Consider the following 57,671-nt stretch of genomic DNA (forward strand, 5'->3'; position numbering starts at 1 on the left):
AAGCCATTTATCAATAGTCGGCTTGTAGGGATCCAACTTGGGACAGAAACGCTGTTCCGAAGCCGGTTTGGGAGCCGGTTTGTTGAAGTCCGCCATGTCGACATACTTCTGCACCGTCTTCCAATCCAAATGCAATGCATCTGCGATTTGGGAAATGTTTTCTCCTTTCACGAAGAAACGGAATCTGATATCATGTATCTTGTCCATTGTAAGTATGCTCCTCTCCTCCTTGCATTCTTTGGTCAAATACAAGGATATTGGTTATGGTTTATGCCTGCAATGGATTTTTGCATTACTATGGAATTTCCAATTGCAACATTATGGATTTTTAACTTGCAACTTTCGGTATTTTTATCTTACAACAAACAGGTGGCGAGATTCAGCTTACCGATGCATTAAAAGAGTTGGCTCAGAAAGAAGCTATGTATGCCTATAATTTCGAAGGCAAGAGATATGATGTAGGTAACAAGCAAGGCTTTTTAGAGGCCACGGTGGAAGCGGCCTTGAGGAGAGAGGATTTAAGAGGAGAGTTCCTGGAGTATCTTGTGAAGGTTGTGGTGAGGGAGACAGGAGGGGCATTAAGAGAAGTTGCAGCTACAGAGGAGAAATAGAATGATTACAATTACAGTTGAAAAATTTGCAAAAATGTATGTTGAGAATAATCCTGGAGAAAAGTTTAACGATATAAAATCAAATTTAAAGGCAGCACTAAGCAGAAAAAAGGCCGGAGCTGTTTGTGCAAATTGTGGTGAACCGATATGGGCAGCGGGAAGTGTTATTGTTGGATCTGATGGTTGTTTTACTTGTATTACAGGGGAAAGCGATCATTCCGGGGATTATGAAGTTTATGAGTGAAACCGAGGTACACTATAATGACTAATTCAAAGATACCATTCAACGGAACAATTTTATCAGTTCAACCGAGAATCAGGTGTGGGGTGCTCCATAATACCAGGAATTAAAATTGGTTTATGGAGTATCGTGGGTGCTGGTACAGCTGTAATCAGAGATATACCGGATTCGGTTGTTTCTTATGGTGTGCCAACAGAGAGAAGAAGGTTTATACATAACTAACGGGTGGCGATAGTTTTGTAGCGTTTTTCAGTCCATGCCCTTCCTGCACGGGAGCCAGCCAATTGCTTGCACAACTAACGGGAAGTAATGTTACACATTGGCATGGGGCTGGGTTGAGAGTCATTAATGTTGTATTATAATGAGAAATATTAAAATTATTAATAGAAAAATGGGGGGAAAAACATGTCGTGGCTTTTATTCGATTATCCCAGGTGAGGTACTGTTAAAAAAGCCAAGGATTGGCTTAAGAAAAAAGGTATCACCTATCAGACTCGTCATATTGTGGACGAGCGGCCTACCCGGGAAGAAATTATTGATTTGCATAAAAAAAGTGTAGCACTTAGCTTCCGTTTTTCTTCCAGTTTTATTTCCAGTTTGCCCTTGACATCGAACCATGCTTGCCCTCATTGTCAAGGGTCCACTCCGTCAAACTGGAAATAAAACTTAGATAAACTGGAAATTCTTAAGTTCCGCAGTGCTCGGGATTGTAACTTCCAGATACAGCAATACACATAATACATTACCGGAATCAATTTTATAAAATAAAAACAACAGTTACTAAACTGTTGTCAATGGTGTTACTCTGGTAGTTCATTTTCCAGGGCTAATTTAATGGTTATTACAAACCTTTTTGCCGTTTCTAACTGATTGTATGATTCTTCTTTACTGACTAAATAAAAATCTGCATAATCAGAGGATTCCCGTCTTACCCTAGCCTTATTTAAGTCCCTGCCAGCAGTGCGGTCAATTATACCGGTTTTAACAAAATGTTGGTTGAACAAAGAAATTACTCCGCTATGTTTTTTACTGTCAAGTTGCTTCAGTGCTAAAAGTGCTCTGGCTGCATTAAACATGGCATAATAAGGTCGTCCCATGGAATCGTTATACATTCCGGCGTCTAAAAGTATTTCTGCTGATTTGAGATGATCATGTGCTTTTTGAAGGCGGTATTGGGCTAGATCTAAGCTCTCTTCAATCATAGAGTCACTCCGTCCCGTGATACCTCGTGATAAAATAGGGTTTGATGCTGCTGATTCTTAAGAAACTCTGCAGTTGTCAGTACAATGGGGGACACTTTAGCAGCGTACTTTAACTCTATATCTAACAAAATATCACTAATTGAATTCATAACTTCTTCGTCTCTATGTTTAACGACTATAAGTACGTCAATATCTGATTCATCATGAAATTTACCGGTTGATTTAGATCCAAAGAGTTTGAGGTCAAATAGGTTCTTGTTCAGGGCATTTTTGATTAGCGAGGAGAACTCATTCAGTGCTTTTTTTTCGGTTGGATTTAAAAAAAACATGGGTGCTTTCACTCCCCAAGTATAAAAAATTATTTTAAAGTATTATACCATATTATGTAATTGGGAACAATGCTCGGGAATGTTCTGATCCTGGCTGGCGCCAAAATTTTCAAGCTGCCTGCACTGCCGGCAGAGTTGTTTGGACTTTTATGCAAGTAATGATTAACAAGCGATTTATTCAAGGTAAGCTTAACGGATATTTTTCGGTAGCAGGTTTATTTTTTAGCAAAATATAAATGAGAAATAATAATGCTGCCTTTGTTTGTGCAACATGTTAAATCACTTATAACAAAACAAATTTCATAAGTGGCAGTGATCTTATTATTTATCAAGTAAGTAAATGGAAATAATTTTCGCAACGGATATGAGATTAATCTATTATCACTTATATTTATTTTAACTTCATTCTTAACCCCGTCTTCAGGCTTGCCTTCTAAGAAGAAACAATTTACATCGCTTGATGATGCTTCAAATTGCAGGTAATAATTGCCAAGAGTGTATTTTAATAAAGATATACCTTGAATCTTTGTGCAATAACTAACCCAGGCTCCTTCTGCCAATGGTTCTTTGGTGCCATAGATTAGTTCAACACTGTATGCTTGTGTATGCTTAGCCACAATATCAGTAGGCTTAGATGAAAAAACGCCCCTGTTTTGATGAAATTCATTTTTTAAGGAATCAAAGCTGTTGGTATGTAGTTCTCCAGCGGCAAAGTCAAAGTTATCCACGAGAGTTTTTTTGGGGTAGTTCAAAAACGATAGTAATACTATGCAAGCAATTAAAACTGCGCCGGCTATAACTTCATTACTAATGTTTATGGCCGCAGCTAATATATAAATATCTTTCCAGAATTTATATGCTGAAGTATATTTATCGATAAGTCCTAACATAAACATTAATCCGGACGCCAATCCCGGAACCTTCCAGGAGGGGTCAGTCCCCTGGGCCCTTCGAAATTTCCTCGAGTCAAAAAGAAAAAACCGGTTTGACCGGTATTGTTTTAGGTTAGTTTTTTCTTTTGTTGGAAATGCATTTAACGCTTCAGTAAATTCGTCAATGTTTTAGGTTCATATAATGCCAAATCTCAAATATATATTAACATTGCGGTTTGCCTTGGATTTTTACCGGTTTAAATGTCAGGGCATTAATTTTAGCGGTTAGATTTTTTTTCATGGTTTCGTCAATACAGCCGATCATGAGAGCATTATAATAAATCAATGGTAACTTGTACCATTTTTGTTTAAAGGTAGCTAATAATTGACATGGTGTCGCTTCATACTTGTAATTCCCGGTTATCGCCAGGCTTTGAGTTTTATTAAAAGTTTTAAACAAAATGAAAACCTCCTTTAGGCAATATTAACAACACTAACCATGCCAAAAGGAGCTGATAGATTTGTTATGCTATGGCATGGTCTCTAGCAACCGGCTGTCATATCGCAGAGCGAATTAGACCCTTGGCTTTGCGTCCCTGCCTTTCGACAGGTTTGCCCTTCAAGAACCATTTGTACTAATTATTTTACCTAAAATTACCTGGATTGACAACTAGATATCAAATCTTTTTCTAGGACTAAAGTCTTATTTTTTTTGCCTGCAGGTGTGGCAAGTCCGGCGCATGTTTTTAAATAATGATATAATACATAAAAAGATTGGGTTTTAGGTATATATGGGATTATGTGGTAAAGTAAAAGGCTAATGCTTATAATTAACAGAAAGGTTGATTTATAATAATGAACATACTGGTAACCGGCGGTGCCGGATATATTGGTTCACACACTTGTGTTGCTTTGCTGGAAGCGGGGCATACGGTTGTTGTTGCAGATAATCTTGGCAACAGTAAGGCTGAGACTATTGATAAAATAAAACAAATTACAAACAAAGAAATAACTTTCTATCAGATCGATGTGACTGATGAGCCGGCGGTGGAAAGGGTGTTTTTTAGCCATGATGTTGACGGCGTTATTCATTTTGCCGGCTTTAAGGCCGTAGGGGAGTCTGTGGAAAAGCCGCTGGCTTATTACTATAACAACATTGTTGGCACCATGATCCTTGCTAAAGCATGCCAAAAATATGGTGTGCATAGATTTGTCTTTAGCTCGTCAGCCACTGTCTATGGAGAGAATGAAGTTCCTTTTGTTGAGACTATGCAATTGCTGCCGACCACGAATCCTTATGGTGAAACTAAATCCATGAGTGAGCGAATTCTTACTGATGCAGCCAGAGCAAATCCGGCCTTTTCGGTAGCGCTGCTGCGTTATTTTAATCCGGTGGGAGCCCATGAGAGCGGATTGATCGGCGAAGCACCCAGCGGCATACCGAACAACTTAATGCCATATGTAACTCAAGTAGCGAAAGGAAAACTGGAGCAGCTGCGGGTTTTTGGCAACGATTATCCAACGGTTGACGGCACAGGCGTAAGAGATTATATACATGTGATGGATCTGGCCGAGGGGCATGTCGTTGCGCTGAACAATTTAACTGAAGGTGTACATATCTATAACCTTGGTACCGGTCAAGGCACTTCGGTATTACAGCTGGTGAAGGCTTTTGAAGAAGCAAATGGGGTTAAAGTACCCTATGAAATCGTAGGCCGCAGACCGGGCGATATTGCTGAGTGTTATGCTGACGCCTCAAAAGCTAAAAGAGAGCTAGGCTGGACAGCCAAACGTGATGTTATCGCCATGTGCCGGGATGCCTGGAGGTTCGAGAAGGGGTATAAGTGATAAGATGCGAAGGGTACGCTTAGGGCTATACCGTATAGCTAATTTATAAAGGAGGGAATAAAGTGGCGGCAATTAATCCGGATATTTTTCGCCAGTATGATATTCGCGGGGTGGCTGACCGGGATTTAACCCCCGGGGTGGTGGAGCTTTTGGGGCGGGCCTTTGGCTCCTATGTGCGCGCGCACGGCAGCGCGGAGGTTATTGTGGGACGGGATAACCGGGCCAGTTCGGACCGGCTGCGGGAGAACCTGGTGCAGGGTTTGCATGCCGCGGGCTGCCGGGTGATCGATGTGGGGCAGGTGGTTACGCCCATGGTTTATTATGCCCGGGTGCACTTTGGGGTTGACGGCGCGGTGATGATTACCGGCAGCCACAACCCGCCCGACGAGAACGGATTTAAGATATCCTTGGGCGCCGGTACTATCTACGGCGAAGAGATTCAGCGCCTGCGGGAGATGATGGAGCGGGAGGATTTTACCGCCGGGAGCGGCGCCGTGGAACAGCGGGATATCGTGGGGCCGTACATGGCCATGCTGCAGGATAAGATCAAACCGGGGCCCCGCCGTTTGAAAGTGGCAGTGGACTGCGGCAACGGCACGGCCGGTTATTTTGCGGAGCAGGTGCTGCAGGGCTGGGGAGTGGAGGTCTTGCCATTATATTGCGAGCCTGACCCTACGTTCCCCAATCACCAGCCCGACCCGGTGAAAACTAAGAACCTGGTTGATTTGCGCCGGGAGGTGCTGCAGCGTGGGGCCGATCTGGGGGTTGCCTATGATGGGGACGCCGACCGGATTGGCGTGGTGGATGATCAGGGAGAAGTGATTTGGGGCGATAAATTGATGTGCCTGTACTGGCGGGAGATACTGCCCCAACGTCCGGGAACCCCGGCCATTATTGAGGTTAAATGTTCCCAGTGCCTGGAGGACGAGGTTAAGCGTTTAGGTGGTCAGCCATTTTTCTACAAGACCGGCCACTCCTTGATTAAGGCTAAGATGAAGGAAGTGGAGGCTGTATTTACCGGTGAAATGTCCGGCCATATGTTTTTTGCCGATGAATATTACGGGTATGATGATGCCTTTTACGCCACGGGGCGCCTGCTGCGCATATTGTCAAATGCTACTGAGGCCCTGTCGGGGCTGCTGGCCGGGGTGCCGGTTTATTATTCCACGGCTGAGACCAGGGTGCCCTGCGCCGACCGGGAAAAATTTAGGATCGTTGACCAACTGGTTGAGAAGTTTAGAAACGAGTATGATGTAATTGATGTAGACGGGGCCCGGGTGCTGTTTGGTGACGGCTGGGGTTTGGTACGGGCGTCCAACACCCAGCCGGTGCTGGTGGCCCGCTGCGAGGCCTCAACAAAGGAAGGCCTTGACCGCATCTGCGCCATTATGAAAGATGCCCTGACCGCCTTTCCCGAGGTAAGCCCCTTCGACTGGGAATATTAACCGGGGGTTCCGGCTGCATTATTCGGCCAGGTTAAGTAGCACTATGGCTGTACAAAGCATAGTATATTCCGGGAGGTGTCCCGGGATGTTTAAAATAACCGACCTGACTAAGAAGGATATCATTAACGTTAAGGACGGCGCCAAATTAGGCCCGGTTAAAGACGTTCATATAAACTCGGCTGACGGCAAGGTTGTCGCCATTGTGCTTGACGGTCCAAGGAGATTTTTGGGATTAATGAGCGCCGGCAAGGATAATGTAGTGCCCTGGGAGAAAATCAAGCTTGTTGGCAAGCATGCCGTGCTGGTGGAAGTGGACTGATTAATGTGGGGGCACGGCATGCCGTGCCCCTACAAGCTTGTCATATAGACGACCTGGCATAGGCGGGCATGATTTATTGACAGGAAATACCGGCCTTGTTAGAATAAATATGGTTTATACCGGTATTAATTGGTTTTGCCAGTAAGGAGTTGCGAGGTTGTATTCTGACTCCTGAATACTGTTTATTAAATTTGTAAGGAGGGCAAGTCTTTGGCCAAGCGCTTATTTACATCTGAGTCGGTTACCGAGGGGCACCCCGACAAGATTGCCGACCAGATTTCCGATGCCATATTGGACGAAATTATCGGGCAGGACCCCAACGCCCGGATAGCCTGTGAAACCTTTGTGACCACCGGACTGGTGTTGGTGGGGGGAGAAATAACCACTCAGTGTTATGTGGATATCCCCCGGGTGGTTCGGCAGACCATACGTGAAATCGGCTATACCAGGGCCAAGTATGGGTTTGACTGCGATACCTGTGCTGTGCTTACTTCTATAGATGAGCAATCTCCCGATATCGCGCTGGGTGTGGACAAGGCACTGGAGGCCAAAACCGGGGAGGAAGCCGATTCTCAGATTGAAGCCATCGGCGCCGGCGACCAAGGGATGATGTTCGGCTACGCCACCAATGAAACACCGGAGCTGATGCCCATGCCCATTTCTTTGGCCCACCGCCTGGCCAGGCACATGGCCACGGTGCGCAAAACTAAGGAGCTGCCTTTCCTGCGCCCGGACGGCAAGGTTCAGGTTACGGTGGAATACGAGGATGGGCGGCCGGTTCGTTTGGATACCATCGTTGTTTCATCCCAGCACCATCCCCGGGTGGAACTGGACGTAATTAGAGAAGGTATAATTGAAAAGGTGATTAAGCCGATAGTGCCCAAGGAAATGATTGATCCCGCCACCCGTTATTTCATTAATCCTACAGGACGGTTTGTAGTCGGCGGCCCCCAGGGCGACGCCGGGCTTACCGGGCGTAAGATTATTGTGGACACTTATGGCGGCATGGCCAGGCACGGCGGCGGAGCTTTTTCCGGCAAAGATCCCACCAAGGTGGACCGCTCGGCCAGCTATGCCATGCGCTATGTGGCCAAAAACATAGTAGCCGCCGGGTTGGCGGATAAGTGTGAGGTTCAGGTGGCCTATGCCATTGGCGTGGCCCGCCCGGTTTCGGTACTGGTGGACACCTTTGGTACCGGCAAGGTGAGCGAGGATAGGCTGGTGGCGATAATCAAGGAAGTGTTTGACCTGCGCCCCGCGGCAATTATCCGGGATCTGGAGCTGCGCAGGCCCATTTATAAGAACACGGCTGCATATGGCCATTTCGGCCGCCGGGACATCGCCCTCCCCTGGGAGAGCACCGACAAAGCCAAAATCCTCCGCAACCTCGTGGGGCAGGCTTAAGAGTATTCAGCATACCTTACTCGTAGTAGGGGCGGACGGCCCTGTCCGCCCCTACCAAATACACTCTCTCCTTAATCTGCTCTGTCATAGGCCTTACTCTTTGTCCTGGCATTATCCAAAACATCATCGAGTTGGGCGTTTTTACCTGTTTCTTTGAGATATTCCCAGTCTACGCTATTCTGGTGCAAGGCCAAAAGCTTTGCTGCCCATAACAGATCGGCTTCGCTTTTCCAATATTTTGCCGCTGCCAGGCGATCCAGAATCAAATCCTCAATTCCAATGATATAAAGCTCCAAATCGTCAATTTCCAGTGTGACCACTTTTTCCTGGGAACCTGCCAAAATATCGTCCGGCATTTCCAGTGCCAGGTCTAATTCTTCGTGATACCAGTGCCGCTCTCCCGGACGGTTTTGGAAACCCATTTCGGCCAGCGCCGTTTTAGCCTGCTGCCGGCCATTTAAAACAATATCTATATCTTTGGTAGCATATCCACCAAGTGTGTAGAACTCGAGGGCCCGGCCTCCGACCAGAACGGGCCTGATGCCCTCCGGTTTTAAAGCTTCGGTTAAAATGGCCAGCACCAAAAGGGACTTTTTCAAAGGATCCTTTTCTTCTTTGGCGTTATCAAGCCGTAATGAAAGTTTACTATTCATTCCATCGGTACCTCCGGGGGCCTATTTTTTCAATGCGTCCGCTGGCCAGGGCTTTTTGCCAGCGAATTTTGTCCAACATAAATAAAGTAAGGTCTTCCTCCGGATCGCGGGGTTTGTGAAAACGCCCGGACTTACGCACAGTATCTACGCTTGCGGCGTGGGTATAGATAGATAAGGACTTTTTTTTCATTTCTTTGATATATGTATCGAATTGAATCTTACGCGTAAAATCATCCCCCTGGGCCGTATTTAAAGATAAGCGATAAATTAATTTTGTTTAATTTTGCCAATTAACCCCATTGTACCATGGAAGGGGTTAAGGAACAATGCTTCTAAGCTGTTGTGTCAGCAATGAAATAAACCGCCTGTTAGTTTAAGCCTGAACCTCGTTAACCATGCTTTGAGGTAGTGCATATGGTGGAAAAAAGGTTGACGGGGGAGTGGTCTATGGCAGCGGTATGGGTCCTGGCGGGTTTGTTTGCGGGGTGGTTGGTGCTGGTGATAAGGCAGGTGTGGAAGGAGACACAGCGGAACGGCAAAAAAAGTAACGCAGGTTGTTCCCGGACAGCCGGGGCACGGCTGGTGGCGATATTATTAAAAGACCGGGTGGGGCAGGTAGAGTGGTTTGTGCGCAGGGTGGCGGACGGGCTGGAGCGCCGGCCGGAACTGCGGGTGGTGCTGATAGATGGAGGTTCCAAAGATGGCACTACGCAGGTGCTGGAAAGACTGGCGCGGCAATTTAACCTGGGGTTCCGGCGTTTGACGGAATTTCATGCGGGATGCCCGAGGGCGGATGGCGATGCTGTTAATGAGCGCCAAATAACGTGCTGGTCGAAAAATTGCCTTGAAACCGGTCGTCGGCTGAATTATGTTAACTTGCCGGCAGTGTGTATTGATTTGCGGGGCGCTTCAGCCAGTGAGCTGCTCAGGTATAATCTAAGGTTAGTTGGTTAGTAACTAGTTGGTTAGTTGGTTGGGAACTAGTAACGGCAATTAAGATACTTATATACCTAACCAACTAACCAACTAATTAACTACAAATTGTGTGGCCAGGTACGGAGGGTAACCCCTTTTTTTGTCGAATTTACAAAAATGAGGTGAAAAAAGTTTGCGCAAATCCAGGAGTTTTTCGCATGTCATATATACCTGGCTGGTCATTTTTTTGGGTTTATGGCTCCTGAAATATACTTTTCCCGTGCTGGATCTGGATCAGGGGGAAGAGCTGTTAATTATGGTTGCGATGGCGGTGCTGGCTGAGTGGCTGGCTGTGGTTTTTCCACAGGGCCAGCTTTCCGGTGGTTTTGCCGTAATTATGGCCACCTATCTGATTTACGGTCCGGTGGCCACGGCATGGGTTAATTGTATTGCTACCGCTGTGGGGCAGGGGGTGGCCAACCGGGGCAACCCCATGCGCACAACGCTGTTTAACGCTTTTCAATATGTGTTTGTGGTGCTGGGCGCCAATTTGCTTTACAGTGTCAGCGGTGGTTTGGCTGAGCGCAAAGTGGTTTTGGAAAACGCTGTGCCCCTGGCAGTTTTTGTTTTGGGGTATTTTGCAATCAATCAACTGATGGTTTATATTTACACTCTTCCCGCGCGCAGGGGATACCCTCTTGTTGACTGGTGGGATGCTATGCGCTGGGATGGTATTACGTACATTTGGGCTGTTCCTTTCGGCCTGTTAATGGGCCTGCTGCACGCCAAAATAGGTATTTATGGCACGGCGCTGCTATTTCTGCCGGTGCTGGCGGTGCAGTTTGTGCTCCGCTTCTATGTGCACCTGGAACTAGCCAACCGCGAGCTCAGGGTGCTATATGAGGTTGCCAGGCGGCTGGGCGGCAGTCTTAATCTCAATGAAATACTGGAACTGGTGCTGCGGGAGACCAGGAAGGTGATAAACTATCACACAGGTGTTATTTACCTTTGGTTGGAAGATAAAGGCTATTACCAGGCTGGAGCTGTATGCGGACCCCACTCAGACCTGATCGCCGGCTCTGCCGTGCGCCGGGGGGAAGGTTTCTTTGGATTGGCTGCTGAACACGGGGAAGCACAGCTGGTCTATGACACCAGGGCAGATGTCCGCACCGCCGGGGATATTGGTCTGACCCAGGCGCACCGGGCGATGGTGGTAGTGCCTCTGCTGGCGGAAACCGAGGTGCTGGGACTGCTGGTATTGGGTGATAAACGCCCCGGCTTTTTTGAAGAAAAACATCTGCATACACTGACTATTATCGGTGGCCAGACGGCTGTGGCTATTGCCAATGCCCAACTATACCGCAAGTTGGAGCAGGCCTCGATTACCGACGGGCTGACCGGCCTGCACAATTACAGGTACTTTTACCACCGGGCGGTGATGGAATTGGAGCGGGCTGGCCGTTACGGCGAAACCTTCTCGCTGATCATGCTGGATATAGATCATTTTAAACAGGTTAATGACCGCTACGGCCACCTGGCGGGAGACACTGTGCTGAACGGGGTGGCCGGCGTTATTCGTTCCGAGGTGCGGGGTTGCGATATACCGGCCAGATATGGTGGGGAAGAGTTTGCCATTTTAATGCCCAAGACGGGCCCGGCTGAGGCCAAACATGTGGCGGAAAGAGTACGGCTGGCTGTTCGCGAAAGTATATTTGAAGAAAACGGCCAGCGCATCCAGGTGCGCATCAGCGGCGGGATTGCTACTTTTCCGGATCACGCGGGTGAAATTTCCGAGCTGGTTAAAGCTGCTGACGCCGCTCTTTATAAAGCCAAGGAATCCGGTCGCGACCGGAATGTTTTATACGAAAAGAAAACAAGAGTGTAGAACAGCTCCAGAGGTGCATCCCATGCTGAAAACTTTATTCGAGGCGGCACTGGATATTGTTTTCCCGCCCCGGCAGGTGTGCCCTATTTGTGCCGGGCATAGCCCCGGTTCTTTGTTATGCCCGGCCTGCCGAAAACGGCTGGACGATTACGCCGGGGAAATTATTTGTCCGGTTTGCGGTGCTTTTGGCGGCGCTGCCGGCGTTACTGCAGGCGGCAGCATCTGTCCGCATTGCCGCAGGGCTGGACGGGCCTTCGACCTGGCTCGCTCGGTTGGCCCGTATGAGGGACCGCTGCGGGATGCGGTGCACCGTCTTAAATACCGTGGCATTAAGGGGTTGGCCAGCCCCCTGGGCGCATTAATGGCTGATGTTGCCCGGTCTGATCCATTGCTCAGTCAAGCCCGGGCGCTGGTGCCTGTTCCCCTTTCCCCGGACCGGGAGCGCAAGCGCGGCTTCAATCAGGCCCTTTTATTGGCCAGGGAACTTGAACAGCATTTACAGGTTCCCGTGCTGGAACGGGCGGTGGTTAAAATACGGGAAACTCCTCCCCAGGCGGAACTTTCCCGGCAGGAAAGATTGGTAAATTTAACGAATGCGTTTATTGTGCCCAACCCCGATTTGATAATGGGCAAAAAAATTACTATTATTGACGATGTATTCACCACCGGCAGCACTGTTTCCATTATTTCCCATGTTTTGCGACAAACAGGTGCGACGGTTATTATGGCCTTAACTTTTGCCGGTACGCGATTTAACGCCAATAGTTGACAATTGATTTGACATATAAGATTGATAATGTGACAAGGATTTACTAATATTTTAGGTAATTCACAGCCTCAACCCCTTGTATAATGGGTTATTAACAGACTTATACACATTATCCACAGCTTTTGGCTCTGTAACCAGCGTTCAACAGCAAATTTATTCGACATAATTTGGGGGTATGGAGTTAATTTATCAGGTCCACACTCCTGATAAGACTGTCAGTGGCATCTCTTGACAGTCCCTGGGTGATGTGATAATATAACTCCACGTGAGTTGTAAGACCGCGGTATTATTTTTTAGGAGGAATGTTTTGGTGTTAGGTAAGGTCAAGTGGTTTAGCAAGGAAAAAGGTTACGGTTTTATTGAAAGGGAGGATGGAGGCGACGTATTCGTTCATTTCTCAGCCATCCAGGAAGACGGGTTCAAGACCCTGATGGAAGGTCAGGAAGTGGAATTTGATATAGTCGAAGGCGCACGTGGCCCGCAGGCAGCCAATGTTACCAAAATATGATTTACTGGCATAACAACCCCGGCAGCAGCCGGGGTTTTATTGATTTGTAGCAAAAAAATATCAAAATGGCAGGAATTATCTTATATTTAGGGAATAATACTACTATTACTCACTATTACTACTCGCTCGAAAGGAGTTGGGAGTATGAAGGTACTGGTCAGAGGCAGGAATGTTGATGTAACAAACGCCCTGAAAGAGTATGTTGAAAAACGGGTGGGTAAGCTGACGAAGTATCTGGACGGCATTGAAGAGGCAACTGTTATTATGGTTGTGGAAGGCGATTCACACAAGGTTGAGGTGACCGTTCCTTTTAACGGTATGATTTTACGCGGCGAGGAAGCCACCGGTGATATGTACGGTTCAATTGATCTTGTGGTGGATAAGCTGGAAAAGCAAATTGAAAAATACAAGGGTAAAATTAATCGCAGACGGGCCCAAAACGACGTTAAAATGCCTGTGGACAATAGGCCTGCGTATGATGATGAAGGCCCCAGCGTGGTTAAAACCAAGCGTTTTGCCGTAAAACCAATGCCTGTGGAGGAAGCTGTACTGCAGATGAACCTCTTAGGCCATAGTTTTTTTGTATTCTCTAATGCGGAAACCGAACAGGTTAATGTGGTATACAAACGCAAGGACGGTAATTATGGATTAATCGAACCGGAGTTTTAAACCTGAGCGCGTCCTGTCCCGGGACGCGCCTTTTTAGTCCGACCGGTTGCAGGGTTTTGAGCTTAATGTTAAAATGTAATATGGCATAAGTAGTGGTAAGGGAACCGAAAGGTTCCTTGCTTTATTTATGTGTGCGTTATACGTGCACTCTAGAAAGGTGATTTAACATGTTAAAATTCATACGCAACTGGTTAGATGATAACTCAAAAGAAGTTAAGAGGCTGCAAAAAACTGTTGATAAAATTAATCAAATTGAGCCCGAAATCAGTGCTCTTTCTGATGACGGGCTGCAGGCCATGACCCCGCAGCTGAAAGACCGGCTGGAGCAGGGCGCCTCGCTGGACGATATTTTGCCCGAGGCATTTGCGCTGGTGCGGGAAGCGTCACGGCGGGTGCTGGGCATGCGCCACTTTGATGTGCAGCTCATGGGCGGCATGGTGCTGCACCAGGGGAAAATTGCCGAAATGCGTACCGGTGAAGGTAAAACTCTTGTGGCCACGCTGCCGGTATACCTGAACGCCCTGGAGGGGTGTGGTGTGCACGTGGTTACGGTTAACGACTACCTGGCCCGGCGTGACAGTGAGTGGATGGGCCGGCTGTATAAGTTTCTGGGGCTTTCCGTGGGTCTGATTGTGCACGGACTGGACTGGAACCAGCGCAAGGAAGCCTATAACTGTGACGTCACCTACGGCACCAACAACGAGTTTGGTTTTGACTATCTGCGGGATAACATGGCGGTACGGGCCGACCAACTGGTGCAGCGGGAGCTTAATTACGCCATTGTGGACGAAGTTGACAGCATCCTGATCGATGAGGCCAGGACCCCGCTGATTATTTCCGGCCAGGCCGACAAGGCCACCGACCTGTACTACACCTTTGCCCGGTTGGTGCCAAGGCTGAAAAAGGAAGACGACTTCACCGTGGACGAAAAGGCCCATACCGTTGTGCTGACCGAGGAGGGTGTGGCCCGGGTTGAGCAGATGCTGGGTGTGGAAAACCTGTACGATGATGTGAATATGGAACTGACCCACCACCTGAACCAGGCGCTGAAGGCCCATGCTCTGATGAAGTGCGATCGGGATTACGTGGTAAAAGACGGTGAGGTAATCATTGTTGACGAGTTCACCGGCCGTCTCATGTTTGGCCGCCGTTACAGCGACGGGCTGCACCAGGCCATTGAGGCCAAGGAAGGCGTTAAAATTGAACGGGAGTCCCAGACCCTGGCCACCATTACTTTTCAGAATTACTTCCGCATGTTTAGGAAGCTGGCCGGTATGACCGGTACAGCCGAAACAGAGCAGGAGGAATTCCGTAAAATTTATAGCCTGGATGTAATTGTGGCCCCCACTAATAAGCCGATGATCCGGAAGGATATGCCTGATGTGGTTTATAAAACCGAGCGGGCTAAATTTGATGCTGTGGTGGAAGAGATCGCCGAGCGCCATGCTATCGGCCAGCCTGTGCTGGTGGGTACCATTTCTATAGAAAAATCGGAAGTGTTAAGCGATATGCTGCGCCGCAGGGGTGTGCCGCACCAGGTGCTTAACGCTAAATTCCATGAAAAAGAGGCCGAAATCGTGGCTCAGGCCGGGCGTCTGGGCGCGGTGACCATAGCCACCAACATGGCCGGGCGTGGTACCGATATTCTGCTGGGCGGCAATCCGGAGTTTTTGGCCCAGGCCGAATTGCGGGGCCGGGATGATTACGACCCTGAAGACCCGGCCGGCGCTGAAAAGTATCAGCAGGTGCTGGAAAAATATAAAGGGTTGAGTGCAGAGGAGTACCGCAAAGTAGTGGAGCAGGGCGGGCTGCACATCATGGGCACCGAACGCCATGAGAGCCGCCGCATTGACAACCAGCTGCGGGGCCGCGCCGGCCGTCAGGGGGACCCCGGGTCCAGCCAGTTCTTCAGTTCGCTGGAGGACGACCTGATGCGGCTGTTCGGCTCTGATAATATTGCCGGAATAATGGATAAACTGGGGTTAGAGGAAGATGTGCCCATTGAGCACGGGCTGATCACCAGATCGCTGGAAAGTGCCCAGAAACGGGTGGAAGGCCGTAACTTCAGTATCCGCAAGCACGTGCTGGAATATGACGATGTGATGAATCAGCAGAGGGAAGTTATTTACCAGCAGCGGATGAAGGTTCTGCTTGAGGAAAGCCTGAAAGACGTGGTTCTGCAGATGATCACTGATGCGGTGAGCCGGGCGGTGGAGATTTACGCGCCGGATGGAGTCATTCCCGAGGAGTGGGATCTGGAGGGCCTGCTTACCCATGCCGAGCAGCTGTTCCTGCCCGGGCACCAGCTGCAGCCCGAAGATATCGAGGGAAATGGCCGTGATGCGCTGAAGGAATTCTTTACTGAGAAATCTATCGAAGCCTACGAGGCCCGCGAGGGTGAAATGGGCGCGGAAGTGATGCGGGAGCTCGAGCGGGTGGTGCTGCTGCGTATGGTGGATGAAAAGTGGATGGACCACCTGGACGCCATGGATCAGCTGAGGGAAGGCATCGGCCTGCGGGCCTACGGCCAAAAAGACCCCCTCATCGAGTATAAGTTTGAAAGCTACCAGATGTTTCAAAACATGGTGGAATCCATCCAGGATGATGTGGTCCGCTACGTCTTCCGGGTGAACGTGGTGCAGGCGCCCGAGCAGCGCCGGACTATTGAGAATAAGTACGAGGAAGAAGGGCCGGCCAAGCCGGTGCGTCGGGAAAACAGAGTGGGACGCAATGACCCCTGCCCCTGCGGCAGCGGCAAAAAGTACAAAAAGTGCTGCGGCCGCGCCGGGTAAACTTTATATCAAAGGGAGTGAATTTGTTTGTTCAGTGATTTGCGCAGGGAAGTGGAACCCCTGAATAAACGGGTGGCGGATTTGAGGGTTTCTCTTTGACATCGATAACAAAAAACTTAAAATAAGCGAACTGGAAAAAGAAATGATCAACCCGGGCTTTTGGGACGATCAGGCCCGGGCCCAGGAAGTTACCCAGACCGTTACCAGCTTGAAGGAACGCATCGAAACCTTTAATGAACTTTTCAGCACATTGGAGGACTTTGAAGTTTTACTGGACCTTGGTGAGGAAGAGGACGACGGCCAGCTGGCGGGTGAAGCCGAAGCCGCACTGAAAGAACTGCATAAGCTGGTGGCGGATATGGAGCTCCAGGTTATGCTGAGCGGCCCCTACGACGGCAGCAACGCCATTGTTTCCATGCACGCCGGGGCAGGGGGGACCGAGGCCCAGGACTGGGTGGAAATGCTGCTGCGGATGTATACCCGCTGGGCGGAGAACCGCCGGTTTAAGGTTAACATTATGGATCTGCTGCCCGGTGACGAGGCCGGAGTTAAGAGCGTCACCTTCGGGGTATCGGGCCAAAACGCTTATGGCTACCTGAGGTCCGAAAAGGGCGTGCACAGGCTGGTGCGTATTTCTCCCTTTGATGCCGCGGGCCGCAGGCATACTTCCTTTGCTTCGGTGGATGTGCTGCCCGAAGTGCAGGATGACCTGGACGTTGAAATCAACCCCGAGGACTTAAAAATAGACACTTACCGTTCAGGCGGAGCCGGCGGCCAGCACGTTAACAAGACCGATTCCGCCGTGCGCATCACCCACCTGCCCACCGGCATTGTGGTGCAATGCCAGAACGAGCGCTCCCAGCTTTCCAACCGGACCACCGCTATGAAACTGCTCAAAGCCAAACTGATCGACCTGGAGATGCGGAAGCGGGAATCGGAACTGGCCGAGATGCGCGGTGACCAGCAGGAAATTGCCTGGGGCAGCCAGATCAGGTCCTATGTTTTCCACCCCTATTCCCTGGTCAAGGACCACCGCACCGGATTTGAGATGGGCAATGTCGACGCTGTTATGGACGGCGATATTGACGATTTTATAACCGCATATTTAAGGGAACAAGCCAAAAAAGGATTTTAGATAATTTAAAGAACCCGGGAGGAGCCCTGTAACAGGGCTCTTCTGCTTTGTTGGTGCAAAGCTAATATTTAGACTTATTTCGACAAGCAGGAAGGATTATCAAAGTTAATGAAAGAAATATACTTCGTTTGATATGTTATCATTTGCCGCGGTGGAATACGATGCCACAACCGGGACAAGCTAAAATAGTGCACGATTGATACGGGGAGTTTGCTATGTCCTGGAAAAATATATGGGAATTTGTCTGGGTTACCATAGGGGTCATTTTTACTGCCCTGGGGCTGGATATGTTCCTTATTCCCAATAAAATTGCCGCGGGCGGGGTCAGCGGTATCGCTACTATTATTCACTATGTAACCGGTTCGCCGGTGGGCCTGACCATGCTGGCGTTAAACGTGCCGCTGTTTATTATGGGCATCTACCGGCTGGGGCTGACCTTTGGGTTCCGGTCCCTTTACGGCACCCTTAGCCTGTCGGTCGTGGTGGACTTCTTTGAGGTTTTTGTGCCTGTCCCCACCAGGGAACCTTTATTGGCCGCGCTGTTTGGCGGGGTTCTGGTGGGTTTGGGTCTGGGGCTGGTTTTTAAGTACAGGGGCACTACAGGCGGTACCGATCTGGCTGCTGCCGTACTGCGCACATATACCGGGGTTAACATCGGGCAGCTGCTGTTTCTGGTGGATGCCACGGTAGTCCTGGCGGCGGGATTGGTTTTTAATTCCTGGGAATTGGCGCTGTACGCGCTGATAACCATTTTTGTAACCGCCTGGATGATAGATCTGGTGCAGGAGGGTATAAATTATACCAAGGCATTTTACATATTTTCCGACCGGACGGAGGAAATTGCTTTAAAGGTTCTGCATGACCTGGGGCGGGGCGCCACTGCTTTAAAAGCGCGGGGGCTGTTTACCGGCAGCGACCGGGAGGTCATCCTCACCGTGGTAAACAGGTCGGAGGTCGGCAGGCTGAAGGAAATGGTTTTCCAGGTAGACCCGGATGCGTTTATTATTATCGCTGATATCCGGGAAGTCCTGGGGGAAGGGTTTAAAGAGGCAGTAGTCAGTAGTCAGGAGACAGGAGTCAGGAGAAGAAAAACATAGGAGATAGGAGACAGGAGTCAGTATTAGAGAAATCGCTCTATAATATTCTGAATTCTGACTCCTGAATACTATTTTGGAGGTAAATATGAGCAATCAGGAAGAAAAGCAGGCCAAACTAAAAGAAAAGGCCAGGATTATCAGACGCCATATTGTATCCATGGTTGGTGCGGCCGGCTCCGGCCACCCGGGTGGGTCCCTGTCGGCGGCTGATATTGTCACCGCCCTCTATTTCGATGTGCTGCGGGTGGATCCGCAGCGCCCGGACTGGCCGGACCGCGACAGGTTCGTTTTATCCAAAGGCCACGCGGCGCCGGTGCTGTATGCCGCGCTGGCGGAAAAGGGCTATATCCCGGCCGAAAAGCTGCAAACCCTGCGCCAGCTGGGCAGTCCGCTGCAGGGCCACCCCGATATGCGCAAGGTGCCCGGGGTGGAGATGTCCACCGGTTCCCTGGGACAGGGATTCTCAGCGGCCAACGGCATGGCCCTGGCCGGGAAACTGGACGGGCGGGACTACCGGGTGTATGTGCTGCTGGGTGACGGGGAAATCCAGGAGGGACAGGTTTGGGAAGCGGCTATGGCTGCGGCTCACTACAAGCTGGATAATATTATCGCTTTTCTCGATTACAACGGCCTGCAAATCGACGGCCCCGTCGATCAGGTGATGTCACCGGAACCCGTGGCCGATAAATGGCGCGCTTTTGGCTGGGACGTGCAGGAAATCGACGGCCATGACTTTGGACAAATATTGGCTGCCGTTTCCAAAGCGCAGGAAACAAAGGGCCGGCCCAGCATAATCATTGCCACGACGGTAAAGGGCAAAGGGGTTTCCTTTATGGAAAATCAGGTGGGTTGGCACGGGTCGGCCCCGAAGCCCGAGCAGGTGGAGCAGGCCCTGTCGGAGTTATAAGCTATAAATCAGCGGGCGGACAGGTTCGTCCGACCATACAGGAGGTTGATTATGAGTCAAAAAATTGCCACCCGGGAAGCCTACGGGGCGGCGCTGGTGGAACTGGGCAAGAAAAACCGGGACGTGGTGGTGCTGGACGCCGACTTGTCCAAGTCCACCAAAACCGCGGATTTTGGCAAGGCGTTTCCGGAAAGGTTTTTCGATATGGGGATAGCCGAGCAGAATATGATGGGAACAGCCGCGGGCTTCGCTGCGTCCGGAAAGACGCCTTTTGCCAGTTCTTTTGCCGTGTTTGCCACGGGGCGGGTTTACGACCAGATCAGGAACAGTATCGCCTATCCCCGGCTGAACGTCAAAATTGGAGCCACTCACGCTGGTATTACGGTGGGTGAGGACGGCGCCTCCCATCAGGCTGTGGAAGACATTGCCATGATGCGGTGCCTGCCCAATATGACAGTTTTTGTGCCGGCTGATGCCATGGAAACCAGGGCTGCCGTGCTGGCGGCGGCTGAAATTGACGGCCCGGTTTACATTAGATTGGGCCGCTCGGGAGTTCCGGTACTGCATGATGAAAGCAGCTTTAATTTTGAGCCCGGACGGGCTATGGTACTGCGTGAAGGTAAAGACGCGGCTGTGGTTGCCTGCGGCATTATGGTCAGCGCGGCCCTGGAAGCCGCGGAGATACTGGCGGGCGAGGGTGTTTCCGTGCTGGTGCTGGATATGCACACCATTAAGCCCCTGGACGAGCAGGCTCTGGTGGAGGCGGCCCGGGCCACCGGTGCGGTGGTTACAGCCGAGGAGCACAGCATTTTGGGCGGCCTGGGCGGGGCCGTGGCGGAAGCGTTATCTGAGCATTACCCGGTGCCGGTGCTCCGGGTGGGGGTGCGCGACACCTTCGGCGAGTCGGGCAAACCCCAGGAGCTGCTGGAGAAATACGGTCTTACCGCGGCTGGAATTGTCATGGCGGTTAAGCAGGTTGTTCAGAAAAAACGCAGTAGTCAGTAGTTAGTAGTCAGGAGAAAAAGATAAAAGAATAGGAAACGGGAGACGGGATGTCAAGACCCGATTCTTGCGTTCCAGCTTTACCTTCCGGTTTCATTAAGTTAGGTGCGTTCCATGATGCGGAATTAATAAAAGCGTGCGCTGTTGAATTTAATAGCCGCGCTTTTTTTGTTATAATTTTTTATCGCTATCGCTGCCATTGCCGGTGCCGTGTTAGCGGCTAAGTAGTCAGAATGCTTTAACCTCGATTCTTTTATTCTGACTCCTGACTCCTGAATTCTGTCTCCTGCTGTTTTTACTTTTTTTCAAAGATTTGCATGTTTTCGGATAAAGGTTCCTAAAACCAACAGGAAATTATAATTCTTTGTCGAATAATTAAGTCCAATAGTTAATATTTAATCAGTTAAAGTATTTGAGGTGCTGTCATGATCCAAATGCATAATGTTTCCAAGATCTATGAAAACGGTGTTAAGGCCCTCAATGATGTCACCATCCACATTAAAAAAGGGGAATTTGTGTTTCTTGTGGGTCCCAGCGGAGCCGGAAAATCAACCTTGACCAAGCTGATCTGCCGGGAGGAGCTGCCCAGCAGGGGGCAGGTGGTCATCAACGGCCGCAGTTTGTCCAGAATGAAAAACCGGGAGGTTCCTTACCTGAGGCGCAAAATCGGCATGGTTTTTCAGGATTTTCGACTTATTCCTACAAAAACTGTTTTTGAAAATGTAGCTTTTGCACTGGAGATAACCGGGGCATCGAATAAAGAAATTAAAAAGGTTGTTCCCATGGTATTACGCATGGTGGGTCTCGAAAAAAAGGCCAAGATGCTGCCGGCGCATCTTTCGGGTGGCGAGCAGCAGCGCACCAGCGTGGCCCGGGCCATCGTCAATAACCCCTTATTGCTTTTGGCCGACGAGCCGACGGGCAATCTTGACCCCGACAATTCATGGGAGTTGATGAAGCTGTTCCTGGACATCAACCGCCGGGGCACCACTATTATCATGGCTACTCACGCCTGGGACATAGTGGATGAAATGAAAAGGCGGGTTATTGCCTTAAGCAACGGCAGTATTATTCGAGACCAAGAAGGCGGGGTTTACGGTCATGAATCTTAATGTCATCAAGTATTACTTGCGCGAAGCCGCCCGGTCCATGCTGCGCAACAGCTGGCTGTCTCTTGCCTCGGTGGGGACCATTATCATTTCTCTGCTGATCCTTGGCAGTACGGTGCTGCTGGTGATGAATGTCCGGCATGTCGCCACTTCGGTTGAATCCAGTCTGGAAATAACGGTGTTTTTGGAGGACGATTTAAGTGACGAGACTCTGGATCAGATGGAGGAGGAAATAAAGTTTGTGCCCGGGGTTGCCAGTGTTGATTTTGTCACTAAGCAACAGGCACTGGTGGATATGAAGGCAAGCTTTGGAGACAAGGCCGGGCTTTTAGACGGCCTGGAGAAGGACAACCCTCTGCCAAACTCTTTCAGGATAAAAACCACCAGAGCTGAAATAGTACCGGAGGCAGCGCGCCAGATGGAAAAAATGAACGGCGTGGAACAAGTCCGCTATGGGCAGGGAGTGGTGGAAAAATTACTCTCCCTGACGCACTGGGTGCGCATCTGGGGCTCGATAACCATAGTTGTGCTGGGTGTGGCAGCTATATTTCTAATTGCCACCACCATCCGCATGTCGGTTTTTGCCAGGCGGAGGGAAATTGGCATTATGAAAATGCTGGGAGCAACCAATTTGTTCGTGAGGATGCCTTTTATGCTGGAAGGGATGATTCTTGGGCTGGCAGGAGGGCTGGTGGCTGTGCTGATAATTAATTTCAGCTACCTGTCCTTGCTGAATAAGGTTATAGTTACGCTTCCTTTTATCCAGCTGCTGGACGATCCAACTACAATTTATCAGGTGTTGGGCGGACTGCTGGGACTTGGTTTCGGTATTGGCGCCATAGGGAGTAGTATCTCTCTGCGCCGGTTTTTAAAGGTATAGACGTATCAGTTTCTTGGGAACGGGGGTTACTACGGTTGAGTTCGAAATGGAAACAAAAAGTGGCCGCAGCCGTGCTGGCCGCTGCCATGCTTTCCGGCTGCGGGACGGCTTATGGCGCGACCTTGCAGGAAATGCTGCAGCAGACCAGACAGAAATTGCAGCAAACAAAGCAGAAGGCAGCCAGTAAAAAAAATGAAGTAAACAGTTATGCCAATGATGTAGCCGCGCTGGACAGGGAAATTAACCTGAAAAATCAGGAGATTAACAATCTCAGCGCCCAGCTCGACCAGGCCCTGGCCAGTCTGGATAAAAACGAGCGGGAGCTGAAACAAGCCGAGGAGAAACTTCAGGCCAGCACTGAAGAATTGCACAAACGGGTGCGGGGCATGTATGAAAACGGTACTGTCAATTACCTCGACGTGCTGCTGGCTTCACGAGATTTTGGTGATTTTTTGAACCGCTATGAGATGCTTAAGCGGGTGGTGTCCAGGGATGCCGGCGTAGTTGAAGAAGTCGAGGCGTTAAAGCAGGGGTTGGAGCAAAAAAGAAAGGCTTTGCAGCAGCAGAAACAAACCATAGCCTCTTTAATGGAACGCCAGCAAGCGGCACGAATGGACCTTGCCTCCAGAAGCGAAGAAAAACGCCAGATGCTGGGGGATTCCAAAAAGGATTTAACCCAATACCAGGCTGAAGTTGCGGCGCTGGAAGAAAAAGAAGAAGCTATCATCAGCGAGATAGCCAGGCAAAGCAGCCCGCAGCAGCCGGCTGCCACCGGGGCCTATATCTGGCCGCTGCCGGGGCGTACCAGCATATCATCTCCTTTTGGCTACCGCATTCACCCGATTCTTAAGACCAGCAGGCTGCACGCCGGGGTTGATATTCCGGCCCCCACCGGTACTCTGGTACAAGCCACTCAGGGCGGAACAGTGATTAATGTAAGCTATATGAGCGGTTATGGCAATGTGGTTATGATTGACCACGGGGGCGGCATTGTTTCACTGTATGGTCACTTATCCGCTCAGTTGGTTGGTCAAGGACAGACGGTGGAAAAGGGGCAAACCATTGCCAAGGTAGGCAGCACGGGAATGTCCACCGGACCGCACCTGCACTTTGAGATGAGGAAAAACGGCACGGCGGTTAACCCCATGAATTATGTTTCACCAGGGTAAAAAACAGGAGTCAGGAGTCAGTAGTCAGGAGAAAAAGATAGGAGACAATTATTTATTCTGACTCCTGAATTATGACTTCTAAATAAGGAGACAGGTTTTGGCAAAATACGACCTGTCTCCTTTTTGTTAGCTATTGTAATTCAACAGGCTATTATGTAGTATAATATGGTATGACTAATCAGGAGTCAGAATGAGAGAACGGTTTATTATCTCCTAAGTATTTTAGAATTCTGACTACTGAACTCTGAATGCCTAAAGAAAACAATTATGACTAATCAGGAGTCAGGAGTCAGAATTAAGTGATGGCTAATTGGTCTCAAAGTATTTTAGAATTCTGACTCCTGACTCCTGAATTCTGAATACTTGATGTCTTAGGGAGGTTTAGCATGTACGATTACAATAGCTTCGGTAGAAGGCCCAACAAAGTTGCACGCTGGCTGACGGCGCTGGCTGTTATTTTTTTTGTGGTTATTGTTGCGGCGGGCGGGGTTCTGGCAAGCAACTATAAACATGTCGGCAACCTGATTAAGGTTATTTCACTGGTTAAATCCCAGTATATAGAACCGGTGAAGACTACCTCACTGGTGGACGGCGCCATCAAGGGCATGGTGGATTCGCTGCAGGACCCTTACTCGGTGTACCTGGACCCGGATACATATAAGCAGCTGCAAGAGCAAATTCGCGGCTCCTTCGGCGGCCTGGGCATACTGGTGGGGGTTAAGGATGAGCTGCTAACCGTGGCCAGGGTTTATGAAGGGACGCCGGCTTATAAGGAAGGGGTAAAAGAGGGCGATCAAATTGTCGGCATTAACGGTAAGGACGTCCGGGGTATTGATTTGGAAACCGCCATTGGATTAATGCGCGGTCCGGTGGGCACCAAGGTTAAGCTTAGCGTAATCAGAGGCGAATCCCAAACACCGCTGGAGAAAAATATCACCAGGGAAGAAATTAGTGTTCCCACTGCAGAGGGCAAGATGATTCCAGATACCCGGATCGGTTACATGGTGATCAGCCAGTTTAACGAAAAAACTCCCGATGAGCTAACCGTAGTTCTGAATGAATTGCGTGATCAGGGTATGCGGGGCGCTATTCTGGATCTCAGGAATAACCCCGGTGGTGAGCTTATTTCTGCAACCCGGGTGGCTGATAACTTTATTCCCCAAGGTCCCATTGTCTATATTGAATACAGTACAGGCAATACCGAAGTTAAAGAGGCCGATGATAATTATGTACACATTCCCATGGTGGTTTTAGTCAATGAGAACAGCGCCAGTGCCGCTGAAATTCTAGCCGGAGCCATTAAGGATACTAAAGCCGGTACACTGGTAGGCACAAAAACCTTTGGCAAGGGAATTGTGCAGACGGTATTCCCCCTGGATAACGGGGCCGGGCTGAAGCTGACCACGGCGCGCTATCTGACGCCCGGCAAACATAATATTCACAAAAAAGGCATCAGTCCTGATGTTGTGGTGGAAGATCAGCCGGAAGTCCCCGGGGATGAACAGCTGGAAAAAGCAGAAGAATTAATTAAAAGCAAGATCAAGTAACACTCAGGCTATGGCTATTTAAGCAGGTGATAGTTTTGTTTCCATTTAACGACATCCTGCCCATGATTCTGGTAAATATTGAAATAATGCTGCGCGAACCTGTATTCTGGGTGGTTGTAGTGCTGGTGGTGCTGCAGTACCGGCGCATGCATTCAATGAGAGAGAGTTTCTATGGCGTGCCCATCAAGTCCAATTGGAACGAAGCGGCAACCGCTATTGTTTTCGGGCTGGTGGGAGGTTTGCTGGGAAGCGTGCTCATGGTTGTTATCGGGGTGACGTTAACCTCGGGTCTCATTTTTATCTGGCCCCTGGCCATTATATTAATGCTGATTAACGCCAGGTTTATTTGCTTTGCCTATGCCGGCGGCATCCTGGCCCTTTCGCGGATATTATTTGGTTTTCCCCAGATCAATGTTTCTCAGGTGTTGGCCCTGGTAGCGGTGCTGCACATGGTGGAAAGCATACTGATCCTGTTTAGCGGCCACCTGGGCGCAATTCCTTCGTATTTTCGCGACCGGGACGGCCGGGTGGTGGGCGGGTTTACATTGCAGAAATTTTGGCCCATTCCCATCGCCGCGCTGGCCTTTATCACGGGTATGGATGTCCCGCCGGGCAGTGTCGATATGCCCGAATGGTGGCCTTTGATTAAGCCCGGTGTGGCCAATCCGGAAAACGTTATTTACACCTTGATGCCGGTGGTTGCCGCACTGGGTTACGGGGATATGGCCATTGCCCGCAACCCGGCGCAGAAGAGCAGAATTTCCGCCTGCTACCTGGCACTGTACAGTCTGGTACTGCTGCTGTTGGCTGTTGTGGCGGACCATTCTGTGCTGCTGGCCGTTGTAGCGGCTGTTTTTTCGCCAATGGGTCACGAACTGGTTATTTATATCGGGCGTAAAACTGAAATGCAGGGCCAACCGATATATGTGCCCAGTGCCGATGGCCTGGCGCTGCTGGATGTTATCCCCGACTCACCGGCCTGGCGGGCCGGGATCAGGTCCGGAGATGTCATTGTTGCGGTAAACGGGTTTCCAGTTACACGCAGGTCTGATTTTGCCGCTATTAGCTATGCTGTCAACCCTCCCCTGCAGGTGGAGTTTTTCAGCAGGAGGAAAAGGCGCCTGATGCATGGGAAATTATCCTTTAACAAAGGGGAAAAGCACCTGGGCATCCTATCCGTGCCTGAAGGGGCGGAAGCGGTGGGTGTAGTGGATGTAAGCACAGCCGGTCCGCTGGGGCGCTGGTTTTTAAATTTCTGGCAGAGGCACAAGAGGAAAGGGGACACACCTCCTCTTTAGTGCCACAAATTATACGTTGACACTGTTTCCGGGAGGGGGCTATAATTAATATATATCGGGTCATGAAGGCCCGCACTGTATCAGTGGAGACGGACCACGGAGGTCAAATGATATGCAGATGAGTATGCATATGACCGAGGTGGTTTTTTAACTTTACCGGGAGGTGATTTATCGCATGTGTGAAGCTAACGCTTATCTGCGCCAGGACGGCAAAGATGAAATGCTGATGGAAATGGTCGACAAGGTAATACCCGAGGGAGACGGTTTGGTGCTGGAGGATATTTTCGGGCGGCGCAAACTGATTAAAGCCAGGATTAAAGAGCTGGCGCTGGTGGACCATAAAATTATTTTAGAAAAAGAAGCCCAGGAGAATTGAAGCGTTAAAGCCTGAACATTAAATGAAAGACTGGAAATATGAGAGCCCGGAGACGGAATAACCGCTTACGGGCTTTTTTTATCTCGTTAACCGCCGCTAAGACTCCCTCCACCAAGTCTTCTTTATTAAAAGGATTTGTTACAATGGTAGAGAAAATAATATAATTTAGTAGCCAGTAGTCAGTGAAATTAGAATGAAACAACCGGCGATAGCATTTTTCAGGTAACAGGGGATGGATCTTTTGCATAAACCAATGCGTTTTGTTACCAGTAACCAGTTAAAAATTAATGAATATGAGCTTCTGCTGGATCCGTTCAGGTTTATCCCGGTCCGGCTCAATATGCGTGAACCGCAGGGGGACGATCAGCGGGAGATTGTGCGGAGCAAGGTGTTGATTGCGTTTTCGGAAAAAAGGGCGCCTTTGTTTGTTGATCATACCGGCCTCAGTATCCAGGTCTACAATGATTTGCCCGGCGGCATGACCCCGGAAATCTGGAGCCGACTGGGGGTTGAGGGTTTTTTGCGCTTAATGCAGTGTGAAACCAACCGCAAGGCGGTGGTCCGAACAATTATCGGCTACTGCTGTGGTAAGCGGATACATATTTTTGAGGCCAAACTGCAGGGTGAAATAGCAGGAGAGCCCCAAGGACCCGCCGGTACCTGGGAATGCCTTTTTATTCCGGATGGGTATGACACTTCACTTGCCGCCCTGCCGGTAGAAAAAAAGAATAAAATTTCAGCCCGCGGCCAGGCGGCGCAGCAATTTAAAAAATTCCTTACCCGTCAGGCGGTGAAGCTATGGTAAGCTATGATAAACTTGTTGATGAGTTGGCTCACGAGATCAAGGGCAAAAAAATCATTCCATTTGTCGGCGCCGGGCTGTCACGCAACCTGGGCCTGCCGGAGTGGGATGTTTTAATGGCCAGGGTGGCCGAGGACCTGGATATCGAGCCCGATATTCTGGCTCTGCACGGTGACTTTTTGCAGATAGCAGAGTACCATATTATCTGTCACGGGGGCAGCAAAAACCGGATCAGCAAAATTATTGACCGCAATTTGCGTTCCATTGAGGTGGACATCAGTGCCTCGGTGGCACATAAGTGTCTTATTGACATGAAATTTCCTAAAATATATACCACAAATTTTGATGAAATGATTGAAATGGCCTTCCGTTACCACAAGGAGCCTCATTATACAATTGCTACGCTGGATGATATTTTGGAGGCCCCGGATAATATAACCCAGATAGTTAAATTTCATGGTACTCTTGACCTTGATGAAACTTTGGTCATCAGTGAGACCGACTATCATAACCGGTTGGATATGGAGGGGCCGCTGGATATTAAATTGCGTTCGGACCTTCTGGGCAAAACGGTGCTTTTTTTGGGCTACAGCTTCAGGGACCTCAATATCCGTTACATGTGGAGCAAATTATTTCGGGTGATGCAGGAGAACTGCAAGGCTTACATGGTAACCATGAAGCCCAATTACGTATTTGACACGGTGTATGGGAAAAAAGGCATGAAAATTATCTGCCTGGATTCCGATGATTTTTGCGCGGACTTTACGGCTTTCATGGAGGACCTGCGGGACAGGGTGCTGCGGGATTAGAGGAAGATTAGATGGATACAAGTAAGCTTTCAAGATGGAACGAGGTAAAGCAGATTTGCTTGCGCTGCCGGGCCTGCCCGCTGGCTGCCCGGCGCACCAATGTGGTGTTCGGCGAGGGGGTGCTGGAGTCCCGGGTTATGTTTGTGGGTGAGGGGCCGGGGGAGCAGGAAGACCTTCAAGGGCGCCCGTTTGTTGGTCCGGCGGGCCAACTGCTGGACCGGATGCTGGCGGCTATAGATTTGAACCGGGAAAAAAACACCATGATCTGCAATATCGTCAAATGCCGCCCGCCGGGCAACCGCACTCCCACCATGGAAGAGGGAGAAAAATGTTTGCCTTTCCTGCGAGCGCAGGTGGATATCGTGCGGCCCGGGATTATCGTATGTCTTGGCGCTACGGCGGTGCGCCACATTATCGGACCGGAAGAACGGATTACCAGAGTGCGGGGCAGTTGGATGGAGCGCAAAGGCTTTTGGATTACTTCCACTTACCACCCCGCTGCTCTTTTGCGTGACGAATCGCGTAAGGCCGAGGCCTGGGCCGACCTAAAATCAATTCGGGCTAAAATGGATGAGCTGGGCATTAGTTAACCGGCCAGTGCTTTTGGATTTCCGGCTTCAGCCTCCTCAGATGGGCCGGTAGTGCAAATATCTTCCGGCCAGGCTGCTACCCCTTCTTCTTTGGCTTTTCTAATTAGGGCCATGTAGCGCCGTTCTGAAGCCTTAATGTTGTGGATGGCGAAATCAACCAGATCCCTGTCGGTAATATGGTTAAAATCTGTTAGGGCCTGTTTCCAGGTCCTTTTTGCTTCATTAACCGCAGTCAGAAGCGTGGGTGGTTTTTGGGCCAGCGGTGACAGCCAAAATAAAAACTTCTCAAGGTATCTCGCGTTCATAAAATCACCTCAAGAAATGTCTATGCGCTGATCAGTGTTTTTATGCCATTTGTTTCCAGGCATTAGTTTTATAACGGTTATTTTATCAAGTAAATCGCAGGTAATCTCTCTGATTTTCTGCTGCACGGTTTACTGGATGTTCTTTTCGAAGCAACCTTAACGTTCTAACATAATTTATTTGGAATAAAGAGAATGCCCGGGGCAAAGCATAATTATAAATTCAGTAACCAGAATTCAGGAGTCAGTAGTCAGAATACCACAAGCCCGGTTCATTTATTCTGACTCCTGACTTCTGACTCCTGTCTCCTAAGAAGTTGCAGGTACTAAATAGCTACAAAAATTTATTTTTAAAACTGCCCGGGGGTGGGTTGATGAAAAAGACAATACCGGTGGTACTTGCAGTGGTTTCAGCTTTAATGCTGCTATTATCAACATCTGGCTGCGGCAAGCATGAGCCGCAGCGCAAGCCCGCCGAAAAGCCGGTTAAAATTGGATTTGCACTGGCTGATTTGAACCGGGACGGAAATAAAACAATTAAAAAAACGGTGGATGGGCAAAAGACCAAGGTAAACGCCGAGGTTACCTGGCTGGATGCAGGAAATGATCCGGCCAAGCAGCAAAAGCAGCTGCAGCAGTTGGCCGACAAGGAATTAAAAGCGGTAGTTTTTCAACCTGTGGATCCTGCGGCTGCGCCGGCTATGGTAGAGCAGCTGGCCAGGCAGGGCATCAAGGTGGTGGTGCTGGAAAACCTGCCGGTGAATACGCCGGTGGATGGCTACATCGCATCGGACCACGAACTGGTAGGCCGTCTGCAGGCCCGGTTCTTAACAGAAGCGCTGCAGCGGTCTCAGGAAGCCCAAAAGGGCCTGTCAACACCTTCCACCGGTACTGTTATTCGCCCCGAAGACCTCGGACAGGGGGGCGGACAGCAGGGCGGCTCGCAGGAAGCGGCAGCCGGCACTATAACTGCGTCACCCGGTGGCGCCAAGGGAACAATAACAGGTGCGGTGGATTATACTGTGATCGCCCAACTGCCCGAACACCGGCCTTTGAATGTTTTAATTCTCGGGGGCGACCCGCGGGACCAGGCGGCCCGGGAGATTACCGCCGCACTGGAAGCGGCTTTGCAAGATCAAAAGGATATTAACATTATCGGCGTTTACAATCACCCGCTATGGGATCCGGCTGCAGTGCCCGCCACCCTGGCTGAGCTAAAGAGCAAGGGGGCAAAGGTCGACGCCATTTTGGCCAACGACAGCAGCCTGGCTATGGCGGCGGTGGAATATCTTAAAATGGGTGGGTTTAATAAAAACGTGTTAACTGTAGGCGTTGGTGCCGACGAAAAAGCGTCGCAGGAGCTGGTAAAAGGTGAGCACGATGCCGAGGTTGATGTGCAGCCTGAAATGCTGGGGCTGTTTGCCCTGGAAGCGGCTGTGGATCTGGCCCGGACCGGTCACTGGCAGTACAGCGCCCGGGTGAATAACGGTGATTACAGTGTTCCGGCCCGGATAGCGCCGGCCCGCTTGATAACCTCTAAAAACGCCTATTTACTGCAAGAGCGCTGGAAAGAATTGAAGGAAGCGGGCGGGCAGCAGCAGGGCGGCCGGCAAGAAACCCGGAGCGGTGGCCAGCAGGATGGAGACCAGGGTGGTCAAAGCCGGCAGGGGCAGCAGGATCAACCGGGTGGGCAGGGCCAACAAGGCGGACAGCAAGGCTCCCAAAACAAAACCATGCTAAAGATTACCACCATGGAAGGAAAAACCATGGAAGTACAAATTGACGGCGAAGTAAAGAAAATAGAATCGACAGGCGGTCAGGGGCAAGACCAGAGTCAAGGTGGCGAAGGCGGCGGCCAGCAGGGACAGTAACAATCAAGTCAAGTCAGCTCTGTATCTTTAGGATGCGGAGCTTTTTATTTTGGGCGTGCGTTTTTTTACCATTGCGCGGTATGATATAATTTTAGCCGGGGTGAGCAGTATGGATTATAAATTTAATTTAAAGTCTGATTACGAGCCCAGGGGCGATCAGCCCAAGGCGATAGATCAACTGGTTGAAGGCCTCGCGGACGGGCTGAAGCACCAGACCCTGCTGGGTGTCACCGGCAGCGGCAAAACTTATACCATAGCCCGGATGATCCAGCGGGTGCAGCGGCCGACGCTGGTGCTGGCCCATAATAAGACCCTGGCGGCACAGTTGTGCAGTGAGTTTAAAGAGTTTTTCCCGGACAATGCGGTGGAGTATTTTGTCAGCTATTACGACTATTATCAACCTGAGGCTTATATCCCCCATACTGATACTTATATCGAGAAGGATTCTTCCATTAATGATGAAATAGATAAGCTGCGCCACTCGGCTACCTGCGCGCTGTTCGAGCGGCGGGACGTGATCATTGTGGCCAGTGTTTCCTGCATTTACGGTTTGGGCGACCCCGAGCAGTACAGCACTCTGGTGCTTTCACTGCGCAAAGGGAGCGAATACGACCGTGATGCGGTGCTGCGCCGCCTGGTGGACATCCAGTACGAGCGCAATGACATGAACTTTACCCGGGGCAAATTCCGGGTGCGGGGCGACGTGCTGGAGATATTTCCGGCGGGCAACTCGGAACGCGCCATCCGGGTGGACTTTTTTGGCGACGAGGTGGAGCGGCTGCTGGAATTTGATGTGCTGACCGGTGAGATTACCGGGGAACGGCAGCATGTAATGGTTTATCCCGCCAGCCACTACGCCACTTCCCGGGAACGGATGCAAGGGGCCATCAGCAAAATAGAGGAAGAGCTGGAGGAGCGGCTGCATGAGCTGCGGCAGCGGGATAAATTGCTGGAGGCCCAGCGGCTGGAGCAGCGCACCAGATATGATATTGAAATGATGCAGGAAATGGGGTTTTGCAGCGGTATTGAAAACTATTCCCGGCACCTGACCGAGCGCCGGCCGGGTGAGCCGCCGTACACGCTGCTGGACTATTTCCCGGACGATTTCATCATGGTCATCGATGAATCGCATGCCAGCCTTCCCCAGGTGCGGGCCATGTACGCCGGGGACCGCTCCCGCAAGGAGTCGCTGGTGGAGCACGGTTTTCGCCTGCCCTCGGCCTTCGACAACAGGCCGCTGACCTTTGCGGAGTTTGAACGGCACCTGGGCCAGGTGGTATACGTCAGCGCCACGCCGGGCCCTTATGAATTAGAGCTCAGCGACCAGGTGGTGGAGCAGATTATCCGGCCTACCGGGTTGATCGACCCCGAGCTAACCGTGCGGCCTACCCGGGGGCAAATCGATGATTTGATCAGTGAAATAAACAGCCGGGTGACCAAAAAAGAACGGGTGCTGATTACCACCCTGACCAAGAAAATGGCCGAAGATCTCACTGATTATTTGCGCGAGACCGGTATTCGGGTCCGCTACATGCACTCGGAAGTGCACACCATTGAACGGATGGAGATTATCCGGGACCTGCGGCTGGGCACCTTTGACGTGCTGGTGGGGATCAACCTGCTGCGGGAGGGTTTGGACCTGCCCGAGGTAAGCCTGGTGGCCATCCTGGACGCCGACAAGGAAGGTTACCTGCGCTCCGAGCGCTCGCTGATCCAAACCATCGGCCGGGCCGCCCGGAATGTCAACGGGCGGGTGATTCTTTACGCCGACAAAGTGACTGACTCCATGGCTAAAGCCATTGGGGAAACCGAGCGCCGCCGCAAGATTCAAACCGCGTTCAACCTGGAACACGGCATTACTCCGCAAACCATTCGCAAGGCGGTGCATGAGGTGATTGAGGCCACCAAGGTGGCGGAAATGCCGGCTATTTATGAGGCCGAGGACAAGAAAGGCCGGCTGACCAAAAAAGAAATCAAGCAAATGCTGGCCCGGCTGGAAAAAGAAATGCAGGACGCTGCGCGCCGGCTGGAATTCGAACAGGCCGCCCGGCTCAGAGACGCCATCATTGAACTGCGCCTGGAACTGCGCGGCCGCGATAATCGCATCTCCCCCACCATCTCCGAAACCATATATTGATTCCAATATTTACCTCTGATATAGTAAAGAGGAGGAGTCAGAAGTCAGGAGTCAGAATAAGAGAACGGTTTATCGTTTCGAAGTGTTCTGAATTCTGACTACTGAATTCTGATTACTTGAACAGCAACGAGTAGGATATGGAAGTGGGAGGGGGCTGGGCTTTTTGCAATATGAACTGGTTACACTGACCAGTAAGGGGCAGTTGACATTGCCGAAGGAGTACCGGGACAAGCTTCTTTTGGATAAAGGGTCGCGGTTATCTGTGGCTGTTAAAGGCGATGTGTTGATGTTGAAAAAGGTATATGAGGTTGAACCTCTGGCCGAAGGCGATCCAATTTGGGATATGGTGGGGGTTTTTGAGGACGGGTTTGGGGCAGATGGCGTTTCGGAGGTCCATGATGCCTTTATTGCGGAAGGAGAGGTAGCGGGATGCAAAAAGCCCTGGTAGATACCGGCGCCATATATGCTGTGCTCTGCCGCAATGATAGAAATCATGACCAGGCTTTGGATAGTTTGCGCCGGATGCAGAAGGAAAAGGTTATGCCTGTTTTGACCAACTACATTTTAACTGAGACCCATGCCCTGCTTGCGGCTCGATTGGGTCACGACGCCGCCCGAATGTGGGTTCGCAGCAATATCTGGCCGGTGGAGCGCGCTACGGAAGAAGATGAAAAGCGGGCCAGGGAGATACTGCTTACCGGCAGGGGCGGCGATTGCACCCTGGCCGATGCCGTAAGCTTTGCCATGATGGAGCGGCTGGGTATCGATAAAGTATTTACCTTTGATGATAATTTCGCACTCTATGGGTTTAATATATTATAGACAGCCTGTTATTAGGAGCAGGAGTCAGGAGACAGTAGTCAGTAGTCAGAATAATAGACTGGGCTAAGGCATTCTGACTACTGACTACTGAATAATAAAAAATAGATTTGATTCAGGAATATTATGTGATATATTTATATGGAACAAATGTTTGACAAAAAGTAACGAATCTATTTTATCAGTGGTGCCAATTTGAAATAATTGCAGTTACTATGGAGTCAGAACGAGAGAATAGTTTATTGCTATTAAATATTCTGACTCCTGACTCCTGAATTCTGACTCCTAAATTCTAATACTTATGTTTTTTACGGAGGGTATAATGCAGGACAAAATAGTAGTCAGGGGCGCCCGCGCACACAACCTGAAAAACATCAACGTAGAGATCCCCCGGGACAAGCTGGTCGTTATTACCGGGCTTTCCGGTTCGGGCAAGTCTTCCCTGGCTTTTGACACCATCTACGCCGAGGGCCAGCGCCGTTACGTGGAGTCACTTTCGGCTTATGCCCGCCAATTTCTGGGCCAGATGAACAAGCCCGATGTGGATTATATCGAGGGCCTGTCCCCGGCCATTTCCATTGACCAAAAAACCACCAGCCACAATCCCCGTTCCACCGTTGGAACAGTTACCGAGATATATGATTACCTGCGCCTGCTGTACGCCAGGGCCGGACGGCCCCACTGCCCGCAGTGCGGCAAGCCCATCACCCGCCAGACGGTGCAGCAAATAGTGGACCAGCTGCTGGAGCTGCCGGAAGGCGCGCGGCTGCAGCTTTTGGCTCCGGTTGTGCGGGGCAAAAAGGGCGAGCATGTGAAGCTAATGGAAGAAATCCGCCGCGAGGGTTTCGTCCGCGTTCGTGTGGACGGTGAAATTCTGGATATCAATGAAGAAATTAAGCTGGATAAAAATAAAAAGCATACCATCGAGATTGTTGTCGACCGGATTGTTGTCCGCCCCGGTTCCGCCAAGCGGATGGCTGATTCGCTGGAAACCGCGCTGAAGCACGGGGGCGGCGTGGCTGTTGCCGCGGTGGTTGACGGTGAAGAGATTGTTTACAGTGAAAATTTTGCCTGCGTTGATTGCGGCATTAATATAACTGAAATTGCGCCCCGTCTGTTCTCCTTTAACAGCCCCTTCGGGGCCTGTCCCGAATGTACGGGTCTTGGTTTTAAAATGGAGCTGGACCCCGAACTGGTCATTGCCGATAAAAGTTTAACAGTGCGTCAGGGCGCCATCGAGCCGTGGCTCAAAAGCCTTAACGGCATGCGCTATCTGGAGGCTGTTGCCGACCATTACGGGTTCGACCTGGATACGCCGGTGCGGGATATGGATTCCGCCCACCTGGATAAATTACTTTATGGCACCGGACATGAAATCATTAAGGTTAATCTTACGGACAGCTACGGTAACAGGCATACCTACCGGGTTCCCTTTGAAGGTGTGATTAATAACCTGAGCAGGCGTTACCGGGAGACGAATTCAGACTATATGCGGGATGAAATTGAACAGTACATGAGCACCCGCCCGTGCCCCGCCTGCCGGGGGGCCAGACTCAAGCCCGAAGCGCTGGCGGTGAAGATCGGGGGCCGGCCCATAAACGAGGTAACCTCTTTATCTGTGCTGGATGCGAAGCAGTTTTTGGAAGGGCTCGATTTAAGCGAGCGGGAGCGCATAATTGCCCGGCAGGTGTTGAAGGAAATTAACGCCCGGTTGGGGTTCCTGGTGAACGTGGGTTTGGACTACCTGACGCTGGACCGGGCCGCGGGAACGCTGTCCGGGGGGGAGGCGCAGCGCATTCGCCTGGCCACGCAAATCGGCAGTGGCCTGATGGGGGTGCTGTACATTCTGGACGAGCCCAGCATCGGGCTGCACCAGCGGGACAACCGACGCCTGCTGGAAACGCTGGAGCGGTTGAGGGATCTGGGAAATACTCTGATCGTAGTGGAGCATGATGAAGAAACTATTATGAAGGCTGATCATGTTATTGATATCGGACCAGGCGCGGGGGTACACGGCGGCCACGTGGTGGCCAGCGGCACGGTGGAGGATATCCTGGCTGTTCCCGAATCTATTACCGGCCAGTATCTGAGCGGGCAAAAGAAAATCCCGGTGCCGGCGGAGCGCCGCCGGCCCAACGGGAAAAAGGTAACCGTGATGGGCGCCGCGGAGCACAATTTAAAGGATATTGATGTGGACTTTCCCCTGGGGCTGTTTATCTGTGTAACCGGGGTTTCCGGTTCCGGCAAAAGCACCCTGGTGAATGAAATATTATATAAGAAGCTGGCCCAGGAATTGAACCGGGCCAAGACCAAACCCGGCGCCTGCCGGGAAATCCGCGGACTGGAATACCTGGACAAGGTGATTGACGTCAACCAGTCGCCCATCGGGCGCACGCCGCGGTCCAACCCGGCCACGTATACCGGGGTTTTCACTGATATCCGGGACTTGTTTACCCAACTGCCCGAGGCCCGGGCCCGGGGTTACCGTCCCGGCCGGTTCAGCTTTAATGTCAAGGGCGGGCGCTGCGAGGCCTGCCATGGCGACGGCATCATTAAAATCGAGATGCATTTTCTGCCGGATGTTTACGTTCCCTGCGAGGTTTGCAAAGGCAAGCGCTATAACCGGGAAACGCTGGAGATCAAGTACAAGGGCAAAAGCATTTCCGACGTGCTGGATATGACGGTGGAACAGGCGCTGGAGTTTTTTAAAAACCTGCCTAAAATTCAGCGCAGACTGCAGACGCTGTATGATGTGGGACTGGGGTACATCAGGCTGGGACAGCCCGCGACTGAATTATCGGGAGGCGAAGCGCAGCGGGTTAAGCTGGCCACGGAGTTGTCCAGGCGTTCCAACGGCAAAACTTTGTATATCCTGGACGAGCCCACCACCGGACTGCACATTGCGGATATTCACCGCCTGCTGGAGGTGCTGCACCGGCTGGTGGACGCGGGAGACACCGTGCTGGTAATCGAGCATAACCTGGACGTGATTAAAACCGCCGACTATATCATCGACCTGGGCCCGGAAGGCGGGGCCCGGGGTGGCGAAGTATTGGTCACAGGCACCCCCGAAGAGGTCGCCCGGTCCTTCGACTCCCACACCGCCCTCTTCCTCAGGGCCCTCAGGGGGGATTAGGGTGAGGGAAAAATTAGGCAAGCTGCCGGAAAAGCCGGGGGTTTATTTATTCCGGGATGGGGAAGGACAGATTATTTATGTAGGCAAGGCCGTATCGCTTAAAAATAGGGTGCGGTCTTATTTTGGTGCGCCTGCGGCCCGCGATCCCAAAGTTAAGGCGATGATGGGCCGGGCCAGGGATTTTGAGTATATCAGCACTGACTCCGAGGTTGAGGCGCTGATTCTCGAGGCTAATTTGATCAAGGAGCACCGGCCTCGCTATAACATCTGTTTAAAGGACGACAAAAGCTACCCTTACCTCAAGGTGACGCTGGGCGAGAAATTCCCCCGGGTTTTCATCACGCGCCGGGTGGTTAAGGACGGGTCACGTTATTTTGGACCCTATACCCAGGTGGGGGCGGTGCACGAAACGATGCGCTTGTTAAAACGCATGTTTCCCCTCCGCACCTGTAAGCAAAAGTCTCCGCTGCCCAGGAGCAGGCCCTGTCTGAACCAGCATATCAAAAGATGCCTGGGGCCGTGCTGCGGGCTGGTGACGCCGGAGGAGTACCGTAAGGTTGTGGACGGGGTGCTGTTGTTCCTGGAGGGTAAGCAGGAGGAATTGGTCAAGGCACTGCGGGCACGGATGGAAAGCGCCGCTGAGAATCTGGAATTTGAACGGGCCGCGGAATTGAGGGACCAGCTTCAGGCGGTGGAAAAAGTAATTGAAAGGCAAAAGGTGGTGTACGCCGACCGGGAAGACCGGGATGTTGTGGCGATGGCCCGGGGTGAGGACGAGTGCTGCGTAATGATTTTCTTTGTGCGCGGCGGGAAGCTGATCGGGCGCGAGCGGTTTATGCTGGACGGTACCGGGATGATGGACAGGGGCGAGGTTATTACCGCCTTTATCAAGCAATACTACCTGAGGGCGGAATTTATTCCCCGGGAGATACTGGTGGAGGAGATTACGCCTGCTGAAACTGAGGTTCTGGAACACTGGCTTACCGGGAAGCGAGGCGCCAGGGTGTATATTGCCAGGCCTTTGCGGGGGGAAAAGAAGCAGCTGGTGGACCTGGTGGGCAGGAACGCTTTGTTGATCCTGGAAGAAGTTAAATCAGACCGGGCCGCCCGCAAGGAGGATGCTCAAAAAGCTTTGGAAGAATTGGCTGGAGCACTTGGGTTGGAGGCACCGCCGGGCAGACTGGAATGCTTTGATATATCCAATACCCAGGGCGTGGAATCTGTGGCTTCCATGGTGGTGTTTGAGGAAGGGAAACCGACACCGCAGCAATACCGGAGATTCAAAATTAAAACCGTTGCAGGTCCGGATGACTTTGCTTCCATGCGGGAGGTGCTGGGCAGGCGGTTGTCCCGGGGCCGCGAGGAAAGGGAATTGATCAATACCGGGCAGATGTCCGGCAAGAAGGCGAAATTTCACCGCCTGCCGGACCTGCTTGTGGTGGATGGCGGCAAGGGGCAGCTCTCCTCTGCTGTTGCGGTGCTGCAGGAGCAGGGGTTTGCCAACATTCCCGTTTGTGGCCTGGCCAAGGAAGAGGAATTGATTTTCCTGCCCGGCAGGCCTGAGCCCGTCAGGCTTTCCCCGGAGTCACCCGCGCTGAAGTTAATGCAGCGGCTCAGGGACGAGGCGCACAGGTTTGCTATTACTTACCATCGCCAGTTACGCGGCAAGCGCAACCTTAAATCCATGCTGGAGGAAATTGAGGGGATCGGGCCGGTCAGGCGCAGGGAGTTGTTGCTGCGTTTTGGGACGATTGAGAAGATCAAGGAGGCCACGCCGGAGGAGTTGGCCGCCGTTCCCGGGATGAACAGCCGGACGGCCCAAGCTGTATTTGACTTTTTTAGTGAATAATGCTATGAACTACTCAGGAGACAGGAATCAGTAGTCAGGAGTCAGTAGTCGGGATAAGAGAACATTTTATCGTCTCCTAATATACTGAATTCTGACTCCTGACTTCTGAATTCTAAATGCAACGGGGGTATCGAATTTGAGTAAGTATAAGTTGCTGGCTTTAGATCTGGATGATACACTTTTGGACGCCCGGTTTAAGGTGCCGGAGCGCTCCCGCGCGGCCGTCGGCATGGCCAGGGAGGCAGGGGTGCGAGTTACGCTGGCCACCGGGCGGATGTTCCGGTCCGCTGTTCCCTATGCCCGGGAACTAGGGGTGGAGGATTATCTGATTACCTACCAGGGGGCATTGGTACGCCATGCCGTTACGGGCGAAACTCTGTTTCACCGTCCGGTTCCCTTAAAAGAGGCACTGGAAGTGATTGCGCTGGTCAAACCATACGGATATCCTATTAATGTATATCTTGACGATAACCTTTATGTTGCAGAACATACCAGGGAAAGCGAGCAATACAGAATCATGTCTAAAATTCCGGTTGAAGCGGTGGGTGACCTGACTGTTTTTTTGGAAAAACGTTGTCAGGATCCCACCAAGGTGCTGGTGGTGTCCCGGGAAGAAAAGCTGGACCGACTGGCGCAGGTGGTGCGACCGGTTTTGGGCGACCGGTTGCACATCACCAAATCCAAGCCCCACTTTTTGGAGTTTTCACATCCACTGGCCAACAAGGGTGATGCCCTGGCCTCCATTGTCGGCCACTATGGGGTTGGACAGGATGAAATTATTGCCGTTGGAGACAGCTATAACGATGTGGAAATGATTGATTACGCCGGACTGGGCGTAGTTGTGGGCAATGCACGGCCGGAAATCAAGGAACGGGCGGATTATGTCTGCTGTTCCAATGAAGAGTGCGGAGTGGCCGAAGTGGTTGAAAAGTTCATTTTGGGGTGATTATTTGAGCCGCAACTATGTTGTAGGTGTCGATTTGGGCGGAACTAAAATTCTTACTGCGGTGGCTGACCGGCAAGGCAGTGTGCTCAGCAGGGTGAGGGTGGCAACCGGGGCGGACCTGGGGCAGGATCATGTGATTAATGAGATAGTAACATCGGTTGCGGTGGCACTGCGGGAAGCCGGGGTTTCGACTGAAGCTGTCGCGGCAGCCGGAATCGGGGTCCCCGGGCCGCTTGATCCGCAAACGGGTGTTGTTTATTTAGCCCCCAATCTGGGATGGCAAAACCTTTCCCTGGGTGAAATACTGGGCAGTAGGCTTAAATTGCCCGTTTATGTGGATAATGACGCTAATTTAGCCGCTCTGGGCGAGTGTGTCTACGGGGCCGGGCAGAGTGCGGATAATCTGGTTTATATTACAGTCAGCACCGGGGTGGGCGGCGGGTTGATCCTGGGCGGCAAGATCTACCACGGGTTTTCGGGCGGGGCCGGCGAAATCGGCCATATAACCTTGGCTGCGGATGGCCCGCGCTGCGGCTGCGGTAATTTGGGTTGTTTGGAAGCGCTGGCCTCCGGAACGGCCATAGCGAAACGTGCGGTGGCTTTGGTCGCGGAGGGCCGCGGTTTGGGTATCTTATCCCGGGCCGGAGGTGACCGGGGCGGAGTGTCCGCCCGGGTTGTTGCCGCAGCTGCCTCCAATGGCGACGGGGAGGCCATCTTGATTATGCGGGATGCCGGGCGGTATCTGGGTATGGCGGTGGCCGGTATCCTCAATTTGCTCAACCCCTCGGTAGTGGTTTTGGGGGGCGGTGTTATGCAATCCGGCTCGATTTTATGGGAAGCCATGCTGGAAACAACACGCCGCTGCGCCCTTAGTTCAGCTTTACAGGAAGTGTCTATTGTTCGCGCCGCCCTGGGCGAGGAAGCCGGGGTTATGGGAGCCCTGGCCCTGGCCTTAGAAAAAAGCCAGGGCGTTTAGCATCCATGCCTCTATTTCGGTACCAGCTTATTTTAAGGTAGGTTAAAGTTTTTCCTCTCACTGTCATATTTTTCAACGGCCTGCCGGTATTCTTCGCGCCGGTGGCTGTAGTCCCGTCTCCCCATTAAGGAATAAGTTATATTTTTCCCCTCTTCCACTCCGGGCTGATCGTAGGGATTGATGTTCCACAGCGCCGCGGTATAAACCACCAGTGCCTCATAAAAGTAGAACAACGCTCCCAGACATTCTTCCGAGATTTCGCTTACACTGATGCGGTAACAGGGTTTTCCGGCGCCGGCCAGACTCATTTCTGTTGATAGCTGCTCAATATGGAGCTGCTCGTTCATGGTGTGGCCGGCAAAATATGAGTATTCCTTTTCCCCGGCGAATTCACCGGGCAGGGTGATGTCCCCGGGAACGTTTTCAATTCTGACGAAGCCGAAAACTTTATCATCCGGGCCTTCCTTGAAAAGCTGCAGGATGGAGTGCTGGTCGGTGGCGCCCAGACTGGTGAGGGGCGTTGTCCCGGCTTTTACCACTTCTCCGGACAGCGACAGCCTTTTCCCCAGGCTTTCCGCCCATAACTGTACGAACCACAGTCCGAATTCATACAACAGGTTGCTGTAGTTGAACAGGACGTGGATGGGTTTTTCCCGCAGGGATAGTTCATGCAAGCAGGAGCCCAGGGCAAATAACGCGTTTTGGCCGGCTGGTGTGCCGGTGATGTAAGCGTGCGCCGCCTGGGCGCCCGCCAGCAGCTTGTAGCTGTCTATTCCGGCCAGTTCCGCCGGCAGGAACCCCACCGAGGATAATACGGAATATCTTCCACCCAAGTTGCGGGGAATGTGCAGCAGGTGGCAGTTTAAATCCCGGGCAATCCGGTTGATTCCGTTATCGCCGGGGTCGCAGCAGATCACGATATCGCGGGGGTCGCCTCCCGCTGAGCGGTATTTGTTGTAAAAGTAAATAAACTGGGCCGCCGTTTCCGGTGTGGAACCTGATTTACTGGTATATATAATGGCTGTTTTGCTGATGTCGATTAGTTCCTCTATTTTTCCGGTTATCACCGGGTCGATGTTATCCAATACAAAAATCCGTGGCTGTTCATGTTTTTCCAGGTTAAAAAAAGGTCCTTTTAAGAACTGCAAAACCGCTCTGGCCCCCAGAGCCGACCCTCCGATGCCCAGCAGCAGAATATTTTCATACTTTGCGGCCAATTCCTCAGCCAGAGTTTTTATCTCAGGTATCTTTGGCTCCTCATCCAGAGAAAGTGTCATTTGAGATTTTCGTTCTCTTAACGACGATTGCACTGCCTCAAATACCCCACCATATTTCTCCGCAAACTTTGCATATTCATTGGGGGAAATAGAACCGGCCTGTTCTTCTTTGCCGATTAAGTGGCCAATATCAACGTTAATTAAATTTTGCATGGGATCACATCCTTAGATATTTTTTTAAAGATTGGCAGTTGACTGCCGTAATGGTTTAAGCGCCTGACTAAAGGGAGCCCGATAAAGGTAATTCAATAGTTGCCGGCGAATTAAATTATTAATTTTGAGATAGAATTACCGTAACGCCAGGCGGAACCCAAAATTATATCTGCACCTAGTAGTATATATTTGACATAAAATACCTATTCCTTTTATAAAAATAAAAAAACAATAAAATTAAAGAATATAAATTATATTTTTTAGGGGCAATGTATGTTGCAATTATACGCAGATTGGCATACGCACAGTTTTTACAGCGACGGCAGTATGACGCCTGAAGAGATTGTTGCGGCAGCAGCTCGCCGTGGTCTGGATGAGGTTGCAATTACTGATCACGGCCCCCGCGGCATGTTCATCGGCATCAAAGCGGCCCGGTTTTACCTGGAGTTAAAAAAACAAGCGGCCAGATTGGCTGAAAAGTATTCTATACGAGTATTGATAGGAGCCGAGGCCAATGTTATAAGCCTGGACGGTGATATTGACATACCTGACGAGGTGGCCGGTGAGTTGGACATTTTAATTGCCGGGCTACACCCCCAGGTGTGGTGTAAGTCTTTTAAGCAAACCCTGACTTGGATTTTGCCCAATTGGCTGGGCCGTTATTCCGGGTGGTTGCGGGAAATGATGCGCGAGACCAACACCAGAGCTCTGGCAGCGGCAATTTATAAAAACCGGCTAACCTTTATTAGTCATCCCGGCCTGATGATGGATGTTGATCTGGATGAGATTGCCAGGGCTTGCTCGGATAGGGGGTGCGCTATGGAAATTAATGCGGGCCACCGCTATGACCGGGATAAAGTGATCAAGGCTGCTCTCAAATGGGGTGTGTCTCTGGTGGTTAACAGTGACGCCCATTACCCGGAATCAGTTGGTGAAGTGGCTGAAGGAATGGTCCTGCTGGAAAAGAATCGGGTATCGCCTGCTCAGGTTTTAAACGCCCGCAAAGGACAGCCCGTACTGGAAGTAGAACAAGCTACCGCCGGTAATTTCTACAGTCACCCGGCATCCAGCAGGCGACTAACGTAGTTTAAGTGCCGCAAAACACCCTGTGCAGCGTGTTTACCGGCACGTATCGAGTGATTTATGTAAATTAAACCCCGGATGGGCAAGTTAATTGATAAGTTTAAACATGAAATTAGGAAGTAATGTTAATAGAAGGTAAATGAAGGTAAATAGGGAGGATTTTTAAATGTTTGCGAGAATGGTTATAGTGACCGGTCTCTCCGGGGCCGGCAAAACCCAGGCTATGCGGAGCCTGGAGGATTTAGGGTATTTTTGCGTGGACAATCTCCCGCCTGCATTGATTCCCAAATTTGCCGAGCTATGTGCACAAACCGCCCGTAGGATTAATAATATAGCATTAGTTGTTGATATTCGCGGCGGAGATTTTTTTCGGGATCTGGCAGAAATACTTGATGAATTGCACGATAACAAGATTTATTTTGAAGTTCTGTTCTTGGAAGCATCTGATGATGTACTAATTCGGAGGTTTAAGGAATCCAGGCGCCGTCACCCTTTGGGAACCGGCGAGGTGCTGCCGAGCATTCAAGAGGAACGGGTGTTGTTGGAAGAGATTCGGGGTTGCGCCAACGTAATTATTGATACTTCCAACCTCACTCCCCGGCAGCTTAAAGAAAAACTGGCGGAACTTTTCAGCGGGGATACTCAAACCAAATTATTGGTTTCGGTGATCTCTTTCGGCTTTAAATACGGAATTCCGCTGGACAGCGACTTGGTTATTGACGTGCGCTTTTTGCCTAATCCTTTTTATAATCCGGTTATGCGGCCTCTTACTGGCAATGATCCCGCTGTTGAAGAATTTGTATTTGATTCCCCGGTAACTGCTGAATTTATGCAAAGATTCTCTGAGTTAGTCGAGTTTTTGATTCCCTGTTATATCAACGAAGGGAAAACAACCCTGATGATATCAATCGGCTGCACAGGGGGAATGCACCGTTCGGTGGCCTTGGCCAACAGGTTGGGTGATACTTTAAATAAAAAGGATTATCGAGTTACCGTTCGCCACAGGGATATCGGCAAAAACGTGTAATGTCGTTATGGACTAACCGTGGGAACCGTCCTCCTGGTTATCTAAGAATTTTTTTCAAGTAAGCGGGGTGCTCACTCAATGCTGATCAGATGGCTGTACCCCGGCATGAAGGTAAAACGCTGGATTGCACTGGTGCTGCTTGGCGCTTTACTGGTCAGTGCCGGCGGGGTTATGATTATCGGTTCGGTATATGCCGGTTCCAGGGTATTAATTAACCAGTTGTTTTACGGTGTTGCCGGTAATTCCATATGGGTTTTGGGGTTGTTGATCATGTTCTCCGGCCTTTGTCTGGCCGGATACGGGGCATTTCGTGTTTTCCGGTCGGTAGTGGGACCGGTGATACCGGGTGGAAACAGCCTGTTGGATATAATTTATGCCAAGCGGTATCTGGAAAAAGGACCGCGTATCGTTGTTATCGGCGGTGGCACGGGTATACCTGTTTTACTCCGGGGGTTAAAGGAGTACACTGGAAATTTGACTGCAATAGTTACCGTTGCGGACGACGGTGGCAGTTCCGGGAGGCTGCGCGGGGATTTAGGTATTTTGCCGCCCGGCGATGTGCGAAATTGTCTTGTAGCTCTGGCGCACCGGGAGCCTTTGATGGAGGAATTGCTGCAATACCGCTTCCCTTCCGGGGAATTAAAAGATCATAATATGGGTAATCTCCTGCTGGCGGCTCTTTGCGATATTACCGGAGGTTTTGATGCGGCTGTGCGCGGTCTGAGCAGGGTTCTGGCCATAAGGGGACAGGTGCTTCCGGTTACGCTGGCTGATGTCCGATTATGTGCTGAGATGGAAGACGGCTCAACGATTAAAGGCGAATCCAGCATTCCCTACGGTGGCGGTCAAATTAAACGGGTGTTTTTGGAGCCGGGCAATTGCAGGCCGACTGATGAAGCTTTGCAAGCCATTCGTGAAGCGGACGCTATTATTATGGGTCCGGGCAGCGTTTATACCAGTATACTGCCAAATCTGCTGGTTCCGGGTGTTCCGGAAGCCATCGCCGCTTCCCGGGCGATTAAGGTTTATATCTGCAATGTAATGACTCAGCCGGGAGAAACAGAAGGTTATTCCGCTTCCCGCCACCTGCGCTCCCTGGTTGATCATGCGGGAAACATCATTGATTACATGATAATTAATACCGGAGTTGTTCCGGTGCGGCTGTTGGGACGTTACCGCAGGGAAGGGGCTATTCCTGTGGAGGCTGATTTGCACGCCGTTAGGGATATGGGGGTTGTTCCTATAACAGGAAAACTTTTACAAAAAGGCAATATGGTAAGACACCATCCGGACAAATTGGCCCGCCTGGTTTTGCGGATTGTGTGCGGAGAACGTTACCCGGAAAGGGTTATTCCAATTAATAGTTATTTAAAGAATAAGCAAATTGAAAAAGACAGCGCTGTCCTGTAAAACAAGGGCACTGCTTTTACGTTTTTTTATGCGGAGCGAACGGGTGGCAATATCGGCCAGTTTGTTCTGTCTACGGCAGCGGCACCATTAACTACACCGTATGATTAACTTGCTGCACGGACACCACTATTTTCAAGGAGGTGTCCGTTTTGTTTAAAAAGGAGATTGATCCTCATCACACAGGTATGCTGGTTTTGACACTGACTTCCGTGGCCTTGACTATCCCGTTTATCTGGTTCGCTAAAAGTATGGCTGATTCACTTCATACCATAGCGGTCAGGAAATCGAATTCGGGGGTAGTTAAAAGATATCAGCTGCGTTAATTATTAAAAGGTGTGTTCCCTTTCCTTAGCGCCGGGTGTTACACCCGGTGTTTTTTATGCTGAAGTTGTGTATGCTTGACGCTCTCCAATTTACGGTATACTATGAATTAATATGAAAGCCAGTCCTTCTTTTAACGTTTGGCAGGAGGTTTAAGGTATTGCAGGAAGCTTATCTTGATAACAGCGCCACTACCCGGCCTTATCCCGAGGTTGTCCAAGCCGTGCTGGCGGCTATGGAGGACAATTACGGCAATCCGTCTTCGCTGCACCGCAAAGGGGTTGAGGCCGGGCGCGCGGTGGCCCGGGCCAGAGAGGCGGTAGCAGTCAGCCTGGGGGTTGAGGCCTCCAGCATTATATTTACCGGGGCGGGCAGCGAGGCTATTAATCTGGCCATTAAAGGACTGCAGCCCGGACGAAAGGGTAGACATATAATTACAACGGCGGTGGAGCATCCGGCTGTGTTGAACACCTGCGAACAGTTAAAGGAGCAGGGTTTGGAAATATCGGTGTTGCCTGTTGATACTATTGGTCTGGTGGATACCAAAGCATTGCTGCAGGCAGTACGGGAAGACACTTTCCTGGTTTCGGTAATGTACGTCAATAATGAAGTTGGCGCGGTTCAGCCGCTGGCTGAAATAAGCGCTGTAATTAAGAAACTGCGCGGGGTCGGCCGGAAGCTTTTCTGGCATGTTGACGCGGTTCAGGCTTATGGCAAGTTACCCCTGCGCCCGTTGGAGCTGGGAATTGACCTGTTGTCCGTTAGTGCTCACAAAGTGCATGGGCCCAAGGGGGTAGGAGCGCTGTACGCGGCGCCGGGCACTCCCCTGAAGCCCCTGGTTTCCGGCGGGGGACAGGAATGGGGATTGCGTTCGGGCACGGAGAATGTGCCAGGTATCGCCGGTTTTGGCGTCGCTGCCGGGATTATTGCGCGGGAAACGCGGGAAGCAGCTGCTAAGCTTTTTGCATTAAAAAAGAGGCTGGTGGACGGGGTGCTTGCCGCCGTGCCGGGCGCGGTTTTAAACGGCCCGGCCTGCCGGGAGGATGAGCCCGGCTGCGCCCCTCATATAGCCAATATTTCGTTTCCGGGTTTAAGGGGAGAGGTGCTGCTGCATTCGCTGGAAGGGCAAGGTGTTTATGTTTCTACGGGTTCGGCCTGTTCTTCCAGGAAAAAGCCGGGCAGCTATGTGCTTAGGGCTATGGGCTTAGATGAAAAACTGGTGGAAGGAGCCGTGCGGTTCAGTCTTTCGGCGCTGAATACGGCTGAAGAGATAGATTACGCCGTGCAGGCCACCGCCAAGGTGGTGAAAGAGTTAAGGGAGCTTTACGGCGAGTAGAAAAAAATACCGGGGGTACCGCTGACGATGTATAATACATACCTGATACGTTACGGAGAAATTGGCTTAAAGGGAAAAAACCGGCCGCAGTTTGAGCGCCGTTTAATGGAAAATATGAGGCGGGCGCTGAGTAAAACCGGCTCCTCCCGGGTGGAGCGCGTTTACGGCCGCCTGGTGGTGGAAAGTGATGCCGAGCCGGCGCAAGTTTTGGACAGGTTAAGCAAGGTGTTTGGCATTGTCGGTGTCAGCCCAACACTGCGGTTGCCCCTGGATATGCAGGCCGTTAGCGACGGGGCGCTGCAAACCTTAAAGGACGCAGCCGCTCTGGTGCAGCTGCCGCCGGGTGCGTCGCTGACCTTTAAAGTGGAGGCCCGGCGCTCCAATAAAATGTTTCCACTGACCTCGCCTGAGATCAACGGCCAAATAGGCGGGTATTTGCTGGAAAATATCCCCGGCTTACAGGTGGATGTACATAAACCAATAATTAAAGTAAATGTTGAGATTAGAGAAAAAAATACTTTTGTTTATGCTGCCGATGTTCCGGGAGCCGGCGGTCTCCCCGTGGGGGCCAGCGGCAAGGCGCTGTTGCTGCTGTCCGGAGGGATAGACAGCCCGGTGGCGGGCTGGATGGCCATGAAAAGGGGCATAGAGATTGAGGCCATTCACTTTTACAGTTTCCCTTTTACCGGGGAAAAGTCACTGGAGAAGGTTAGGGACCTGTGCAGGATACTGGCGAATTATACTGCACGGATAAAACTGCACGTGGTGCATTTTACAGATATTCAAAAAGAGATTCAAAAGAATTGTCCGGAGGAACTGAGGGTTACTTTGATGCGCAGGATGATGTTCCGCCTGTCGGAACGCATTGCCGGACAGCAGGGGGCGCTGGCCCTTGTTACCGGTGAAAGTGTGGGTCAGGTAGCCAGCCAGACCCTGGAAAGCATGCAGGTGATAAACCACGTCATTAATATTCCGGTGCTGCGTCCTCTGGTGGGGATGGACAAGGTGGAAATAATCACCCGGGCTCAGGCTATCGGTACCTTTGAAACTTCAGTGCTGCCCTATGAAGACTGCTGTACTCTGTTTTTGCCCAAGCACCCGGCTACAAGGCCCCGGCTGGAACAGGCCGAACAGGCCGAACAGGCTCTGAATATAGAAGAACTGCTTGCCGGTGCCCTGGACCGGACAATAGTGGAAATAATAAAGAGTTAAAAACCATTTAATGTGGTGATTCCATGAGTTTTTCTTTGATAACTAAAAATGAGCTGGCCAGAGTGGTGGGACCGCGCCTGTGCTGTAAGACCAGCGAACTGGCCGCATTAATCAAAATGGACGGCTCACTGCAGATCAACGGCCGAAAAATTGCGCTGAGTATAGCCAATCATAACGCGGCGGTGGCCCGCAAGGTAATCAAGCTGAGCAAGGATCTTTTCGGCATTCAAACAGAAGTGCTGGTTAAAAAAAAGGTGCGGCTGCGCAAAAACAACGTTTATATGGTGCGCATACCGCCTCAGCCGGAGCTTCAGAAAATGCTGATCAAGTTGGGCATGTTAAACGGTGACGGTTCTTTTCAAGAGGACATGCCTGAGGGACTGCTGCAAAAAGAGTGCTGCAGGCGCTCTTACCTGCGAGGGATTTTCCTGGGCGGGGGGTCCGTGAACAATCCCGGCGGCACTTACCATCTGGAAATCATCACCGGTGACGGCCGGCACGCCGAGGCTATCTCCGGTTTGCTCCAGCAATTCGGGTTGCCGGCTAGAATCAGCTCCCGAAAACAATGGTATGTGGTCTACCTTAAAGACAGTGAGCAAATTGTGGAGTGTCTGAACATCATGGGTGCCCATACGGCTTTGCTGGAGTATGAAAACACCAGGATTTATAAGGACATGCGCAACAAGGTCAACCGGCTGGTAAATTGTGAAACAGCCAATTTAAATAAAACCATTGATGCCGCCATGAGACAGTCTGAGAATATCAGGGTTATAGCCGGGTCAATAGGTATTGAAAAACTTCCTCACTCACTGCGGGAAGTGGCCGAGCTGCGGCTGCATTACCCGGATGCCAGCCTGAAAGAGCTGGGTGAAATGATGGACCCGCCCCTGGGCAAATCAGGTGTTAACCATCGTTTGCGCAAGCTGGATAAAATAGCGGAAAAGCTTAATTCCGGGGCGCTGTTTAGTGTGCCGGTTAAATCCGGACGGAACAGACATTAAATAGAATAAATGTAAAAATAAGAATATGTGCTAAGTAAAACAATTTAACTGCGGGGTGAAGGAGCATTGGGCTTATTGCTGGAACTTTGGTCGGAATTGTGGCAGCGTCCGTGGCGCTCAAGTCTGATTTGGCCGATTATATTGATTAATATTGCCGGTTCGGCCTACGGCTTATACTGGTACCGGGCTCAATTGGCCGGGACTCCCGCTCACTTATGGCTTCTGGTGGTCGACAGTCCCCTGGCAACTGCTTTCTTTGCTCTGGCTTTGCTCCTGGTTATTGCGGGCCGCCGCCCGGGCCTAGTTGTAGCCGCAGCCTGCGCCACCACTATTAAGTATGGTCTGTGGACGGTAGGGGTAATCACTCATTATTGGCTGACGGGCGGGCAATTCAGCGCTATTGAAGCCATGGTGTGGATTTACCATCTGGGCCTGGTGCTGGAAGGGTTTATATTCCTGCGTAAAACGCCGCTGCCCGTGTATGCTGTTGTGGGCACTGCCGGCTGGATGGCGCTAAACGATTATATGGATTATGTTAGGGGCTTGCACCCCTACCTCTTTGCTCCCGGCCAGGAAGCGGCGGCACTGGGACTGGCTGCCGGGTTAACCGTTCTGTCGGTAATATTGCTGATTCACGCTCTGGTTTGTAATCATTTACCTGTTAACTGAATATATTGGTTTTAAAAAAATTAGGCAGGATATTTGCATGGAGCTGCAGAATACTAATATTAAAAATTTTTTCAAAATAATTTAAATTTTATAATGGAGGATTTATTGGCTATGCGCATGGGTTACGGCCTTAATGTCATTCAGACTCAAAAGTTAATAATGACCCCGGAATTGCGCCAGGCCATTGCTGTTTTGCAATTATCTTCCCTTGAGCTGGGCATGTATATAGAACAGCAGCTTCAGGAAAATCCCATGCTTGAGGTGGGGGAGGAAGAAATTGAACAGGCGACAGCTGAGGAACAGCCTGCGGCTGCGGAAGACACCGGGGAAAATGAATATGATATTGACTGGCAGGATTATTTTCATGACAGCAGTGATTTAGGATTGACCCGCTCCGAAGTAAGGCCTGAGCGTAACGAAGTTAGCTATGAAAATTTTATCAGCCGCTCACCGACTTTGTTGGAGCACCTGATGTTTCAGCTCTGCCTTTCTAAATGTAATGGGCTGCAGTACACCATAGCTGAATATATCATTGGCAATATTGATAATAACGGCTACCTTAATTGTTCAATTGATGAGATAGCCAGCCAGTTGGGGACCAACCGGGATGCTGTTATGGATGCGCTGACGATTATCCAGACCTTTGATCCCCCTGGCGTAGGTGCCCGCTCTTTGCAGGAATGCCTGCTGCTTCAGCTTGTGTACCTGGGTATTGACGACGAACTGGTGATTAATGTGGTAACCAGGCACCTGACCGATCTGGCTGAAGGTAAGTATAATCGTTTGGCTCAATTATTCAGCGTGTCGGTTCAGGAGTTGCAGCGGGTGGCTGACTTGATTAAAACTTTGGATCCCAAGCCGGGACGCAACTTTAGTGGAAATGGTGAAAACAGGTACATTGTGCCGGATATTGTTTTAAATAAAGTTGAAGATGAGTATGTGATTATTATTAATGATGTAGCTGTACCCAGGCTGACCATAAATAACACTTATCGTACGGTTTTAAACCAGGATAAGGGCGACAACCAAACCAAAAAATTTGTGGAGCATAAGCTAAATGCGGCTGCCTGGTTGATCAAGAGCATTGAACAGCGACGCCTGACCCTTTATAAAGTAACAAAGTGCCTGGTTGACCTGCAGCGGGACTTTCTTGAATATGGCGTTAAATATTTAAAGCCGCTCAACCTCAAAACTGTGGCTGATATTGTCGGGCTGCATGAATCAACGGTTTCCAGGGCTACGTCCAACAAGTATATCCAAACTCCGCAAGGGGTTTTCGAAATGAAGTATTTCTTCTCCTCCGGCCTGAGCAATACAGGCGGGTCGATGATTTCCGCCGAAAGCATTAAGAAAACAATGCAGGAAATTTTGGAGGTTGAAGATACAAAAAATCCGCTTAATGACCAGCAGATTGCTGATATTTTCGGACGCCGGGGAGTAAAAATATCCCGGCGCACAGTCGCTAAGTACCGGGATGAACTAGGTATCCCACCCATTAGAATCCGCAAGCGGTATTGAGTAGGTACTCAATTTTATCAGCATAGCGAAGTAGTTTAAAGAAAGGCCTCTCTTTTTGGGGCTTTATTTTTTTATAGTAGTCAGTAGTCAGGAGTAAGTAGTCAGGAGAAAACATAAAAAAAGGAGTCAGTAGTCAGGAGTCATGTAATTTCGGGATAAGAGAACGGTTTATTATTATGTAATATTCTGACTCCTGACTCCTGAATTCATTTTTTTATTATTCTTGTATACAAAAAAAGAGGAAACAATCCGTTAATTGAAGAATAAAGTATATCATAATTATTAAAATACTGGCGACTAAGGTATACTATTGAAAGGAGCGGGTAACAAAAATGGCGGTAAGAATTGGGATTAACGGTTTTGGCAGAATAGGACGTCTTGTTTTGAGAGTAGCTTTACGGCGTCCCGACATTGAGGTAGTGGCTGTTAATCATAAATCACGCAGGTTACCTATGGATGAGGAATTCGCACCCAAGCTTGCCCACACACTTAAATATGATTCTATTCATGGCAGGCTGGAAGAAGAAATAGTTGGACATAAAGATACTATATCAGTTAACGGTAAGAAAATAAAGTTATTATCAAACGGTGACCCGGCGGCTTTACCATGGGGGGATCTGGGCGTTGATCTGGTAGTGGAGTCCACCGGCATATTTAACAGTCCGGACAAAGCATCGTCCCACTTAAAAGGCGGAGCTAAAAAGGTGGTAATTTCAGCGCCTGCCAAGGGTGAGTGCCTGACAGTGGTGATGGGGGTCAACGAGGAACTATACGACCCGGCCATACATAACGTTGTCAGCAACGCCTCCTGTACCACCAACTGCCTGGCCCCCGTGGCCAAGGTGCTGCATAAAAACTTTGGTATCGTCAAGGGACTTATGACCACTGTCCATGCGGTAACCAACAACCAGCAGATTTTAGATATGCCCAGCAAGGATGTCCGGCGTGGACGGGCTGCAACTATGTCAATTATCCCTACCACCACAGGCGCGGCCAAAGCTGTGGCGCTGGTGCTGCCGGAATTGAAGGGGAAATTAAACGGAATGGCCATGCGGGTGCCCACCCTGAATGTGTCTGTTGTGGACTTGGTGGCTCAATTACAGAAAAAGGCCACCAGGGAAGAGATCAATGCAGTGCTTAAAAATGCATCCGAAAATGAATTAAAGGGCATACTGGCATACAGCGAACTTCCGCTGGTTTCCGTGGATTATACCAGCGATTCGCATTCCTCTATCGTTGACGGACTTTCCACTATGGTCATGGATGACGATATGGTCAAGATTCTGTCCTGGTATGACAACGAGTGGGGTTATTCCAACCGGGTTGTAGATCTTGTTGAATATATAGCCAAAAGAGGTATATAATTCTGTAATAGGAGTCAGGAGTCAGGAGAAAATTTAAGAGCAGGGTTTATCGTCTTGTAATATTCTGAATTCCGACTACTGACTCCTGAATACTTAATTGGGGACATTCCTCCGACCCCAAATTTACGGCCCTTGAAGAGGAGGTGTGTCCCCATTCCGATTAAGGGGGGATTGTATGGCCAAGAAAACCATACGGGATATTGACATCTCGGGCAAGCGGGTGTTGGTAAGAGTTGATTTCAACGTACCCCTGGACAAAGAAGGTAATGTAACCGATGATACCAGGATTGCAGCGGCACTGCCTAGCATAAAGTATCTGGTTGGGGAAAAGGCCAAGGTAATCCTGATGTCACACCTGGGGCGCCCCAAAGGCAAGGTGGATGAAAGATACAGCATGGACCCCGTTGCCGCGCGGCTGCAGCAGTTGCTGCCCGGGGTTTCAGTGCGCAAAGTGGATGATTGCGTAGGGGAAGAGGTGCAGCAGGCAGTTTCGGCTATGACCGGCGGTGATGTGCTGCTGCTGGAGAATGTTCGCTTTTACGCCGAGGAAGAAAAAAATGATGAAAATTTTGCCCGAAAGTTGGCCGGGCTTGGCGATATTTATGTGAACGATGCTTTTGGCACGGCCCACAGGGCACATGCTTCTACTGCAGGTGTGGCTGAATTTCTGCCTGCAGTGGCGGGTTTCTTAATGGAAAAAGAAATTAAGATGCTGGGCCAAGTTTTAGAGTCCCCGGCCAGGCCTTTTGCGGCCATTATAGGTGGTGCCAAAGTTTCTGATAAGATCGCTGTGATTAATAATCTGTTGGACAAGGTCAGCGCCTTGCTCATTGGCGGAGGAATGGCCAATACTTTTTTAAAGGCCGGTGGCAGGGAAGTTGGCAAGTCGCTGCTTGAAGCAGATAAGGTGGATCTGGCCAGAGAGCTTTTGCAGAAAGCCGGGGATAAAGGCGTTGATCTGCTGCTGCCCGTTGACGTGGTTGTGGCCCCGGCTGCCTCGCCCGATGTTGAATCCAGGGTGGTGCCTGCTGATGGCATTCCCGAGGATTCTATGGCGCTGGATATAGGACCGCAAACCGTAACTAATTTCAGCGAACGCATTAAGGAAGCTGCCACGATAGTATGGAACGGCCCCATGGGCGTGTTTGAAATGGAACCCTTTGCCGGTGGGACAATGGCAATAGCCAGGGCCGTGGCTGACAGTGCGGCAGTTTCGGTTATTGGTGGGGGCGATTCCGTGTCGGCGGTCAAAAAAGCCGGGGTGGCAGACAAAGTGACCCACATATCCACCGGCGGAGGCGCGTCGCTGGAATTTTTAGAAGGTAAGGTGCTGCCCGGCGTGGCGGCGCTGCAGGATAAATAAATTTATCCAGGAGTCAGGAGTCAGAATACAGGAGTCAGAAGAAAATATAAATAACGGCCTATTCTTAAGTAATATTTGGTAACGTGTTGAAGTTTTTAATATTTACAAATTAGACGGTGTATATAGTTAAAGACTTGCTTTTAAATGGGTATATGCAGCAATCGCTTGATTACGAGTTACTGCGGTTAAATGAATGTGTTTTATTCTGAATTCTGACTACTGACTACTGACTCCTCAGTAAAAACGGTTACCGGGGTGAATAAAAGTGCGAAAGCCTATTATAGCGGGAAACTGGAAAATGTATAAGACCGTCGGTGAGGCGGTCAATTTTGTTGTTTCTTTTAAAAAACAGGTAGCTGGTTTATCCGGGGTGGAAATCGTACTGTGCCCGCCTTTCACCGCTCTGGCGACGGTGGCCGGGCAGCTGGCCGGGACAGGAATAGAACTGGGGGCCCAGAACATGCACCGGGAGGCCGAGGGCGCCTATACCGGGGAGATCTCTCCCGTTATGCTCAAGGAAGCCGGGTGCAAGTATGTTATACTTGGCCATTCCGAGCGCCGGCAGTTTTTTGGTGAAACAGACGAAACGGTAAATAAGAAAGTGTTTGCCGCCCTGGAGCATGGCCTGGTACCCATTGTTTGTGTGGGTGAGCGGCTGGAGGAACGGGAAGCCGGCAGGACCGAGGAAGTGGTGCGCCGGCAGGTTGAGGGTTCGCTGGCCGGCCTTAGCGCAGCCAGGGCGGCGGGCCTGGTGGTGGCTTACGAGCCGGTTTGGGCCATTGGCACGGGCCGCACGGCCTCAAGTGAAGATGCCCAGCAGGTTAACGGATTCATCCGGGAAACTCTGGGCCGGTTGCTGGGAGCCGATTTTGCCGCAGCCACCCGCATCCAGTACGGGGGGAGTGTTAAGCCGGGCAACGCCGCCGGTCTAATGGCCCAGCCCGATATCGACGGCGCGCTGGTTGGCGGGGCCAGCCTGGACGCCGAAAGCTTTGCGGGAATTATAAAGAAGACTGGTTCAGTTGGGGTTCTGACCCCAACTGAACCTTAGTCGCACTTATTTCGAGCTTACAGCCTGTTAATCCCCAACCTAAGAGGGCGGGGTTTTACAGGCTGTGCGAAGATCAAGAATTTGGGAGGAAGTTAATTTGGCATCAGTTAAAAAGCCCCTGGTGCTGATAATTTTGGACGGATGGGGCTTGAGCGAAAAAAAAGAGGGCAACGCCATAGCACAGGCCCGCAAGCCCAACATGGACGGGCTGTTGGCCGGGTATCCCCATACTGCACTGGCCAGTTCGGGGGAGGATGTGGGCTTGCCCCACGGGCAGATGGGTAATTCCGAAGTGGGGCACCTGAATATGGGCGCCGGGAGGGTGGTGTACCAGGAGCTAACCAGGATCAGCCGCGCCATACGTGACCGTAATTTTTACGATAACCCGGTGCTGCTGGATGCTGTTGAAAAAGCCCGGGAGCGTAAATCGGCGCTGCATCTGATGGGGTTACTGTCGGACGGCGGGGTGCACAGCCACATCCAACACCTTTACGCCTTGCTGGAACTGGCCAGGGACCAGGGGGTGGACCGTGTTTTTGTACATGCTTTTTTAGACGGGCGGGATGTGCCCCCGGCCAACGCCAAAGAGTACATAATTCCTTTAACCGAAAAGATGGAGAAAATGGAGTGCGGCCGGGTGGCCACGGTTATGGGCCGTTATTACGCCATGGACCGGGACCGGAGATGGGAAAGGGTTAAAGAGGCGTATGACGCTATGGTGCTTGGTGAGGGCTTTAAAGCCAAATCGGCGCTGGAAGCGGTGGAGCAGGCCTATGCCCGCCAGGAGACCGACGAGTTTGTCAAACCGACGGTTATTGCAGATGATCAAGGAGAGCCGGTGGGCCGGGTTGCCGACGGTGATGTGGTTATTTTCTTTAACTTCCGTCCCGACCGGGCCAGGGAAATCACCCGGGCCTTGGTTGATGAAAAATTTGACGGTTTTGAACGGCCGCAAAGGCACCCCAAGGTGCATTACGTATGCATGACCCAGTATGATAAAACCATTGAGGCTCCGGTGGCCTTCCGGCCCCAGGTGCTGGTTAATACACTGGGGGAAGTGCTCAGTTATCATAATTTAAGACAGCTGCGCCTGGCCGAAACCGAAAAATATGCCCACGTTACGTTTTTCTTTAATGGCGGGGTGGAGCAGCCCAACAAGGGCGAGGATCGCGTGCTGATCCCCTCACCCAAGGTGGCAACCTATGATTTGAAGCCTGATATGAGTGCCGGAGAGGTTACCGATGCTCTGATCAATAAGCTGGGCGATAAGGTCTATGACGTTGTCATTATGAATTACGCCAATCCGGACATGGTGGGGCATACCGGAGTGATGCAGGCTGCAGTTAAGGCGGTTGAGTATGTGGACCGGTGCGTCGGCCGGGCGGTAAAGGCAGTAAAAGAAGCCGGGGGAATAACTATTTTAACCGCCGACCACGGTAATGCCGAAGAGATGCAGGATGAAGCCGGGCATCCTCATACCGCACATACCACGGACCCGGTGCCGTTTATTTTAGTGGATGACGATTGCGTGGGGGCCGGGCTGCGGGCCGGCTCACTGCAGGACGTTGCCCCCACTATGCTGGATTTATTGGGGCTGGAAAAACCGCCTGAAATGACGGGCAATAGTTTGCTGGAGAAAAAATAAGAGGAGGTATCTAGTACATGTC

General features: G+C 50.7%; 54 protein-coding genes, 2 pseudogenes and 1 riboswitch (1 of these 57 running past the window's edge). Of the genes and pseudogenes, 47 read left to right on the forward strand and 9 right to left on the reverse strand.

The features are described from left to right. Positions 1–207 (reverse strand): annotated as a pseudogene (locus BM056_RS10375) (IS21 family transposase); the annotation flags it as partial. Between the two features lie 161 nt (positions 208–368). Here BM056_RS10375 and BM056_RS10380 point away from each other — a divergent pair. Next, positions 369–611 (forward strand): annotated as a pseudogene (locus BM056_RS10380) (hypothetical protein); the annotation flags it as partial. 1 nt (position 612) lies between these two features. Then, a complete protein-coding gene (locus tag BM056_RS10385; RefSeq protein WP_092471352.1) occupies positions 613–855 on the forward strand; it encodes a hypothetical protein in 243 nt (80 codons plus the stop codon). A 797-nt stretch (positions 856–1,652) separates the two neighbouring features. Here the strand turns inward: BM056_RS10385 and BM056_RS10395 are convergent. The 4 genes from BM056_RS10395 to BM056_RS10410 form a co-directional block, all read right to left on the reverse strand. Then, on the reverse strand, positions 1,653–2,054 hold the full coding sequence (locus tag BM056_RS10395; protein ID WP_092471354.1) for a HEPN domain-containing protein: 402 nt from the start codon (positions 2,052–2,054) through the stop codon (positions 1,653–1,655). Next, positions 2,051–2,383: a nucleotidyltransferase domain-containing protein gene (locus tag BM056_RS10400; RefSeq protein ID WP_092471355.1), complete on the reverse strand. Its 333-nt coding sequence runs from the start codon at positions 2,381–2,383 to the stop codon at positions 2,051–2,053. Before BM056_RS10400 ends, BM056_RS10395 begins: the two co-directional genes overlap by 4 nt. 215 nt (positions 2,384–2,598) lie before the next feature. Then, complete coding sequence (locus BM056_RS10405; RefSeq protein ID WP_092471356.1) at positions 2,599–3,294, reverse strand: hypothetical protein; 696 nt, start codon at positions 3,292–3,294, stop codon at positions 2,599–2,601. Positions 3,295–3,478: 184 nt separating this feature from the next. Next, positions 3,479–3,715 (reverse strand): hypothetical protein, encoded by a 237-nt coding sequence (locus tag BM056_RS10410; protein ID WP_092471357.1) that lies wholly within the window; start codon positions 3,713–3,715, stop codon positions 3,479–3,481. An 82-nt stretch (positions 3,716–3,797) separates the two neighbouring features. Then, a riboswitch (cyclic di-GMP riboswitch) is annotated at positions 3,798–3,882 on the reverse strand. Between the two features lie 228 nt (positions 3,883–4,110). Between BM056_RS10410 and galE the strand changes: the two genes are divergently transcribed. The 4 genes from galE to metK all read left to right on the forward strand — a co-directional run bounded on the left by galE (position 4,111) and on the right by metK (position 8,271). After that, complete coding sequence (gene galE, locus BM056_RS10415) at positions 4,111–5,103, forward strand: UDP-glucose 4-epimerase GalE (RefSeq protein ID WP_092471358.1); 993 nt, start codon at positions 4,111–4,113, stop codon at positions 5,101–5,103. A gap of 62 nt (positions 5,104–5,165) precedes the next feature. Next, on the forward strand, positions 5,166–6,548 hold the full coding sequence (locus BM056_RS10420; protein WP_207648173.1) for a phosphomannomutase/phosphoglucomutase: 1,383 nt from the start codon (positions 5,166–5,168) through the stop codon (positions 6,546–6,548). 85 nt (positions 6,549–6,633) lie between these two features. Further along, on the forward strand, positions 6,634–6,867 hold the full coding sequence (locus BM056_RS10425; protein WP_092471359.1) for a YlmC/YmxH family sporulation protein: 234 nt from the start codon (positions 6,634–6,636) through the stop codon (positions 6,865–6,867). A gap of 210 nt (positions 6,868–7,077) precedes the next feature. Beyond that, positions 7,078–8,271, forward strand: a complete 1,194-nt coding sequence (metK, locus tag BM056_RS10430; protein ID WP_092471360.1) for a methionine adenosyltransferase — start codon at positions 7,078–7,080, stop codon at positions 8,269–8,271. Between the two features lie 71 nt (positions 8,272–8,342). On the opposite strand, the gene BM056_RS10435 is transcribed toward metK, so the two are convergent. Further along, entirely contained in the window at positions 8,343–8,924 is a 582-nt protein-coding gene (locus tag BM056_RS10435; protein WP_092471361.1) for a DUF6036 family nucleotidyltransferase, read from the reverse strand. Continuing rightward, the gene (locus tag BM056_RS10440) at positions 8,917–9,114 is read right to left on the reverse strand and encodes a hypothetical protein (protein WP_092471362.1); all 198 of its coding nucleotides are present in this window, start codon (positions 9,112–9,114) and stop codon (positions 8,917–8,919) included. Before BM056_RS10440 ends, BM056_RS10435 begins: the two co-directional genes overlap by 8 nt. Positions 9,115–9,371: 257 nt before the next feature. Between BM056_RS10440 and BM056_RS10445 the strand changes: the two genes are divergently transcribed. The 19 genes from BM056_RS10445 (at position 9,372) to BM056_RS10535 (ending at position 29,183) form a co-directional block, all read left to right on the forward strand. Next, a complete protein-coding gene (locus tag BM056_RS10445; RefSeq protein ID WP_092471363.1) occupies positions 9,372–9,878 on the forward strand; it encodes a glycosyltransferase family protein in 507 nt (168 codons plus the stop codon). 154 nt (positions 9,879–10,032) lie between these two features. Continuing rightward, positions 10,033–11,724, forward strand: a complete 1,692-nt coding sequence (locus BM056_RS10450) for a GGDEF domain-containing protein (RefSeq protein WP_092471364.1) — start codon at positions 10,033–10,035, stop codon at positions 11,722–11,724. A 22-nt stretch (positions 11,725–11,746) separates the two neighbouring features. Beyond that, positions 11,747–12,493 carry a ComF family protein gene (locus tag BM056_RS10455; protein ID WP_092471365.1) on the forward strand — a complete coding sequence of 249 codons (747 nt, stop codon included), beginning with the start codon at positions 11,747–11,749 and terminating at the stop codon, positions 12,491–12,493. 310 nt (positions 12,494–12,803) lie between these two features. Beyond that, complete coding sequence (locus BM056_RS10460; protein WP_092471366.1) at positions 12,804–13,001, forward strand: cold shock domain-containing protein; 198 nt, start codon at positions 12,804–12,806, stop codon at positions 12,999–13,001. Between the two features lie 144 nt (positions 13,002–13,145). Further along, positions 13,146–13,670, forward strand: a complete 525-nt coding sequence (gene hpf / locus BM056_RS10465; RefSeq protein WP_092471367.1) for a ribosome hibernation-promoting factor, HPF/YfiA family — start codon at positions 13,146–13,148, stop codon at positions 13,668–13,670. Positions 13,671–13,837: 167 nt separating this feature from the next. Next, positions 13,838–16,462 carry a preprotein translocase subunit SecA gene (gene secA, locus BM056_RS10470; RefSeq protein WP_092471368.1) on the forward strand — a complete coding sequence of 875 codons (2,625 nt, stop codon included), beginning with the start codon at positions 13,838–13,840 and terminating at the stop codon, positions 16,460–16,462. Between the two features lie 27 nt (positions 16,463–16,489). After that, positions 16,490–17,597, forward strand: a protein-coding gene (prfB, locus tag BM056_RS10475) for a peptide chain release factor 2 (protein WP_435050959.1) whose coding sequence is annotated in 2 segments (ribosomal slippage) — positions 16,490–16,558 and positions 16,560–17,597 — 1,107 coding nt in all. Because the reading frame shifts where the segments join, the coding sequence is not laid out codon by codon here. A 215-nt stretch (positions 17,598–17,812) separates the two neighbouring features. Continuing rightward, on the forward strand, positions 17,813–18,694 hold the full coding sequence (locus tag BM056_RS10480) for a YitT family protein (RefSeq protein WP_092471369.1): 882 nt from the start codon (positions 17,813–17,815) through the stop codon (positions 18,692–18,694). A gap of 85 nt (positions 18,695–18,779) precedes the next feature. Further along, positions 18,780–19,601, forward strand: a complete 822-nt coding sequence (locus BM056_RS10485) for a transketolase (RefSeq protein ID WP_092471370.1) — start codon at positions 18,780–18,782, stop codon at positions 19,599–19,601. Between the two features lie 51 nt (positions 19,602–19,652). Beyond that, on the forward strand, positions 19,653–20,606 hold the full coding sequence (locus BM056_RS10490) for a transketolase family protein (RefSeq protein WP_092471371.1): 954 nt from the start codon (positions 19,653–19,655) through the stop codon (positions 20,604–20,606). 422 nt (positions 20,607–21,028) lie between these two features. After that, a complete protein-coding gene (gene ftsE / locus BM056_RS10495; RefSeq protein WP_092471372.1) occupies positions 21,029–21,715 on the forward strand; it encodes a cell division ATP-binding protein FtsE in 687 nt (228 codons plus the stop codon). Next, positions 21,705–22,592 (forward strand): permease-like cell division protein FtsX, encoded by an 888-nt coding sequence (gene ftsX / locus BM056_RS10500; RefSeq protein ID WP_092471373.1) that lies wholly within the window; start codon positions 21,705–21,707, stop codon positions 22,590–22,592. The genes ftsE and ftsX overlap by 11 nt, the downstream gene beginning before the upstream one ends. A gap of 35 nt (positions 22,593–22,627) precedes the next feature. Then, positions 22,628–23,761: a murein hydrolase activator EnvC family protein gene (locus BM056_RS10505; RefSeq protein WP_238456411.1), complete on the forward strand. Its 1,134-nt coding sequence runs from the start codon at positions 22,628–22,630 to the stop codon at positions 23,759–23,761. 386 nt (positions 23,762–24,147) lie between these two features. Continuing rightward, positions 24,148–25,308 carry a S41 family peptidase gene (locus tag BM056_RS10510; RefSeq protein ID WP_092471374.1) on the forward strand — a complete coding sequence of 387 codons (1,161 nt, stop codon included), beginning with the start codon at positions 24,148–24,150 and terminating at the stop codon, positions 25,306–25,308. Positions 25,309–25,334: 26 nt separating this feature from the next. Then, on the forward strand, positions 25,335–26,606 hold the full coding sequence (locus tag BM056_RS10515; protein WP_435050960.1) for a PDZ domain-containing protein: 1,272 nt from the start codon (positions 25,335–25,337) through the stop codon (positions 26,604–26,606). A gap of 175 nt (positions 26,607–26,781) precedes the next feature. After that, on the forward strand, positions 26,782–26,982 hold the full coding sequence (locus BM056_RS10520) for a CooT family nickel-binding protein (protein WP_092471376.1): 201 nt from the start codon (positions 26,782–26,784) through the stop codon (positions 26,980–26,982). A gap of 241 nt (positions 26,983–27,223) precedes the next feature. After that, complete coding sequence (locus tag BM056_RS10525) at positions 27,224–27,787, forward strand: non-canonical purine NTP pyrophosphatase (protein ID WP_165613468.1); 564 nt, start codon at positions 27,224–27,226, stop codon at positions 27,785–27,787. Further along, on the forward strand, positions 27,781–28,593 hold the full coding sequence (locus tag BM056_RS10530) for an SIR2 family protein (RefSeq protein ID WP_092471378.1): 813 nt from the start codon (positions 27,781–27,783) through the stop codon (positions 28,591–28,593). The genes BM056_RS10525 and BM056_RS10530 overlap by 7 nt, the downstream gene beginning before the upstream one ends. A gap of 11 nt (positions 28,594–28,604) precedes the next feature. Continuing rightward, complete coding sequence (locus tag BM056_RS10535; protein ID WP_092471379.1) at positions 28,605–29,183, forward strand: uracil-DNA glycosylase; 579 nt, start codon at positions 28,605–28,607, stop codon at positions 29,181–29,183. On the opposite strand, the gene BM056_RS10540 is transcribed toward BM056_RS10535, so the two are convergent. Continuing rightward, positions 29,180–29,488 carry a DUF2508 family protein gene (locus BM056_RS10540; protein ID WP_092471380.1) on the reverse strand — a complete coding sequence of 103 codons (309 nt, stop codon included), beginning with the start codon at positions 29,486–29,488 and terminating at the stop codon, positions 29,180–29,182. The two genes, BM056_RS10535 and BM056_RS10540, sit on opposite strands and share 4 nt — an antisense overlap. A 371-nt stretch (positions 29,489–29,859) precedes the next feature. Between BM056_RS10540 and BM056_RS10545 the strand changes: the two genes are divergently transcribed. The 8 genes from BM056_RS10545 (at position 29,860) to BM056_RS10580 (ending at position 41,219) form a co-directional block, all read left to right on the forward strand. Then, on the forward strand, positions 29,860–31,356 hold the full coding sequence (locus tag BM056_RS10545; RefSeq protein WP_092471381.1) for a sugar ABC transporter substrate-binding protein: 1,497 nt from the start codon (positions 29,860–29,862) through the stop codon (positions 31,354–31,356). A 109-nt stretch (positions 31,357–31,465) separates the two neighbouring features. After that, positions 31,466–33,493 (forward strand): excinuclease ABC subunit UvrB, encoded by a 2,028-nt coding sequence (gene uvrB, locus BM056_RS10550; RefSeq protein WP_092471551.1) that lies wholly within the window; start codon positions 31,466–31,468, stop codon positions 33,491–33,493. Positions 33,494–33,656: 163 nt separating this feature from the next. After that, positions 33,657–33,941, forward strand: coding sequence for an AbrB/MazE/SpoVT family DNA-binding domain-containing protein (locus tag BM056_RS10555; RefSeq protein ID WP_114319284.1), 285 nt, complete (start codon positions 33,657–33,659; stop codon positions 33,939–33,941). After that, on the forward strand, positions 33,923–34,315 hold the full coding sequence (locus tag BM056_RS10560; RefSeq protein WP_092471383.1) for a type II toxin-antitoxin system VapC family toxin: 393 nt from the start codon (positions 33,923–33,925) through the stop codon (positions 34,313–34,315). Before BM056_RS10555 ends, BM056_RS10560 begins: the two co-directional genes overlap by 19 nt. 319 nt (positions 34,316–34,634) lie before the next feature. Continuing rightward, complete coding sequence (gene uvrA / locus BM056_RS10565; RefSeq protein WP_092471384.1) at positions 34,635–37,448, forward strand: excinuclease ABC subunit UvrA; 2,814 nt, start codon at positions 34,635–34,637, stop codon at positions 37,446–37,448. Then, complete coding sequence (gene uvrC / locus BM056_RS10570; protein WP_092471552.1) at positions 37,444–39,297, forward strand: excinuclease ABC subunit UvrC; 1,854 nt, start codon at positions 37,444–37,446, stop codon at positions 39,295–39,297. Before uvrA ends, uvrC begins: the two co-directional genes overlap by 5 nt. Positions 39,298–39,433: 136 nt before the next feature. Further along, positions 39,434–40,243, forward strand: a complete 810-nt coding sequence (locus BM056_RS10575) for a Cof-type HAD-IIB family hydrolase (RefSeq protein WP_092471385.1) — start codon at positions 39,434–39,436, stop codon at positions 40,241–40,243. Beyond that, complete coding sequence (locus BM056_RS10580) at positions 40,194–41,219, forward strand: ROK family protein (protein WP_238456412.1); 1,026 nt, start codon at positions 40,194–40,196, stop codon at positions 41,217–41,219. The genes BM056_RS10575 and BM056_RS10580 overlap by 50 nt, the downstream gene beginning before the upstream one ends. Positions 41,220–41,251: 32 nt before the next feature. Here the strand turns inward: BM056_RS10580 and BM056_RS10585 are convergent, their stop codons facing one another. Then, entirely contained in the window at positions 41,252–42,649 is a 1,398-nt protein-coding gene (locus tag BM056_RS10585) for a phosphoglucose isomerase-related protein (protein ID WP_092471386.1), read from the reverse strand. A gap of 273 nt (positions 42,650–42,922) precedes the next feature. Here BM056_RS10585 and BM056_RS27240 point away from each other — a divergent pair, with 273 nt between their 5' ends. From BM056_RS27240 to eno, 14 genes are all read left to right on the forward strand, one after another. Next, positions 42,923–43,735 (forward strand): PHP domain-containing protein, encoded by an 813-nt coding sequence (locus tag BM056_RS27240; RefSeq protein WP_165613469.1) that lies wholly within the window; start codon positions 42,923–42,925, stop codon positions 43,733–43,735. Positions 43,736–43,898: 163 nt separating this feature from the next. Continuing rightward, positions 43,899–44,759: an RNase adapter RapZ gene (gene rapZ, locus BM056_RS10595; protein ID WP_092471387.1), complete on the forward strand. Its 861-nt coding sequence runs from the start codon at positions 43,899–43,901 to the stop codon at positions 44,757–44,759. A 78-nt stretch (positions 44,760–44,837) separates the two neighbouring features. Next, positions 44,838–46,169 carry a gluconeogenesis factor YvcK family protein gene (locus BM056_RS10600; RefSeq protein ID WP_238456413.1) on the forward strand — a complete coding sequence of 444 codons (1,332 nt, stop codon included), beginning with the start codon at positions 44,838–44,840 and terminating at the stop codon, positions 46,167–46,169. Between the two features lie 149 nt (positions 46,170–46,318). Beyond that, complete coding sequence (locus tag BM056_RS26195; RefSeq protein WP_165613470.1) at positions 46,319–46,492, forward strand: hypothetical protein; 174 nt, start codon at positions 46,319–46,321, stop codon at positions 46,490–46,492. 158 nt (positions 46,493–46,650) lie between these two features. Then, entirely contained in the window at positions 46,651–47,826 is a 1,176-nt protein-coding gene (locus tag BM056_RS10605) for a cysteine desulfurase family protein (RefSeq protein ID WP_092471388.1), read from the forward strand. A 27-nt stretch (positions 47,827–47,853) separates the two neighbouring features. After that, a complete protein-coding gene (gene thiI / locus BM056_RS10610; RefSeq protein ID WP_092471389.1) occupies positions 47,854–49,038 on the forward strand; it encodes a tRNA uracil 4-sulfurtransferase ThiI in 1,185 nt (394 codons plus the stop codon). Between the two features lie 23 nt (positions 49,039–49,061). Beyond that, a complete protein-coding gene (whiA, locus tag BM056_RS10615; RefSeq protein WP_092471390.1) occupies positions 49,062–50,039 on the forward strand; it encodes a DNA-binding protein WhiA in 978 nt (325 codons plus the stop codon). A 66-nt stretch (positions 50,040–50,105) separates the two neighbouring features. After that, the gene (locus tag BM056_RS10620) at positions 50,106–50,708 is read left to right on the forward strand and encodes a DUF1405 domain-containing protein (protein WP_165613471.1); all 603 of its coding nucleotides are present in this window, start codon (positions 50,106–50,108) and stop codon (positions 50,706–50,708) included. A gap of 111 nt (positions 50,709–50,819) precedes the next feature. Continuing rightward, positions 50,820–52,226, forward strand: a complete 1,407-nt coding sequence (gene rpoN / locus BM056_RS10625) for an RNA polymerase factor sigma-54 (protein ID WP_092471392.1) — start codon at positions 50,820–50,822, stop codon at positions 52,224–52,226. Positions 52,227–52,558: 332 nt separating this feature from the next. Continuing rightward, positions 52,559–53,590 carry a type I glyceraldehyde-3-phosphate dehydrogenase gene (gene gap / locus BM056_RS10630; protein ID WP_092471393.1) on the forward strand — a complete coding sequence of 344 codons (1,032 nt, stop codon included), beginning with the start codon at positions 52,559–52,561 and terminating at the stop codon, positions 53,588–53,590. Positions 53,591–53,765: 175 nt separating this feature from the next. Continuing rightward, positions 53,766–54,953, forward strand: coding sequence for a phosphoglycerate kinase (locus BM056_RS10635; protein WP_092471394.1), 1,188 nt, complete (start codon positions 53,766–53,768; stop codon positions 54,951–54,953). 265 nt (positions 54,954–55,218) lie between these two features. Beyond that, positions 55,219–56,004 (forward strand): triose-phosphate isomerase, encoded by a 786-nt coding sequence (gene tpiA / locus BM056_RS10640; RefSeq protein WP_092471395.1) that lies wholly within the window; start codon positions 55,219–55,221, stop codon positions 56,002–56,004. A gap of 97 nt (positions 56,005–56,101) precedes the next feature. After that, the gene (gene gpmI / locus BM056_RS10645; RefSeq protein ID WP_092471396.1) at positions 56,102–57,649 is read left to right on the forward strand and encodes a 2,3-bisphosphoglycerate-independent phosphoglycerate mutase; all 1,548 of its coding nucleotides are present in this window, start codon (positions 56,102–56,104) and stop codon (positions 57,647–57,649) included. A 17-nt stretch (positions 57,650–57,666) separates the two neighbouring features. Beyond that, positions 57,667–57,671 carry the 5' end (the start) of a phosphopyruvate hydratase gene (eno, locus tag BM056_RS10650; RefSeq protein WP_092471397.1) on the forward strand. 1,285 nt of this gene lie beyond the right edge of the window, so 5 of the gene's 1,290 nt are visible here — the first part of the coding sequence; the start codon lies at positions 57,667–57,669; its stop codon lies off the right edge, out of view.

It is taken from the genome of Desulfotruncus arcticus DSM 17038 (assembly GCF_900113335.1).
In the GTDB taxonomy this organism is placed as follows: domain Bacteria; phylum Bacillota; class Desulfotomaculia; order Desulfotomaculales; family Desulfallaceae; genus Desulfotruncus; species Desulfotruncus arcticus.

Bases quoted from the DNA above. Each gene is read 5' to 3' on its own strand.
- hpf (WP_092471367.1), top strand. From the start codon at position 13,146: ATGAAGGTACTGGTCAGAGGCAGGAATGTTGATGTAACAAACGCCCTG.
- BM056_RS10400 (WP_092471355.1), bottom strand. From the start codon at position 2,383: ATGTTTTTTTTAAATCCAACCGAAAAAAAAGCACTGAATGAGTTCTCC.
- BM056_RS10455 (WP_092471365.1), top strand. From the start codon at position 11,747: ATGCTGAAAACTTTATTCGAGGCGGCACTGGATATTGTTTTCCCGCCC.
- ftsE (WP_092471372.1), top strand. From the start codon at position 21,029: ATGATCCAAATGCATAATGTTTCCAAGATCTATGAAAACGGTGTTAAG.
- BM056_RS10425 (WP_092471359.1), top strand. From the start codon at position 6,634: ATGTTTAAAATAACCGACCTGACTAAGAAGGATATCATTAACGTTAAG.
- BM056_RS10480 (WP_092471369.1), top strand. From the start codon at position 17,813: ATGTCCTGGAAAAATATATGGGAATTTGTCTGGGTTACCATAGGGGTC.
- thiI (WP_092471389.1), top strand. From the start codon at position 47,854: ATGTATAATACATACCTGATACGTTACGGAGAAATTGGCTTAAAGGGA.
- galE (WP_092471358.1), top strand. From the start codon at position 4,111: ATGAACATACTGGTAACCGGCGGTGCCGGATATATTGGTTCACACACT.
- BM056_RS10535 (WP_092471379.1), top strand. From the start codon at position 28,605: ATGGATACAAGTAAGCTTTCAAGATGGAACGAGGTAAAGCAGATTTGC.
- BM056_RS10490 (WP_092471371.1), top strand. From the start codon at position 19,653: ATGAGTCAAAAAATTGCCACCCGGGAAGCCTACGGGGCGGCGCTGGTG.
- rpoN (WP_092471392.1), top strand. From the start codon at position 50,820: ATGCGCATGGGTTACGGCCTTAATGTCATTCAGACTCAAAAGTTAATA.
- BM056_RS10530 (WP_092471378.1), top strand. From the start codon at position 27,781: ATGGTAAGCTATGATAAACTTGTTGATGAGTTGGCTCACGAGATCAAG.
- BM056_RS10510 (WP_092471374.1), top strand. From the start codon at position 24,148: ATGTACGATTACAATAGCTTCGGTAGAAGGCCCAACAAAGTTGCACGC.
- BM056_RS10485 (WP_092471370.1), top strand. From the start codon at position 18,780: ATGAGCAATCAGGAAGAAAAGCAGGCCAAACTAAAAGAAAAGGCCAGG.
- uvrA (WP_092471384.1), top strand. From the start codon at position 34,635: ATGCAGGACAAAATAGTAGTCAGGGGCGCCCGCGCACACAACCTGAAA.
- BM056_RS10560 (WP_092471383.1), top strand. From the start codon at position 33,923: ATGCAAAAAGCCCTGGTAGATACCGGCGCCATATATGCTGTGCTCTGC.
- BM056_RS10520 (WP_092471376.1), top strand. From the start codon at position 26,782: ATGTGTGAAGCTAACGCTTATCTGCGCCAGGACGGCAAAGATGAAATG.
- BM056_RS10580 (WP_238456412.1), top strand. From the start codon at position 40,194: ATGAAGAGTGCGGAGTGGCCGAAGTGGTTGAAAAGTTCATTTTGGGGT.
- uvrB (WP_092471551.1), top strand. From the start codon at position 31,466: ATGGATTATAAATTTAATTTAAAGTCTGATTACGAGCCCAGGGGCGAT.
- BM056_RS10585 (WP_092471386.1), bottom strand. From the start codon at position 42,649: ATGCAAAATTTAATTAACGTTGATATTGGCCACTTAATCGGCAAAGAA.
- BM056_RS10635 (WP_092471394.1), top strand. From the start codon at position 53,766: ATGGCCAAGAAAACCATACGGGATATTGACATCTCGGGCAAGCGGGTG.
- gap (WP_092471393.1), top strand. From the start codon at position 52,559: ATGGCGGTAAGAATTGGGATTAACGGTTTTGGCAGAATAGGACGTCTT.
- BM056_RS10545 (WP_092471381.1), top strand. From the start codon at position 29,860: ATGAAAAAGACAATACCGGTGGTACTTGCAGTGGTTTCAGCTTTAATG.
- BM056_RS10395 (WP_092471354.1), bottom strand. From the start codon at position 2,054: ATGATTGAAGAGAGCTTAGATCTAGCCCAATACCGCCTTCAAAAAGCA.
- BM056_RS10435 (WP_092471361.1), bottom strand. From the start codon at position 8,924: ATGAATAGTAAACTTTCATTACGGCTTGATAACGCCAAAGAAGAAAAG.
- secA (WP_092471368.1), top strand. From the start codon at position 13,838: ATGTTAAAATTCATACGCAACTGGTTAGATGATAACTCAAAAGAAGTT.
- whiA (WP_092471390.1), top strand. From the start codon at position 49,062: ATGAGTTTTTCTTTGATAACTAAAAATGAGCTGGCCAGAGTGGTGGGA.
- BM056_RS27240 (WP_165613469.1), top strand. From the start codon at position 42,923: ATGTTGCAATTATACGCAGATTGGCATACGCACAGTTTTTACAGCGAC.
- BM056_RS10540 (WP_092471380.1), bottom strand. From the start codon at position 29,488: ATGAACGCGAGATACCTTGAGAAGTTTTTATTTTGGCTGTCACCGCTG.
- BM056_RS10440 (WP_092471362.1), bottom strand. From the start codon at position 9,114: ATGAAAAAAAAGTCCTTATCTATCTATACCCACGCCGCAAGCGTAGAT.
- BM056_RS10385 (WP_092471352.1), top strand. From the start codon at position 613: ATGATTACAATTACAGTTGAAAAATTTGCAAAAATGTATGTTGAGAAT.
- ftsX (WP_092471373.1), top strand. From the start codon at position 21,705: ATGAATCTTAATGTCATCAAGTATTACTTGCGCGAAGCCGCCCGGTCC.
- rapZ (WP_092471387.1), top strand. From the start codon at position 43,899: ATGTTTGCGAGAATGGTTATAGTGACCGGTCTCTCCGGGGCCGGCAAA.
- BM056_RS10445 (WP_092471363.1), top strand. From the start codon at position 9,372: ATGGCAGCGGTATGGGTCCTGGCGGGTTTGTTTGCGGGGTGGTTGGTG.
- BM056_RS10600 (WP_238456413.1), top strand. From the start codon at position 44,838: ATGCTGATCAGATGGCTGTACCCCGGCATGAAGGTAAAACGCTGGATT.